Source organism: Rhizobium sp. R711, from assembly GCF_002211365.1.
In the GTDB taxonomy this organism is placed as follows: Bacteria; Pseudomonadota; Alphaproteobacteria; order Rhizobiales; family Rhizobiaceae; genus Rhizobium.
The window spans coordinates 170,780-227,430 of sequence record NZ_LOKZ01000039.1; the positions used below are offsets into that span (position 1 = coordinate 170,780).

Genomic DNA, 56,651 nt, shown 5'->3' on the forward strand with positions numbered 1-56,651 from the left:
CCGAGCATCAAGTCGCGGCGACGATCGAGGCGATCGAGGAGACGATTTTTTGCGCAAACGCAGTCCCCCGCGCGATCATTTGCGAACAGGATGGAAAACCGGTGGGCATGGCCATCTGGTTCTTCAGCTACTCCACCTGGCAAGCTAAGAGCGGGCTTTATCTCGAAGATCTCTACGTGACACCGGCCGCCCGTGGATCGGGCGCCGGCAAGGCTATGCTCAAACGACTGGCCCAGATTGCACTCGAGAACGGTTGCGGCCGTTTCGAATGGAGCGTGCTTGATTGGAACGAGCCGGCAATCCGGGTCTACGAAACAATCGGCGCTGCGCCTATGAACGAATGGATCCGTTATCGTTTGTGCGGAGACACGCTGAAGAGCTTCGCTGCAGGCTGAGAAACGAAGACAATAGCGGTTGCTTTCCTTTGTTCCAGCAGGCGCTGGAGCGAAGCAGGGGAATGCCGACCAGTCGTGATCTGGGGGTTGCCTCATGCGGCTGCGAAACCTTTCTTCGAAATACGCGTAACGCTTACTTCCGAGGCGGCCACCTATGGCAACGGCGAACTTGTTTAACCAAAGAAATCATATCAGCGACGGAGGGATCTCTCGCAACGCCGATCGTAACAAGGCAAAGATTGGTCACGAAATGTCTGTGATCCGATCGTAATTGCGATCGACTTGCATCGACCAACGATGAAACCGCGCGACGGGCAGTAAAAGATCAAGGTGTCATTCGAGCATATGAGCGATCAAAGGATCGCTTGCCCCGCTTTATCCCAGTCGGCGAGGAAGGATGCCAATCCCTGCTCTGTGAGGGGGTGTTTGGCGAGATTTCTGAGCACTCCCGGCGGTACGGTCGCAATATCAGCGCCGGCCAACGCGGCCTGCTTCACATGCAGAGGGGTGCGAATTGAGGACGCCAAGATCTCCGTATTGAAGGATTTGTCGTTGTCATAGATCTTCCGGATTTCCCGGATCACCTCGACACCATCCAACCCGAGATCATCGAGCCTGCCGACGAATGGCGAAATGAAAGTCGCGCCGGCTTTGGCGGCTAATAGCGCCTGGTTGGCTGAAAAGCAAAGGGTGACGTTGACCTTCAGCCCGCGTGTGCTGAGTGCCCGGCAAGCGCTGAAACCGTCCCAGGTGGCTGGCACCTTAACGGCTACATTATTGGCAATGCTGGCCAAGCGCTCTGCCTCGGCGATCATGCCGTCGACATCGATCGCCGTAACCTCCGCTGAAACCGGACCGCCGATTATCTGGCAAATTTCCTTGATCACATCCTCGATCGTTCGGCCGGTCTTTGCGATCAGCGAAGGATTTGTGGTCACTCCGTCGACAATGCCGGCGGCGGCAAGCTCGCGGATTTCACTAATGTCCGCTGTGTCGATAAAGAACTTCATTGTCGTTCTCCTCAACGTGAACACCTTTGAGGTTTCACGAAGGTCTTATCCCTACCTGTGTCCCCTTCCCGTTCGCCTTCAACCCCTCCAATTTGGCCAGCCCGCCGGGCTCGCCAAGCATTTCGCAAGGCCCCCCCCAACGGCATCTGAGGGCCGGTTCGACAGCCATAGTCGGGGGGGTGATTTTTGCTTCAGGGCCTGACGAAAACCCAAACCCTAGGTCCGGGTTGCGCCGGCCCAATGTTGGGTTACCAAGTCTGATTGCCGTACCAGTGATCGATGTCACGGCGGACGCGGTCCCGATCCAAGCCATAGAGTTCCTGGATCTTGCCTTCGAGTTGGTCTCGTCTGCCAGCAATCTGGTCAAGGTCATCGTCAGTAAGCTTTCCCCACTGCTCCTTGACCTTACCTTTCATCTGCTTCCAGTTTCCTTCAACGCGATTCCAATCCATTCGTTGGTCTCCTTCTCGACTGAAACATTAACGGCCCCACCGACCAAGTGTTCCGCAATCGGGGATGCTCCGACACCTCGAACGCGGCCGCTCATGCACCTTGCGTAGTCTCTTGTTCGTAGCGTTGCGCAACTTCCCGCCGCAGACGTCCCGTACCCGATCTCTGCAGCAGCGTCGGCTGAAGCTCAGACGAGGATCCCTCTCCAGCCAAGTGAAAGCCGACCGCGTCAAGGTTCTCGAAAACGAGAAGGCTTTTCGCCAATATCGCGGGCACGGTAGTCTGAGCGCGGAATACCGATGAAAACGCCCTCGTCGCCTAAAGATTACCCGTATCGAGTAAATTATTGCAGCAGGTTGAAACAGAATTGCGAAATGGAAAATATTGTTGCGCGACACAGCGGATTTACATGTGAATAGAGGCAGAAAGGCCATGCAAATCGATATCGTATGATTTGCATGCTTGGACCGCAGCCGATTGCACAAGCCAATCGCAGCTTTCGCATTACTCTTGCTCGCCGCAATCAGTTCGTCATGTACCACCGGTGCGCCAGAGGCCCGCTCGCTGAACGAACCTTTGAACCCCGCCTGCGCAGATGGTTTCACGGCCAAAGGCGGCGGCTCATGCAGCTTTTATTTGAGGTAGCGGGGATGGCTTCAGATGTAAGCTGGATAGCGATAAGTAAAGCGGCGAGTGGCTGCGTAGTGAACGGGAAGATCAGCCGGGCGGGGTCCGCACGATAAAGAGCAACACCAAGCTCTGCCTTCCCGTCGAGCAGCACCGGGAGTGCTATACGCGCGAGAGACGTGGAAGTCGTCTCACCACAGCCCGCCACCGTAAACGGTCGTCGGGTTTTTCTATTGGACAGCAGTATGTGGTTCGCGGGGGCAACCCTGGAGCGGGACGGGTCCGCGTGATCCCACTCTGACCTCTTGAATGCCATGATTTCTGACGCTATATAACGTCAATATCAACAGCAATATCTGAGGAGCTACCGATGGGCATCGTCCAGTATGCGGACCACGGTTTGTTCGAGCCCAAGAAGATCGCGGACACCTTGAAAACCACGATCGAAGAAGTCGCACGCACGGCCGGGCTCGGCAAGGATGCCGTGCAGCGCAAGGACAGACTGCGTTCGGACAAGACCCAGCGACGGCTGCGTGAAATGATCGAGATCGTCAACAAGGTGGAACCGCGTTTCGGATCGGCCTTGATGGGCTATGCGTGGTATCGATCGGAACCGCTGGCCGGCTTTTCGGGCCAGACGGCTATGCAACTGGTGCGGGATGGGCGCGCCGAGGACGTGCTCGACTACATCGATGCAGTCGACGCGGGCGTTCATACTTGATCGTTTCGGGCCGCTATTCCGGTAAGCTCTACCGGGCCATCAATCCTATCTATGCCCGCGACCCGATGTCGGGTCGCGGCGCTGCGCTCTATGGCGGCCGGTTTAATCCGAAGGGCATGCCCGCACTCTATGTATCGACCTCCATACGCACCGCCTTGAGGGAGGCCAATCAGGTGGGTGACCTGCAGCCGACGACGCTGGTATGTTATCGTGCAGAAATAGAGACGATCTTTGATACGGGCGATGCGAAAGCCCTGGCGGCGGCCGGCTTCGACGACGCCGCGCTTTCAGATCCGACATGGCGGGACCAGATGCGTGCGGGCAGTGAGGCGCAAACGCAGTGCTTGGCGCGTAATCTGATCGCGCAGGGGTATAATGGCCTCGTGGTTCGCAGCTTTGCTAAAGGTGCCTCAGCCTCTGACACGAACCTGGTGCTGTGGAAATGGGGCACGACCGCCCCATCGAAGCTCGAGCTGATCGATGACGAGCATCGGATAACCTGACGCACTCGCCTCGATCAGATGCTTTGCCAGGACCGTACTTCCCCTTGGACGACTCCCAAAATAGGCGCAGTGGTCGCTTCAACGTGGCATGATACAAAATCCATGGCCCCTTCTTTGCGGACCGCTTTGCTGAGCTACCGCAACCGTCCTTGTTTCCACCCTTGGCTTTCTAAAGGCCCGACTGCCGGCCACGAAGGGCAGGCCGAAACTTACCGGAAAACTCCGATCGAGTGCATCGTGGAGCATTGGTATTCAGGCCGATGGTTCAACGCAATTAGAGAAATTTCTCGTGATAAACCGGAAAGCGGTGGCAATTCTTAGCTGTTTGAAGGTCGCGATTCCAACAGCATTGATTTTATGTCTTCCCGCTTCGTCTTCAGCCCTTCTGCTATTGCGCCCAGATCATCTCCCAAATCTTAAGATTAGACCCTGGTAGGCCGGGTCCTCGCGCAATCGCTAAGAATTCTGGATCCTCACTTGAGCTTAGACGCGGCTTTGTCGGCGGCATCGCGGTCCGATCCATATTTCTTGATGATCTGCAGCGCAGCCTCTGTGGAAATGCCATGTTTCGTTGCGAAATAGGCAACTTCGTAGGGCTGGCTCGCGGAAATGCGATTTCGGTCAGTAGCGCCCCGCTTGGATTTGTCATCTACCATTCCAAATCTCCTTTCGAGAGCAACGTACAAAACGCGTTGCATGTTCCTCTGATCTGGAACTGTGTTCGAAATCTTCCGTTCGTACTCATGACCGCGCGCGATTTGGAAGCGAGGAACCCTTGTCTTCTTCAACAGGATGGATGGTCGTTGTCGTCCAGCGAAGGCAGCTGGACCATACCATTGCTTCGCCTGAAGATGCTCTCGAGCTCCTGCTATCAGATTGGCCGACAAACGGTGGATTGCCCCTCATTTCGGCGATGGAAGCATGTGCCGGCGCCATCGCCGGCACCGTCAGCGAGGAAGAGGCGCAGTATGCGTTTCTGGAAGCCGCGCTGGACGCTGGTATCGATTTCGAATTTAAGCCCTCTGTCTAGCCTCCAGAACAGGATCGCAGGCCTTGTCTGTCTGGATTCGATCGTTTGGGCTTCAGCACGCAACCCCTCACGACCGGAGACTGAAAGCAACAAAAGAGGGGGCGACCGCACGCGGTCGCCCCCAACGCTCAAGCATGTGCAACAGCCTCTGCCCGTTGGCGCTTTTGCGCGTCGACGTCGCTGGGGATCTTGAACCATGCCACATAGAGGGCGGGCAGGAAGAATAGCGTCAGAACCGTGCCGACGACAATGCCGCCCATCATGGCGTATGCCATGGGCCCCCAGAAAATCTCGCGCGAGATCGGGATGAGCGCAAGCGTTGCAGCAGCCGCCGTCAGCATGATTGGGCGCATGCGATGCTCGGTCGCTTCGATGACGGCTTGCCAGGGTGGCACGCCCGCGCTTCGAAGATGTTCTATCTGGACGACAAGGATGACCGAGTTGCGGATCAGGATGCCGATCAGCGCGAGCACCCCCAGTATGGCGACGAACCCCAATGGGGCGTTGCTCAGCAACAGGGCTGCAACCACGCCGATCAGCGCCAGAGGTGCAACGGCAAAGACCAGGAAGAGCCTGCTGAAGCTTTGCAGCTGGATCATCAGGATCGTCGCCATGACGAACAGCATCAGCGGTGCAACGGCAGCGATCGGTCCTTGCGCCTTTGCACTTTCCTCGACCGCGCCGCCGGTGGCGATGTGGTAGCCGGCCGGAAGCGTCTTTGTGAACGCGTCGACCTTCGGCTGCAATTCCGTGACGATGGTTGCCGGCTGTGTCGGTCCGACGACGGCAGCCTTGATGGTGATGGTCGGCGTGCGGGTTCGCCGCCAGATCGTCGGCTGCTCCAGCTCGTAGCGGAAATTGGCGACCGCCGAGAGCGGCACGGAGTTACCGTTTGAACCGGCCAATTGAAGGTTTTGCAGCGTCTCGATCGACCCCCGCTCCGAGGCCTGGGCGCGACCGACAACATCGACGAGATAGATGTCGTCCCTGATCTTGGTGGCCGCGGACCCTTCTACAATCCCGCTAAGAGCGGTTGCAATGTCCTGTGAGGAGACACCCAGTTGCCGCGCCTTGTCCTGAAGGACGTCGACTTTTACCACCCGCGACGGTTCGTTCCAGTCGAATGTCATGTTGGATAGCAGGGGGTGCTGTCCGACAATGCCGGCAAATTGCTGGGCGATGTCTCGCACCTTCTGAATATCCGGGCCGCTGACGCGGTATTGCACCGGCTTTCCGACCGGTGGGCCGATGTCAAGAAGCTTTACGAACGCATCGGTTCCTGGAAAGGTTTTCGTCAGATAGTCCTGCAGTTCAGCTTTGACCTTGTCGCGAACGTCCAACCCTTTGGTGACGATAACCGTTTGGCCGAAGGTAACGTCGGGCGTTTGAACATCGTAGGACAGGATGAAACGGGGCGCTCCCTGGCCGACATAGGTGGTCCAGTGCTCGATGTCCTTGTTGTCAGCAAGCATCTCGCGTTCGAACCTGGCCATCTGCGTGTTCGTCTCGGAGATCGAGCTGTTATGCGGCAGGTTCCAGTCGACAATGAGTTCCGGCCGGTCGGACGAAGGGAAGAACTGCTGTTGCACCAAGCTCATGCCACCGATGGAAAGGGCGAATGTCGCCACAGTCGCCCCAATCGTGATCCAGCGCCAGCGCATGGCCATACCCAGGAGCCATGTGAAGGCTCTCGCGAAGCGGCCCTTCTGGTCATGATGGGACTTCATGGCCTTCGGGAGGATGGTGACGCCCAAAAGCGGCGTGAACAACACCGCGACGATCCATGAAACCAGGAGCGAGACGGCAATCACCACAAACAGAGTGAAAGTAAATTCACCGGCCGCACTGCTGTTGAGCCCAACTGGAATGAAGCCTGCCACCGTCACAAGCGTGCCGGTCAGCATCGGGAAGGCTGTCGAGGTGTAGACGTATGTTGCCGCCTTTTTCAGGTTGTCGCCCGCCTCCAGCCGGGCCACCATCATCTCGACGGCAATCATCGCATCGTCGACCAGAAGTCCAAGGGCGATGATCAGCGCTCCAAGCGAAATGCGCTGCATCGAAATGCCGGAATAGGCCATGACGAGAAAGGTGATCGCCAGCACGAGGGGAATGGAAATGGCAACCACGAGCCCGGCCCGAACGCCTAGACTGATGAAGCTGATCGCAAGCACGATGACGATTGCCTCAAACAGTGCTCGCGTGAATCCAGACACGGCCTCGTCCACGACGGCAGGCTGATCAGACACGCGTTCGACGTCGACGCCGATCGGAAGATCGGCAGTGACTTGCTCGATTTCCTGGTCAAGCGCTTTACCGAACTCCAAGAGATTTGCCCCCGTCTTCATGCCGATCGCAAGACCAATGGCCGGCTGGCCGTTGTAGCGAAAGAGAGACGAAGGAGGATCGACATAGCCGCGTTTGATGGTTGCGACATCGCTCAGCGGGAAGAAACGGTCGTTGACACGAAGATTGATCGACTTCAGACTTTCCTCGGATGTGAATTGGCCGCTGACCCGCAGAGCGATGCGCTCGGGGCCGGCGTCAACAAAACCCGACTGGGTGACGGCGTTCTGGGCCTGGAGCGTGTCGATCACCGACTGTTGGTTGATCCCGAGCGCTGCGATCTTTCGCGTAGAGAATTCGAGATAGATCGCCTCGTCCTGGGCGCCGATGATGTCGACCTTGCCGACGTTCGCAACAGTGAGCACTTTCGCGCGCGCATCCTCGACGAGATCACGGAGCTGACGCTGTGTCAGTCCGTCGCTCGTAAATGCGTAGATATTGCCGAAGACATCGCCAAAGCGATCGTTGAAGAAAGGCCCCACAACGCCGCTCGGGAAGTCCGCCTTGATGTCACCGATCATGTTGCGGACACGCATCCAGATTGCATTTACATCCTTAGCCTTGGTTGTCGGCAGAAGCTCCACGAAAATGGTGGTTTGACCGGCGACCGTCTGGCTGCGTGTGTAGTCGAGCGAGTCCAGTTCCTCGAGCTTCTTTTCGATGCGATCCGTGACTTGCTTGGTCACCTCCTCGGCCGATGCACCGGGCCACTTGGCCTGGATAATCATCGTCTTGATGGTGAAGGCGGGATCCTCCTCTCGGCCGAGCCCGATATAGGAAAAGGCGCCGGCCAGAATGAAGACGATCATGAAGTACCAGACGAGCGAACGGTGTTCGAGCGCCCAGTCGGAAAGATTGAATTTTTTCACGAGGTATTCCCCTAATCTACCCTGACGGCCTGGCCATCAACGAGCTTGTGAACGCCGGCGACGACGACGCGCTCGCCCGGCTTAACGCCCTCGGCCACCCGAACGACGTCCGCCCCGACGGTGTCTGCGTCGATCTTGATCGCGCGAACGGAAACCTTGGCGGCGCTAGCGTCGACCACCCAGACGTTCGCCTTTCCGTCCTTCATCAGCACGGATGAGGACGGGAGCAGAATCATCGGCTGATTAACGGCAGTTGCCGTTGCCGTTATGACTGAGCCCAGGCGAAACGCCGAAGGCGCGTCGATGAGCGTTATCTTCGTGCGCTGCGTGCGCGTTGCGGCCTCGGCTTGCGGTGCGATCTCTCTGATGATCCCACTTGCACGAATGGTTGGGTCCAACTGCAGTGCGATCGTAAAAGGTGAACCCACCTTGAGACCGTCGAAGCTTGCGACCGGTATGTCGATCACCGCTTCCCTCTGATCGGGGCGGGCAATGGTGGCAACGCTCTGGCCTGCAGCGACAACCTGGCCGACTTCCGCAGACGTTGCGGTCACGACGCCATCGAACTCTGCGCGAAGCTGCGTGTAGCCCAGTTGCTCCACGGCCTTGTCCAGATTGGCCTGCGCCTTGGCAACGGCGGCAATGGCACTTCTGCGTCCCAGTTCAGCCTCCTCATAGGCGGCCTCACTTCCCGACTTTGTTTCGGCGAGCGATCGCTGACGTTCTTCCGTAGATACTGCATTTGCGAGTTGCGCCTGCGCGTTGGAGAGTTCGGACTGGGCGCTTTTGACCGCAAGTTCCAGTGAAAGAGGATCGACAGCAGCAACAACATCGCCCTTTTTGACCAAGTCGCCGACGCTGACTTTGCGCGCGATTACCCGTCCCAGCACGCGAAATCCAAGTTGGGTTTCGATCTTGGCCGCAACCGTGCCCGGCAGGCTCAAAGACGAGGCGGCAGTCGATTTGGTGACGATTGAAAGGACTGGGCGGGGCGGCTCCTGGCGCGCTTCGTCCTGTTTCTGGCAGGATGAAAGCAGCAACCCAAGGAGCAACAGGAAAGATGCTGAACGCATGCTCATTTCGCAGTTCCTTTGTCGTAAGAGACGACCTCGCCTGGCCGCAAGAATTTTGCACCGTCGATCACGACGATGTCGCCTGGGGTCACACCTGCACGCACCGCAAAACGGCCGGTTTCGTAACTTGCGACATCGATTGGGCGCATGGACACACTTGAGGATGATGGATCGACGATCCACACGGCCGGCTGGCCGCTCTTCGAAGCCATTGCCGACCACGGCAATTCGACTGCGTCTTGCGCGACGGAGCGAAACGAACCGACGACCGGAGCGCCAAGCTGCATGTCTGCGGCACCCTCTAGACCCACCTTGACCCTGATTGTTCCGGTCGACGGCTCAATCGTCGGCGAGATTTCGCGCACGGCTGCCTCCGCCTTGTTAGACGATGCCGCAAGCAGGCCGACAGCAACTTTGCTATCGAGCTTGCGTCCGAGATAGAGGGATTCAAAGACGTTAAAGACCGCGTCACGAGGCCCGTCATGCGCCAGCGTAAATATCAGTTGCGCTGCCTGAGCGACCTGGCCGACCTCAGCGCTACGGGCAGTGATCACTCCGTTAGAATCGGCGCGCAGTTCCGTATAGGAAAGCGCGTCTTGCGCCGTGTCGAGCCCTGCCTGTGCGGATTTCACGCGTCCTTGAGCTGTCAACAGCTCCTCCTGCGCCTGATCGAGCGCAGCACGCGTGGTAACCTGCGTTCTGAAGAGATTTTGTTGACGATCGAATGCCAGCTTTGCCTGCGTCTGCTGGGCAAGGGCCGACTGCAGGGTGGCCCTGGCGACGTCAAGATCGGCCCGCTGCTCTTCGGCGTCCATGCGCGCAAGTACCTGACCCGCCTTGACGGACACCCCCACATCGACGAGGCGCTCGACGATACGTCCGCTGACCCTGAAGGAAAGGTCGCTTTCGACGCGCGCTCTGACCTCTCCCGTAATGGTGTTGGTTTCGACGACGGGCATAGCCTTGACGACGACAGTCTCCACCCGTTTCGGCTTCGCCTCACCCGCGGCCTGCTTCTCGCATGCGACAAGCGAAGCTGCGCTGACGCCCAGCCAGGCGGCAACAAGGATAGTTCTCATGAAATGACCTCTTGCATCTCTTCGGGAGACGACTAATATTGACTAACCCATTAGTCAATAGAAATTGTCTTGACGCCCGGTCATGAACAAAGCTCAAGGTGAGACATGCCCGATACGAAAAAAATGACGCGTGCGGAGCAGAAAGCCCGCCGCCCTGTTCAGATATTGGATGCGGCGTTTGAAGAGTTCGTTGAGCGCGGTTTTGTCGCGACGCGGGTAGAGGATATAGCCGCCAGAGTCGGCGTGACGAAAGGAACCATATATGTGTACTTCGAAACCAAGGAGCAGCTCTTCGAAGCAATGATCCGGCACATTTCTGTGCCCCTCGAAGATCTCTTAGCAAGCGCTATCAAGCTGCAAGGCAGTGCTACAGACCGGCTTCGGAAGCATATCGGGCTTATCTATGATCTCATGGTCAGGGACCGCAAATTGCGCGAGCTGATCAGGTTCGTCATCGCCGAAGGCTCGCGCTTCCCGCAGATCGTCGATCGATATCACGATGAGGTTATTGATCCTCTCGAGCGACAGATGCAGTCCGTCATCGACGACGGTATAAAACTCGGCGAGTTTCGCGCAGCGCCGGCTGCGTTCTCCGATGCAGTCGTGGGGCCAGCCATCGCCTTCCTGTTCTTCAAGCTTGTGTTCGATGAGCGGCGAACTATGGACAAAACCAGCTATATGGAAGCACATGTTGATCTTGTCCTTAACGGACTGCTCGTATGAGCCCGTGCGTTTGCGGCTCTTGATTTTCGCCGCCATGAAAAAGGCCTTGCCCGAGACCCGATTGCGTCAATGGCTCAGGCGGCCTTGCGGCATCTATGGGCTAGCCGCGAAAGCCGCTTTCTGAAAGGCGGTGAAGGTAAAACGGCAATGCGTCTTGCGAGGTGGCGCGGCACGGCCCTCATTCGCGCAGCCAAGGCGACAGGCATTCCGGCAATTTCCATCGCGCATTGAGTGTGGAGGCACTACCAGGATCGATGAACGGCGTGAGATCCTTGCGAGAGGCTCCGTGGGCATGACTGCACGAATACCCGCTAAGGGAAATTGCCTTGACTGGATTGAAGTGGTTAGCGCGGATTGGCCTGAATCGTTCGAGGGGCGGTCAATTTCGTTCCAGAGGTAGTCGCCGATGAGCTGGATATAAATCGATGGCAGCGGTGCGGCGTCGATCGCGTCACGGCCGACGCCGAGCCATCGAGACGGGGCGTCTGCCCCTGTTAATCCTGTCAGCTTGCCGGATTGCGCGCCGTGACGATCCAAGCCGCGCCGTCGATCATCACCGACCGCTCGCCGGGGCGGTCAGCGTACGCGGCACGAACCGCGGCCGAGGCGCGGGCGCGGATGTCGTCAGGCTGATCAGCGAGAGCGCGCGACAGCGGGCCGACCTCAAGTGTCATCTCTACCGCGTCGTCGATCGCCGCGTCTCGCGTCCCGCCCTCGCCGAACGGGCTGGAGGCATCGAATGGCGCGATAGCGACATCGGTGAAGCCAGCAGCCGTTAAAATACGCGCCACCCGCCTCTGGTCGCCGAACGAGAATGGGCCGGGCGCTTCGGGATCGGGCGGTGCCGTTGGCGGGAGGATGCCCTTGATCGCGCCCATCGGCAAGCGCACCCAGTCGTTTTCCGCCATGCCGCGCCAGCAGACGAAAGCGACCCGCGCGCCCGGCTTGAGCGCACGGCGCATATGCGCGAACGCCCTCGTCGGATCGTCAAAGAACATCACTCCGAAGCGCGAGAACAGGATGTCGAATGCGCCCTCCGGCAGCTCGGCGCTGCTGGCGTCGGCCACCTGGAAAAGGGCCGGCGTATCCTGCGGCGCTAGCGCGCGGGCTCTGCCGATCAGCGCTTCGGATATGTCCACGCCCAGCACATGGCCCCCCGCGCCGACGCGGGCGGCCAGATCCAGACTAGACGCCCCCGCGCCGCAGCCGACGTCCAGCACGCGCTCGCCCGTGGCGGGAGCGGCGGCTTCGATCGCAGCCTGGCCGAACACCGCCAGCATGGCGTCGAGCCGGGCCTGGTAAGCGACCCAGCGCTCCCCGCTTTGGCCATTCCAGTCGGCTACCTGATAAACATTTTTCTCTGCCATGCCATATCCTTGTTCTGATCCGTTCTTAACCAGGCTATCCGCCCGCGTGGTCGTTGCCACCATGCGCGGCGATGAACATGGCGACGGCCGCCCGGCAATAGGATTCGATTTCGTTGTCGTCCTCTGCTCTCGCCTCATCGAAGCGTGCGATCATCAGGAGATCGGATCCTTTGAAAAGGGCGGCGAACAAGCGGGCAGACTGGAGAGGATCAGGCACGTTTAGAAGCGCCTTGACGTGCAACTGCCGCAACAGGGCCTCGATTTGAGCGATGATATGGACGGGGCCGGCTTCGTAATGGAGCCTGCCCAACGACATTTGGCTCGTGACGTCGGCCGTCACCATGGCTTCGACACCGCGCACTTCCGGACGTAGCAGCGTGCGAAGCAGCGATGATCCCACTGCCATGAGCTGATCTTCCGCCGGACCGTCCACAGCTTCGAAAAGGGCCTGCGGTATTAGCTGCTGGCAGCGGGCCGAAAACGCTGCGCCGAAGAGCGCTTCCTTGTTCTCGAAGTGTCGATAGATGCTGAGCTTGGATATCTTCGCTCGCTGGGCGACCTTCTCCAATGTCGTCGCTTGAAAACCTAACTCCGCAAAGAGTTCGCCGGCGGCGTCGACAATCGTTTGGCCTAGCGCCTCATTGGCGGGCCGGCCGCGCCGTGCGCGGGCGTTTTCTTCGGGCACGATAATTAAGATCCTTGACAGTATCGTTATTGCCGAATTACGATACTACGGAGTTACATAAATTCCAAGCGTGGATTTCATCGTGTCCGCCATCTCAGGTTTTCATCGAATCTACAGCGATATCGAACGCGCGTCACTGGATGTCATTTCGCGCCACACCCAACCCAACCAACTCCATCCACAATACGGAGCCAATCAACATGGATGACGTCATAATCATCGGCGGCAGCTTTGCTGGCCTAGCCGCCGCCCTCCAGCTCGGCCGTGCTCGTCGCAAGGTCACCGTTCTCGATACCGGCCTGCCGCGCAATCGCTTCGCCCACCATTCGCATGGTCTGCTCGGCCACGATCACAAGCCACCGCTGGACATCCTGGCCGAGGCGCGGCAGCAACTGACGCGTTATCCCACGGTCAAGCTGGTCAATGCCCGGGCCGACAGCATCTCCGGCGCCATCGACAATTTCTCCGTCCTCACTGCCGATGGCGAAAGCCTTGGGGCGCGGCGCCTGATCCTGAGCTATGGCGTCGCCGACCAGATGCCTGCTGTCCCAGGCTTTGCTGAAAGCTGGGGCACGTCCATCGTGCCCTGCCCCTATTGTGATGGCTTTGAAGTCGCCGACCAGCATTGGGGCCTCGTCTGGTCCGGTCCGTTGTCGCACAATTATGTCAGGCTGTACCAGGATTGGACCGACACGTTGACGGTCTTTGCCGATGGTCACGACATTGCACCCGATATCCAGGCCGATCTGGCGCGCCGCAATATACCTGTCGTTGATGGCCGGATCGCCGAAATCGCCCATCACCGGGGCCATATCACTACCGTCAATCTCGAGAGCGGCCGCAATGCCGGGGTAGATATCCTGTTCGCGCATCCACGCAACAAGCCGTCCGCAAGCCTGCATGAAGCACTGGGCCTCGCCATGGTCGATACGCCCTTCGGCATCGCCCTCAAGGTCGATGAGCGTCGCGAAACCAGCATACCCGGCATCTACGCCGCCGGCGATCTTGCAAACCCAGCCATGGCCTCGGTCACCACGGCAATATCGCAGGGCGCAACGGCGGGTATCTCCGCCCAGCAGTCGATGCTGGTTTGAGAGCACAGATGCCCTTCTCCGGTTGCCGCGGGCTATCATATCCAGAAGGTTGCGCGCTACGGATGGACCGGGCGCTCTACCTCGCTATGACCTCCGGCCGCAATGTGGTGACGGAGGCACCTGCCGAGCGACGAAGCCAAGCCCCGCATCCTTCGTGCACTTAAGTCCCAGTCGGCGGGAATGATTTTGCTTCGAAGCAGCATCGATCACGCCAGTTTCAATGGGGCTCGCCAATCCTACAAACGGCAGTAACTTGGCGACTCTATGAGCAACCTCACGGTTACTACGCAGCTCTTGCCGTATGTGGCAAGAGCTGGTTTCATATGGTGCTCTGTTCTCACGGGACCAGACGAAAAACCTAAAACGTGAACTCGGTTCCCTCAAAATCTCTGTAAGGTTGGCTGGCGTCGTTCGGCTCAATTCGCTGCTTCATGCGGCAATTCATCGAGCCGGGTCGTATATCGCGGTGAGCGCCGGTCGATTTTTGTCTGCTTGCGCAGCCGCATCGCCGAGACCATGGCCTATCGGGCTTCCGGTCTTAACCTCGTCATCAGCGCCATCATGCCATGGAACACCGTCTATCTCAGCCGCGCTGTCGATTACGTCCGAGGCTGGGGTATCGTTATTCCGGACGAGTTGCTTTCCCAGGTCGCACCGCTCCCATGGGCCCATATCGCGCTCTCTGCAACGAAATTGACCAACCCTTCGAACGTTTCAGTCCGATCCGCGCGAACCGGTTCAATCCAAACGACATCCCCACGGAGCCCCTTGCAGCCTGCAACGGTTGACGGTGAACCGGCAAGATAAGCGGGCGCCTCGGCTTGCACGATGGATCGGCAATTTGACATCGAGGGATGGTTTGACCTGGCAATCCACTCAGTATTTGCCTTCGTATTTGTCAGAAACTGCGCGAAGTTTCAGGTGGTCGGGGTCTGTCAGATCCATGTCGTGCCATGGAACAATCTTCATCTTGACTTCTCGTCTTAGGCCCAAGGGGCCCAACAGCGCGCGCACGATCACCGACGCCCCGAGCCGTTCGACCAAACCGAGCGACCCGAGGTGATATTCCCTCACGACGACATCTGATCCCTGCACTTCCGCCTTGACGTCCTCAAGCCGGCCGATCGGTCGATCGTTTTGGTCATAGACCTGTTTTCCGAGAAGCAATTCGAGGTGGATTTCCGTCATGATCGTCCCCCGGGCATAAAGTGCAGAACGTGCCGCCTCAGCCACTCCTGATATCCTTCCACCGGTGTAGCCTTGTCATCGACGTCGACCTCCACATCAACGCCGACGTCTTCGACCTTCGACCACGATATGCGGTATGGTGGCGACGGGCTCAATCTCGAAACAAAAAAGCGGTACAGGCGTCGGCTCAAGCGGCGCAGGAGGGTTAGCGCTCCCATTTCGATAAAGGCGACCTTCGGAGGCCCTTCGCCGGCAATCGACAGGATCAGTCCGTCGACCTTACCTATGCGTGATCCGTTTCGATCGATCACCTGCTTGTCGAGAACGTCGCGAATAAGGTTCATATCACCCTCCGAAAATCTGCAAGGGTATGGTGACGATCGAAAGGATGAATGCCAGAGCGATAATGAGGACCACCGCCGTGTTTGCAATCCAGCCGTTGCCGTGTTTGCCCACGTAAATCGGATCGTTCATGAGAACGAGGAAGGGAACCGCGCCGAAGGGCAGGCTGAGCGCAGTGATTGCCATTGAAAATATCGTAATCGTTAGCGGATCTATCCCGGCAAGCATTGGTATTAGCGCAATGACAATCGAGGCGGTGTAAACAAGACTGAAGGCCGGATTGTCCTCAGGCTTTGCGTCCTCAGACCAGTTCCATCCGAAACCCTGAGCGACGATGTAGGCTTGGGCGAGGCTCACCTCGAGCGCCGCTCCGAAGCACGTTATGGCGAGAGAGCCGGCAAATAGGTAAAAGCCCCATTTGCCGAATGCGGGTATAAGGATCATGGCTATCTGCTCATAGCCTTCCACGTCCTCGATGCCGCTTCGTGGATAGATCATCGCCGCCAGAATCAGGATCGCTGCCGAAATGATCGCGCCGAAGGTCATGCCGAGCGTGGCGATTGCGCGGTTGGGACCAAAATAGGTCTTGTCCCATTCCTCCTCGATCGCTCCTGAAGAATAGAAGTAAAACAAATATGGCGAAATAACCGCGCCTAGAATGCTCGTGGCGATGAAGCCGTAATGCAGCGGGTCGTTGATTGACGACGTTGGCACGAATTGTGTTGCCACGTCAGACCAGGGCGTATCCATGAAGAACAGCGCCACGACGAAACAGATCGCCAGGAGTCCGAGGAGCGAAACGCCATTCTCGATGAGGCCGAACGTGCCCCGCCAGAGGAGAATCCAGACGCCAAAGGCAACCGGCAGCGCCCACCACTGAAAACTGATGCCGGTCACAAACTGTAGCGCCAGCGAAACCCCGCCGATTTCCGCGGTCAGAACCATCAGGTTGACCAGTGCGGCAATTGTAAGTGTCAGGAGAAAGACATTGGAGCCGAAGCGGTGACGGATGCCGTCCATGATCGTGTAGTGACTGGCGATCGCAAAGCGGCCTGACATTTCGACGAGGAAAATCGTGCATGTCGTACCCACGATGAACACCCAAAGCAAACCAAAGCCGTAAGCAGCTCCCGCCTGGCTCGCAGTTGCGATGTTCCCCGTTTCAAGAAAGCCACCGACGCTCGTGACAACCCCAAGGGCAATCTGCAACATCCTCTTCATTTGGATGCTCCTGATTGCGCCTTGAGGCTATCCTGCATTCGCCGCAAGTTTTCCAACTGCCTTGCAGCATCTTCGTTGCGACCGCTTGCAACGTCTGCCGACGCGGCGGCGATGGCCTTGTTCAGATCGTCGATTTCTACGCTCAAATCCCGCGGCGAGGTTTTCGTTAGCTGCCGTGCAAGACTGTCGATCTCTTTGCTGCATCGCTCGAGCGAAAGTCTGGCAAAGCCTTGCGGGACAAACAAAGTCTGCCTTGCCTCGAGGATCATCGCGGCCGTGGCGCTCCAGGATAGAATCGAGCGAAGCTTTCGATCGTTTTCTTGCCGTTCATCCGAACAGGACACCATGGCGACGAGCAACAACGCGAATACAACATGTTTCATGATCGCATTCCTGACGACAGCTGCATGTCTTTGGTTGACCAGGGTTTAGCTGGGATGGCGACACCGTCGTCCAAGTGGCCCTTGCGTTCGAGATCGCTTTCATAAAAGGGCGCTTGGCGCGCCAATACGGGGAACATGCCGGTCGGTGGTGAGTTCGTGATGCGGAGAAGATGATGATGTCCAACGATGGCCTTTGGCAAAATCCGGTTGTTGTCGAATTGCGCGGCCTTGGCCAGTATCGTGTCGTCGCCAGCAATGCCGAGGCAGTGGACTGTCTGTTGGAAGAATGGCCAGCAGATGAAGGCGAAGCTTACCAGGATGCCTTGACAATATGCCTGGCTGCCGCGGACGGGCGATCGAGCTGCGATATTGCCCGCGACGCATTTCTCGAGGCGGCGCTTCAAGCCTATATTTACGTCGACCCTTGTGGTCGCTACCAACTGGTCTCGTGATCGCAATACTTGCGTCTCCATCGGCTCATTTGCCGCTCGACCTTGCAATGGAAGGCGGCCTCTCTACAGCAGAATGAGGCTCACCGCGCGCAAGCAGATAGACCTCGGGCTCGGGATTTTCGAGAATGACGAAGCCTGAGCTGCGCACCATGGCTTCCGTTGCCGCCTTGTTCGGAATAAGCCAGTTGGTCGGATCGCCCGCATAGCGCTGCTCGACAAAACACAGTTTCGGATAATCGGGCCGCTCGAAGATCTTCCATTCCGAAAATGCGTAATCTTCGTCAGGCCAAAAGACCTCCTGAACCCCGCGCTGCATGCATTGGAACAGCATCAGGTCGCCAACCACGTGGTCGTGAAGCAGGTCCAGTGCAAGCAGTGGATGGCGTAGATGATAAAGTACGCCCATGAAAAGCACGATGTCGAATTTCTCATCGAATTCACCGACGTCGTAGACAGACATCTGACGAAATTCGATGTCAGCGCCGGCGTGGTAGGCAGCGAATTCGGCCTGGCGAAGATAGTGCGCGTCAGTATCGATGGCGATAACGCGCTCGGCGTGGCGCCGCTTCATCTCGAGAGCGTAAAACCCCGCATTGCAGCCGATATCGAGTACACTGAGGCCACTGAGATCTGCAGGTACGACATGTTTGAAGCGCTGCCATTTGAAGCTTGGATAGTCGCCCAGGAAATGGTCAGGGGCTGTTTGAATGCCGCCGATGCGCAGGTTGTGAAACCACGGACCGAGCTCTGCAATCTGATTGCGCAGATCATCTCGTTTACTGGCCTCGTGCGTTCTCATCGTGCTCCGTCCCCCAAGGTTCGAACGGACGATGGGCTGTGTCGTCGCCTTGTCGCACGCGCAAGCGGCTTTTGCGCGAGCGTCGCGTCGAACCATGCAATGGTATGTGCCAAACCTTCGACCAGGGGCACTTTCGGTTCCCAGCAAAGCAACTGCATTGCGCGCGAAATATCCGGACGCCGGCGTTGAGGGTCATCTTGTGGCAGCGGTTTGTAGACCACGATCGAGCGTGTCGGGATCATCGTCAGGATCATCTCGGCGAGTTCGCAAATCTTGAATTCGCCAGGGTTTCCCAGGTTGATCGGCAGGCCTGCATTCGGCTGGACGTTCATCAGACGGAACAGTCCGTCGATCAGGTCGGAAATATAGCAGAACGACCGCGTCTGCTCTCCTTTTCCATAGATCGTCAAGGGCTCGCCATTGAGAGCCTGCACGATGAGGTTGGAAATGATACGTCCATCATTCGGCTGCATGCGCGGACCGTAAGTATTAAAGATACGAACGACGCGAGCGTCGACCTGGCCTGCACGAAAACTGTCAAAGCAAAGCGCTTCTGCGGCCCGCTTGCCTTCATCGTAACAGGCGCGCGGGCCCGTACAATTGACATGACCCCAATAGTCTTCCCGTTGCGGGTGTTCTTGCGGATCGCCGTAGACTTCACTGGTCGACGCCTGCAGGAACGTGGCGCCGTGTTGCGCGGCAAGCTGCAAAAGATTGCCAGTTCCGGCTACGCTCGTCATCATCGTATGCACCGGATCTGCCTGATAAAGCGGGGGCGAGGCCGGACAGGCTAGATTGTAGATCTGGTCGACACGTTCACCGATCTTGATCTCATCGCAAATGTCGTGCCTGATGAAGACGAAATTCGGATGGTTTTGCAGTGGAAGAATGTTGCGCGGCGAACTCGTCAAGAAACTGTCGACGCAGATGACCCTGTTGCCTGCGGCAAGCAGGTGATCACAAAGATGGGAGCCGATGAAACCAGCGCCACCGGCTACGAGAATGCTTTTTTTCGTCCCATGCCGCATTCGACTAACTCCTACGCTGTTGTCCTGAAACCGGTTGAACGTCTTGGCCTATTGCGTTGGCGCGCGCTGCAAAGGCTCGCCGCAAGCTGGGTTGCCCGAGCGCGCCCCGTATGCTGATGCAGGACGATCCGACGGGCAGCTTGGGCGATCCGCCCTTGCGCCTCGAACGACACCTTCGTCAGCGCCGAGACGACGTCAGCAGGGTCGCAAGCGACGATGATCGCCTCCCTCAAGGGGAAGAAATCCCCCAGGCCATTCCAATAGTCGCTGATAATCGGCGTGCCGCAGGCCGCAGCTTCAAACAGACGCACGCTGGGTGACCAGCCTGCCGCGGCCATATCGGCGCGCGTGATGTTGAGCGTAAATCTCTGTCTGCTATAGAACGAGGGATGATCGCTCGGCGCAAGATGTTCGATGCGCTCGACATTGGCCGGCCAGTCGATGTGAGCCGGGTAATTCGGACCAGCCACGACGAAACGCATATCAGGCAAAAGCCGTGCCGGCTCAATCAGCAGTCGTTCCAGAGCCGGTTGGCGATCGATGCTATAGGTTCCGATATAGCCGAGGTCCCACGACCGGGGCTCGCCGGTATTCTGGTAGGCCTGCGCATCGACGCAACAGAAAAGCGGTTCCGCATGTGAGACGCCGTAGTGCTGTTCGAGCCTGTCTATCACTTCCCCGCCTGCGAAGGAAAAATAGATGTCGAACAGCGGCATCTGGCGCGCGGCGATATAGTCTTCGTCTCCTCGATCCAAGTTTGCGAGCGTCACCGGCGTATCGATATCGTAAAAGCACAACAGCTTGGGATCCTGCCTGGCAATGGCATCGATGATGCGGATGCCTTCGGGCACATACGAGCCGATGAGAACCGCATCGGCGGCATGAAGCCTGCCACTTGATCGCGCAAGCAGGTCATCGACGCCGTTATAAAGGGACAGTTCGCAAAAGCTCGGATCCGGCAAGTCGCGTTGCTTTGCATACCAGGAGACGTCACGTTCAAGAAAGAGCACCCGGTGCCCTTCTGCATGCATGCCCCGCAGCAGAGCACGGTAGGTCGTTGCATGCCCGTTTCCCCAGGAGGAGGACAGAGACAGGCCAAGAACAACGACATTGAGGGATTGCTTCACTGCGCTGCCTCCGAAGCGTGCGAACGGGACCGGATGAGCCGATCAACCTGAATGGCGCGATGTTGGTAGGTATGTTCCTTCATGATGCGCGCGCGGGCTTGGCTGCCGATCCTTGCCGCTCTGTCGCGCGTCAGTGCCGTCAGGATTTCGCGAACGTCGCGACCATCGCGGGCGACAAGGACTTCCTCGTCCGGTTTCAAGAAGAGATCGATACCCTGCCAATCGTCGGTAATCAGACATGCGCCGGCGCCGGTGGCCTCGAAGACGCGTGTTGCCGGCGAAAAGCCGTTTGACGCCATGCTGCTGCGGGAAATATTGAGAATTGCCCTCGGCGTCGCATTGAAGGCGTTGTGGTCCAGTGTCGAGACGTGTCCGAGGTAGGTCACGTTTGCCGCCATCGCCTTGTCCTGCCAGCCGGCACCGCCGAGCAGGAACCTGAATGCGGTTAAAGCCGCCGCGGGATCCAGAAAGAACTCCTCGACCCTTTCCTCGCGGTCAGGAAGCCTGTTGCCGAGAAAGCTCAGATCGGCGGCAAAGCGGCTGTCGGCGGCCACCGGATAGTGCGTCTCGGGATCGAGTGCATTATAAATCGGCATGCAATCGGGCGCGCCAAGCGCGCGATATGCGTCAACGACCGGTTGCCCACCGCCATAGGTCAGGACCATGTCTAAACCTGCAAGCGCTTGACGCAGCGGATGGCCAGGCTGCGTCTTGAGCTCGCCAAGCGTTGCGGGAGCGTCGACATCCCAGAATATTTTCAGCGCCCCAGGCTGGGCTGCTTTCATGACCTCCTGCAGCAGAAGGTCATCTTCAAAGCCGACACCGCTTGTCTTTACGACGATCTGCGCCTTGGAGGCTTCCGCCGCTACTGATTTCAGCGCCGCAGCCGTGCCGTCGTAAACCACGACCTGGCACCATTGCGGCGGCTGAATGTCGCGTCGCTCCTGCCGGCCATAGACATCGGGCTCGTAAAAGGTAATTTCATAACCCCTGGCCGACAGGGCTCGCAGCAGGCCGCGATAATAAGTGGCAGCGCCGTTCCAGTAGGATGAAAGCAGGCTCGATCCATAAAAGGCCATCCTCATTGGACCAACTCCCTTGCCGGCTGCGAGCCGCTTTGCGCAAGGATGGCAAGCAGTTCGTTCACACGGTGGCGGCAGGTATGGCGGGAGGCAATCGTTTCCAGTCCCGAGGCCGCAAGTTCGGCCGCCAGGGACCGATCGCAAAGGACATCCCTCAGAAGCCGTGCCATATCGTTGCCGTCCTTGGCGAAAAGAAAGTCCTTTCCAGGCTGGAACAATCCTTCGGCGTCACTCCACGGGGCCGATATCAAGGGAATGCCGCAGGCGAGCGCCTCGAAAACGCGAATGGTCGGTATGCCCGGCAATGCCTCGACATAGGGCCGGCGCGGAATGTGGACGGTGAGGCGATGCTGTGCGAAGGCATGGGGCACTCTGGCATTGGCGATTGATCCGCCATAGCTGATATTTGCCTTATCGAGTGCCGCCAGCGCCTGTGGTGGATAGCGAACCCCGCGCACTGTGGTTTTCAGTCCGAGCCGCCGACTGGGATCTATGAGGAATGAAGCGATTTCGCTGCTGCGCTCGTCGTCGCCCCAGTTGCCGATCCAGATCAGATCGCCTTTCTTTTCAACCTCGGGCAATGGCCTGAACAAGACGTCGTCGGCCGCTTCGTGCCAGGTAAAGACATTGCGCCCCCATCCTCCTTGCAGGTAGCGCTGCCGCAGGGTCTCGCCGAAAGCCAGGACGAGGTCATAATCCTCAAGATCGAGCCGAGCGATGTCCTCTTGCGCGGAGACTGCCCTGTGGTGGGTATCATGAAAGACAAGGGTGAATTTGCCACCTTGGCGTCTGGCTTTGCCCAGCCGCGCGATAAGGGCCGGATCGGTCCATTCATGGACGATAACGACATCTGCACCGGCAATCGCCCTGTCATGATCGAACTCTGGTCCGTAGGAGAGCGAACGCAGCTCCGGGAAGGTACTATGGAAAGCGTCCACAGCCTCGGCTCCCCTGTCGCGCAACAGGTTTTCCCGGCTCCAGGAATCGGCAGGTTCCAACGCGACAGCCTCCTCGCCCCGCCGGATCAGATCGCGCATCACCCCCCGCAGGAAATGAGCGTTACCGTGGTTCCAGTCCGACACGAGAGAGTGTGTATAAAAGACGAACTTCATGCGATTGCTCCCCCTGTTGCAAAATCGCCTGCGTCTGCCACCGCGCTTGAATAGACCTTCATCATGGCCCTTGACTGCCGATCGGTGGAGAAAATCCGCGCCCGCGCCTGTGCCTTGGCGCCAAATTCGGCGCGCATGGGCTTGTCGCCGGCAAACCGGTTGATGGCATTTGCAAATGCTCGGCAATCGCGCGGCTCACAAAACAGGGCAACGCCGTCCCAGAGCTCGCGATAGGTCTCGATATCGGCAAGGACCAGCGCGGCCCCGGCTAACGCGGCTTCGAGAACGGCAAGCCCGAACGGCTCATAAAGCGAGGGGGATGAGAAAATTCCGGCCTTCGCCATGAATTCCATCATCTGAGCATGCCCCAGCTCACCGAGGCCTGTTGCATGGTCAATGGCATAATACTGGCCGCTCGGTGCGCCAGTCGGACCTGCCATCAGGATAGGCCATCGAGCAAGAGCGGCCGCCCCATCGAGCACGATTGCATTCTTGCCCTCGTCCCACCACCGGCCGGCCGCGAGAACAAAGTCCTGCTTGGGCATTGAGCACGCCTCGAGATGGCTCGAATTGTAAACAACCTTAAGCTTGTCCAGACAACCGTAGCAGCGCAACAGCGCAGCGGCATGACTACGACTTGGCGCCACAACTGTTTGGGCGCGTTTAAAGCCCAAACGATTGCGGCGTTCTTGCCAGGCCCAGGCCGGAGGAACGTCGCTGCCGCGCACGGCTTCGAACCAAGTCACGACACAGGAATGAGAAACGACGACCACTGGCAAGGCGGTGGCAAGAGCGGCAGCTTGCGAGGGAAGATTGAGATGGAAAAGATCGATCGAATGGGCGAGCGCCAACTGCGCAAGCAGGCCGGAAACTGGCTCCAGCCGATCCTCGCAGTCAACTGTCCAGTCGAGCGGAGCCGCAAGCCAGAGGAGCGTTCCGATCTCATTGGCCTCGGCCGATTGCGCCTGCGAGGGAGGCGGGCCGAGACCGGCAAACATCGTCTCCACCCCGAACCCCCGCAGTCCCCGGGCAAGGTCCATGGCATAACGCCACACACCCCCGACCGCATCGACGGTCATGAGAATGCGATGCGGCCTTTCAGCCATCGTCATGCCGATGCCCTCCGTGCCTGGCGGGTGACCGGAACGCGGTTTTGCATCAGCCAATTACAAAGGTCGCGCACGCCGGCGTGCCAGTTCACTTTTGCCCTCCAGCCCACGGCTGAGTGAAGCGCGCGCGTATCGGACACGAAATAGAGCTGATCGCCGGCACGCCAGGGGCCCTGCGTCGTCTTGACGGGCCGCCCGACGAGCCGCTCGATGTCGCCAAGCATAAGCTCCAGGCTTACGGCATTTTCCGCCCCGCCACCCAGATTGAAGGCCTTGCCCTTCGTGCGGTCAATGGAGTCCATGACCGCCCGGTAGGCTGCGACAGCATCGCTGACATGCAGGATATCGCGCACCTGTTTGCCATTGCCGTAGATGGAGATCGCCTCGTCGCGCAACGCACATAGCAGAAAGTGAGCAACCCATCCCTGGTCTTCGGTACCGAACTGACGGGGTCCGTAAATGCAACTCATGCGCAAGCCGGAACTCGGAATGCGATATGATCTCGCATAATCCAGCACATATTGGTCCGCAGCGCCTTTCGAGCATCCATAGGGCGTGCAGAAGTCGAGCTTCTGTGTTTCGTCTAAACCCCATCGGCGGACAGTTTCGTCTATCGGCACATAGCGATCATCGAGTTCGGCAAGCTCGAGCTTGTCGAGGCCGCCATAGACCTTGTTGGTGCTGGCAAACACCACCGGCGCATTCCTGCCTGCCTTGCGGGTCGCTTCGAGCACGTTGATCGTGCCACGCGCGTTCGTTTCGAAATCATCGACCGGTTGAACAAGACTTGTCGTCACGGCCGTTTGAGCCGCGAGGTGGAAGACGGCCTTTGCATCCGAAAGGACGGGTTCAATGCTGTGCAAATCGCGAATATCGGCAATTGCCGGATGGACCCGATCGCCATGGCGTTCCACAAGCCAACAAAGGTTCTCGTCGACCCCTTCGCGGCTCAAATTGTCGAGAACAATGACGTCTTTGCCGTCGTCCAAATAACTGTCGGCAAGATTGCAGCCGATAAAGCCGCCTCCTCCGACAACGACGATCGGATCGCTTGCCTGGCGCAACGATGGCGCAGCAAGCTCAAGCAGTTTGTGCGCACCATCCAGTCCGCCAGCGCACAACAGTCGCGCGAGCAGCTTCTGGCGGTTATTGGCCGTGCTCAGGCCAAGATGATAGTCACGTGGATCGGACCACAGACCATCGCGCACAGGCATGTCGGGCGCCATGTCGCGCCAGCCATACCAATACATGCGGTCGGCTGGGGCATTCACAGCTGCCAAAAACCGCCCTACCTGTTCCACCTCATCGTTGCGCCATGTGGAATAGCCGGTTTCGGTGATCCAGATTTGCGCTTTGTCATTATAGTCCCCGAGGACACGCCGGGTCTGCGCAAGCCGTGCTTCCCAACCCTCCCAGGTGCCGGTCTCGCTTTCCCATGTTCCGGGAAAGCCATGCAGCCCCACGGCCGCAACAACATTGAGCACACCACGTTCGCCCATGAGTTTCAGCCAATGCGCATCGAACGGGTTCGGTCCTGCGAGCACCGGTTTCCAGCCGCGCCGACTGGCCCAATATGCAGCCCCGCCCACCATTTCGCAAAACAGCAGGAAATCATGGTCTGTGCGCCAGTCCCAATCGACCAGATTATTCGGCTCGTTCCAGAGTTCGACATGAGAGAAATAGCGCCCGTAACGGGTCAAGATGTGATCTATGAAATCGGCATAGTCCTTGAGTACCCGAGGCGCGCCCGAGGGGCGCCCGGTGCGCGAAAGTGATGGCGGCGTAAAATGAACACAAGGCAAAAGATCGATGCGCTTTGCCAATGTCGGCAACAGCCAATCGAACCATTCTGGTCCGCCAGGCATGACATACTCGGCCCAAGACAGATTGGTGCGCAAATATCGCGCCCCGGCCGCCAGCATATCCGTCAGTGCGGTTTCAGCACGCTCGTGCTCACCAAGGGCAAACCACTCGACAAAGCCAAAATGCCGTTCACCACGATCGGTCATTTTCATGACACCAGTCCCCGCTCCTCGAGTTGGTGCTGCATTTCGGCGCTTCGGTCGATCGCATTGACGCCGCGCACCCATTCGACGAATGCGCAAAGCGTGTTCTCAAGGCGGTGCTTGGGTTCGAAACCAAGCAATTCGCGGGCCTTTGAAATATCGGCAGAGCAATTGCGGATATCGCCAGATCGCACCTTGCCGGTGATCTTCGGCTTGATGCCCGACAGTCCCATGGCGTCGGCTAGCAAGGTTGCAACCTCGGCTATCGAATAGGCGCTGCCGCTACCGACGTTGATGACGTGGCCGGCTGCCTGCGGGCGTTCCAGTGCAAGTCGAAATGCGTGGGCAACATCCAGCACATGCACGAAATCGCGCCGTTGCCGGCCATCCTCGAAGATGGTTGGCGGCTGGCCGTTCGCCAGCCGGGCGGCAAAGTTCGCAAGCACGCCCGTATAGGGATTTGACAAGGCCTGGCCGGAGCCAAAGACGTTGAAGAGGCGCAGCGCCACTGCTTCCAAGCCATAAGCCTCGGCGAAGATGAGAACCTGTCGTTCCTGGGCGTATTTCGTCAATGCATAGATGGAGGCGAGATCGACCGGTTTTTCCTCGTCGGTCGGCACCGGCATCAGCGCTTCGCCGCAAGGGCCAATCGGATCGAACCGGCCCTCCTTTGCAAGCTTGCTGTTTCTGCGGACGTGGCCAAAGCGTTCGCCGGCATCAGAGACATACATGCCTTCGCCATAGACGCTCATGGACGAAGCAACGACGATCCGGCGAACCGGCATGCCGATCATCGCCTCGAGAAGGACGGCAGTTCCAAGATCATTGGTGCCGACGTAGCGCGCGATCTCGTACATCGACTGGCCGACGCCGACCGCGGCGGCGAGGTGAACGACGGCATCCACATCCTTCAGGGCGCGTCGAACCGCCGACATGTCCCTGATATCGGCGCGGATGAGTTCAAGCGAACCGAATGCGCTAAGGTCGCAACCGGCATGAACCTGATCGACCAGCGCATCGAGCATGCGCACCTGATGCCCATTTGCGAGAAGTTCCTCAGCGAGATGGCGGCCAATAAAGCCGCAGCCACCCGTAACAAGAATAAGCGCCATGACTCACCTGAAGCTGTGGATTTTTGAGTGTTTCGACGGCCCCCAACAATGAACCTCAAGGAATGTTCCTTGAGCTATGACATCTTTGTCTTCATTGACTTCATCTATGACTTAGCTGCCGAACCTTGTTGTCGGCTGCCGCAGATGCCGTGCAGCAAGCTTCTTCATCATGGAGACTGTCCGGAACATCCCCGGCCCGACGCGGTTAGACGAGGGCTGCATTTGGCAGGCTCAAGGTGCGAAATCGCCAGGAGGACGCAATGAACACAATTTCATCGGCAAGGACGCGGACCATGAGGGCTGCCGTGCTGACCGGCGCCGGGTCGTTGCAAATCAACGAGGTTGGCCTTCCCAAGCCCGGTCACCACCAGGTCCGCATCCGCCTGGAAGGATGCGGCGTCTGTGCCTCCAATCTGGTGCCCTGGGCCGGAGCGGAGTGGATGCAGTTTCCAACGGAGCCGGGTTGGCTCGGCCACGAAGGCTGGGGAGTGATCGATGCGATCGGCGATGATGTCCGCACTGTTGGCATCGGCGAGCGCGTGGCTGCATTGAGTTACCACGCCTATGCGACCCATGATATCGCTGACGAGGGCGCCGTCGTCCCTCTTCCTGCCGCCCTGAATGACCGTCCCTTTCCCGGCGAGCCTCTGGGTTGTGCCATGAATATATTCAAACGCAGCGAGATCGAAGCGAGGCACACCGTTGCGATCGTCGGCATCGGCTTTCTCGGTGCCCTTCTGACGCAACTATGCGCAAGGGCTGGCGCCCGTGTGATCGCCATTTCCCGGCGTCAGTCCTCTCTTGAATGGGCAAGGCAGGCGGGCGCAAGCGAAACCATCCAGATGGATGATCATTGGCGTATTGTCGAAGTTGTGAAGCAGTGCACGGATGGCCGTCTTTGCGATCGCGTCATCGAAGCTGTTGGAAAGCAATGGCCACTCGATCTGGCTGCGGAACTGACGCGTGAGCGCGGTCGGCTCGTCGTTGCAGGCTATCACCAGGACGGACCACGCAGTGTCAACATGCAATTGTGGAACTGGCGGGGCCTCGACGTCATCAATGCGCATGAGCGTGACCCGGCTGTCTACGTGCAGGGCATTCGTGATGCGGTGGCTGCCATTCAATCCGGGGCACTCGATCCCTGGCCTTTGATGACGCACCGTTTTCCTTTGGAGCGGCTGGACGAAGCATTGGACATGACCCGGGATCGTCCCCACGGTTTTTTAAAGGCTTTGGTCCTTTACCCATGAACGCAACTGGCACTCATAAGGATCGCGGCCCGACACATGGCCGCCCGCCCCGGGTGGGTTTCCTCGGTGTCGGCTGGATTGGCCGCCATCGGATGCAGGCAATGTTGGAGGACGGCGGCGTCGAGGCTGCAGCAATTTGCGATCCTTCCCCCGATATGGTGAGAGAAGCGCTGAAGCTTGCACCGGAAGCCACCGTCGTAGCGTCGTTCGCCTCCCTGCTGAACCTTGCACTGGATGGCGTCGTCATAGCCACCCCAAGTGCTCTGCATGCACAGCAATCGATCCAGGCGCTGCAGCAGGGGCTGGCGGTTTTCTGCCAAAAGCCGCTCGGGCGCTCGAAATGCGAAGTCGAAACGGTGGTTGCAGCAGCACGCAAGGCCGACAGGCTCCTCTGTGTCGACCTCTCCTATCGTCATACAGCCGGGATGCGTCTTATCCGTGATCTCGTCCGTTCAGGCGAGATCGGCCGGGTGTTTGCCGCCGACCTTGTGTTCCACAATGCCTACGGGCCAGACAAGGCATGGTTTTTCGACAGGACACTGTCGGGCGGTGGTTGTGTCGTCGATCTTGGTATTCACTTGGTCGATCTTGCCCTTTGGACGCTCGGCCATGTCCAAGCGGACGCGGTGGACAGCAAGCTTTTGCGGCAAGGACGTCCCATCAGCTCTACGGACGGCGAGGTCGAGGACTTTGCCACAGCCGTGATTACATTATCAACAGGCACTGTCGTGCGCCTGATCTGTTCCTGGCACCTGCAGGCGGGTCGCGATGCGATCATCAGCGCCAGCTTTTACGGAACGAAAGGAGGAGCGGCCCTGCATAATGTCAACGGATCGTTTTACGACTTCGTTGCCGAGCACTATCGTGGGACGCAGACGACCGTGCTTTGCTCACCACCCGATCAATGGGCAGGACGTTGTGCTGTCGATTGGGCCAGACGTCTCGCAGCGAACCGGGCATATGACAGCCAATGTGAAGAGTTGATCGAGGTGAGCGCTTTACTCGATCGGATTTACCGCGGCACGCTCGAACACAGGCAATAACGTCAAGATAGGATCACGATCGCGCCAATGCCGATCAAACCACTGTCGAGCTCGATAAAAAACCGCCGACCGGAGCGGCATCTGCCCTTGACGTTCTTTTGATTGGAGACCCCGATGGGATCGGCGCGTCCGCTTACGGGCATTCTGATTTGGCTTTTCGTCGCAATGCTTGCGTTGGCCGCGATCTGGCTGGTGACGAAGCCTGTCGCACCGATTGCCGCAGATGACCAACGTCTGCTGCGCAAAGGCGATCCCGCAAGGGGTCAACTTCTTTTTGCGGCAGGAGACTGCGCCTCCTGCCACGCAACCCCCGGGCAAGACGACCGGCTGCGTCTGGGAGGCGGTCTGGCGCTGGCATCAGCATTCGGGACCTTTCGCGCACCCAACATATCACCAGATCCCACCGACGGTGTCGGTTCGTGGAGCAACGCCGATTTCGCAAATGCGATGTTAGGCGGCGTCTCGCCGCACGCAAAACACTATTATCCCGTATTTCCCTATACCAGCTTCACCGGAATGCAGCTTGCCGATATCGGCGACCTTTGGGCCTATCTCAAAACGCTACCTGCTGTATCCGGGCGACCGCCTCCGCACGACCTGTTCGTTCTGTTTCGTGCCCGCCGCCTCCTCGGCCTCTGGAAGCTCTTGTTTTTTCGTGAGGGTTATTGGCCGGCGCATGCAACTGGCGACGACGTCCTCGACCGGGGGCGATATCTGGTGGAGACGGTCGGCCACTGCGCCGAATGCCATTCTTCCCGCAATCTGCTCGGCGCGATCAAAGCCTCCACGCGCTTTGCCGGCGGTGCCGATCCCGAAAATACTGGTTTCGTTCCCAACATCACGCCAGCCAGGATCGGGCGCTGGTCCGAGGCCGATATTTCCGAAATGCTCAAAAGCGGCAACACACCCGATCACGGACGCGTCGGATCCACCATGGCGGATGTCGTTGCCAATACCGCGGCTTTGCCGCAAAGCGATCTCAATGCGATTGCGCGCTACATCAAATCGCTGCCACCGCGCCCGACGCCGCATCCATAGGAGGTCATCAATGCGCGTAGAGATAGGCCGCCAGATCGCGCGCCTCCTGTTGCGTGATCCCTGTGGTTGGCATTGCCGTTTTGGGGCTAAAAGCTTGTGGCGAAACGATCCAGTGAACGAGATTGTCGGCATTGTTGTCGACAACGCCGCCGATATAGACGCGTTGGCGCATCTCAGTCAAAGGGGCTGCGACCTTCCCGTCCGCACCGGCAATGCCCGGAATCCGATGGCAGCCCGTACAGCCGTAGCGGCGAAAGATTGGCGCAGCTTTTGACGGATCGCCGCCTGTCAGCTCGCGTGCCACCTCGTCGCGTTGCCTGGCGTCCTTCAAAAGGGTTCCAGCAGCGAAGGCCGCTACCGTGGCAACAAGCGCCGTCGCCAGCCAGAAAGTGCCATATTTCCCAAAGCCATATTTCTCAATGAAGGAGAGGCTGGGCATCGTTGCTCCTTCTGCTGGAAGTCAAGATCCACAATGCCGCCGTTGCGAGTGCGGCGCCCGCATAGATGGTTCCAGCCGGCACCCACATGATGATGCCGGCCAATTGCTGATCTTCAAGCGGCGTCAAATGCCATGCCTCAGTAAAACGCGTCTGGTCGAGATATAGCACCCTTGGGGCAAGCGCCATCAAAGCGCCGAGAGCGGTGGTGTGCAACATCGTGACGACGAGATGCCAGGTAGCGGCACCGTAATTGCTCCGCCAGCAAATTGCCCACCAGAACAGAATGGCGGTAAAGAAGAAGCTGACATGCTGCAAGCGGTGCAACGCATCATTTGTCACGGCCGCATCGAAAAGGATCGGCGCATGAAAGGCCCATATGGCAAGCCCGTGCATCAGCGTTGCAACCAACCCGGCACTTGCCCATGTCCAGGTAATTTGAACGGCATTGACTTTCATGAGTCTTCCGGTGCTTCGTCTGAGTGGGTTCGGCAGGCCCCACAGCAACACGCCTGCCGGGCGCGCCAGCACGATCATTGGCGCGGCAATCGTCATCAGTATCTCGTGCTCGACCATATGGGCGAACAATAGGTGCTCGCCGAGCCAATGCATTGGCGAAATGAGCGCGCCAGCAAGCGCAAACCAGCCGGTCCCAAAACATATTGCTCGTAAAAGCATGGCGCGCCGACCTCGTCGAGCCCGGCGCCATACGAGCGAAAATCCGCGCGCGTAAATGAGGCCAACCACGCAGAGGGGCGTTACAATGAATGGATCGAAGGTCCATTCGGCTTGGAGAGCGTGCGTGCCGATCTCGTGTGCCGCGGCCGCCCTCGCAGCGACCGCCAGCACGAGTGCTGTTCCTAGCGTTGGCAGGCATCGATAAGCCATGAGCCTACCCCCTGCAGAATGAGCGCAAAGGCGAAGATCAGCCCGCTCAGACAACTGAGATCGCAAAGAAAAAGCGTCGTGCGGGCGCTCGTCGATGCCCGCCCGGTATAAGACAGTAAAGCGCTGCCGACTGCCAAAAAGGTCGCGACCACGCTTACCAGCAGGGTCGACGACACGTCGCTGCCGCAGTCGGCGTAAGGGAGAACCAGCCCAAGCTGCAAGCTGATGGCCCAGATCGCCGGCGCAAGGACCAGACCGGCATATGTCTTTGCCGACATCATCATAGCCGTGGCACCCAGTAAATGCATAGGTATAAGGGAATCCAGGCGACCACCACAAAGTTCCAATAAAGCGCATTGTCCTCGACGTCGCCGTAACGGCGCGGGTTTTCGCCATGACGGGAAAACATCAGGCAAGTCAGAACCAGCGTATCGATAAGGTCGGTGACAATATGCGTCGTATGAAGGCCAAGCATGACCCAGATGATCGAGCCATAGGCGTTGTCGTCCCACCGCACGCGAAGCACCGTGAACTCGAAGAACCTGAATATCAGCGGCAACGTTCCAAGCACCGACATGACGATCAGCCCTATGCGGACCCGCTTTAGATCCTGCCTGCGGGCCAGTCGCGACAGGACGACATTCGGCACGACGCTTGCCAGCAACATGAGCGTCAGCAACGTTGCGGGCCAAAGCCCGGGCGCCGGTGCGTTGGTCGGCCAGGTCTTGGCGATGCTCATCAGATAAAAATAGATGGCAATCGTCAGACCGAAGCCGGCCCCCTCGATCAGCATGAATGCGCAGGTGCCCCACCAGGTAAGACTTGCCGTGCCCATGCCATGGAGCGGAAGCCTGGAAACGTCAAGGACGACACGCTCCTTCACGACTGATCCTCCGGTACTTGCTTGGGCCAGAACCAGCCAATCAGCGCAATGCCGATCGGGATCGATCCCCATACGACGGCCCAGGGTGAAAACATCGACCAGATGAGCATGACCGTCGTTGCGATGGCAGCCAAAAACGGCCATATCGAATTTCTGGGCGATGTTTCCCGCACTTGTGCCTGCGCTTCGACGAGGCTGCTGACAATGAGTTCGCGCCGATCGGTGCGAAGCCCGGTGGACACCTCTAGTTCCTCAGGATCGCTCCAGAGAGGCTCACGACCGGTGACCACCGGAATGCGAGCGAAATTGAATGCCGGCGGAGGTGAGGAGGTCGCCCATTCGAGCGTTGCGGCCTGCCAGGGATTGTGACCGGCAGTTGTTCCTGAACGCGCGCTGCGAAACACGTCGATGAAGAAAATCAGAAATCCCGACGCAAGGATGAAGGCACTTGCGCTGACAAAAAAATTCATCCCCGCCCACGGCATTTCTGGCTGATAGGTATAAATGCGCCGCGGCATTCCCTGAAGCCCCAGAATATGCATGGGAAAGAAGGTCATGTTGAAACCCATAAAGATCAGACCGAATGCGAAGCGTCCGAGCGTTTCGCTCATCAGGCGCCCCGTCATTTTTGGAAACCAGTAATAGATCGCCCCGATCAGCGGAAAGACCGCGCCGCCGATGAGCACGTAGTGAAAGTGCGCCACCACGAAATACGTATCATGCACCTGCGCATCGAACGGCACGGAAGCGACCATGACGCCGGTCAGGCCGCCGACGACGAAGGTGACGATGAAGCCGACGACAAACAAAAGCGGCGTCTTGAATTGCAGCTGCCCATCCCAAAGCGTGGCCAGCCAGCAGAATATCTGGACACCGGCGGGGATGGCAATTGCCATGCTGGAGGCCGTAAAGAAGCTTTCCCCAACCTTCGGCAGGCCGACGACGAACATGTGGTGCACCCAAAGACCGAAGGAAAGCACTCCGGTGGTGATGAGCGCCATGACCACCAGGAGATATCCAAACAGTGGTCGCCGCGAAAAGGTGGGGACGATCGCCGAGACCATGCCAACGGCCGGAAGAAAGATGATGTAGACCTCCGGATGACCAAAGAACCAGAACAGGTGCTGCCACAGCAGCGCGTCGCCGCCTTCGGCCGGATTGAAAAAGTGGGTGCCAACGAGCCGATCGAGTATCAGCGACGAGCTTGCAAGCATGATTGCCGGCATGGCCATGATTATGATGAAGGAGGTCACGAGCATCGACCAGACGAACACCGGGATGCGGTCGAGCGACATGCCGGGAGCGCGCTGCTTGAACACCGTAACGACGATCTCCACCGCCACTGCCAGGGCGGAAACCTCGGTGAAGGTGATCATCTGCGCCCAAATGTCCGCCCGCTTTCCGGCTCCGAATTCCGGCCCGGAGAGCGGTACATAGGCAAACCATCCGACGTCGGGTGCCGCGTCGAGTGCAAAGGCGATCCATAGCAGCAAGCCGCCGGCCAGAAAGATCCAGTAGGAAAAGGCGTTCAGGCGGGGAAAGGCGATGTTGCGTGTTCCGACCATCAGCGGCACGAGATAGACGCCCATGGCCTCCATCACCGGAACGGCAAAAAGGAACATCATCGTCGATCCGTGCATGGTGAAGATCTGATTGTAACGGTCGGGTCCGATAAAGCGTGCCTCCGGCCGGGCCAGTTGCAGGCGCATCGCAAGGGCCAAAACTCCGCCCAGTATCAGAAAGAAGAAGGCGGTGGTGATATAGCGCCGGCCGATGATCTTGTGATCGACCGTCGTCAGCGCGCCCCAGAGGCTGCGCGGCGTCTCCCAGGTCCTGGCAAGGCAACGTTTGAGCTGATCTTCGTCCAGATCGACGTTGTCCTGTTCGGCCGGATCCGCTTTACCGTTCATTTCAGGCTGTCCATGTAGGCGGCAAGCTGGCGCAGCTCGTCGCTGGAAAGTGGCACCATGGGCATGTTGTTTCCCGGCTTCAGCGTCTGTGGATCGGCGATCCAGGCAGCAAGCGTGCCGCGCGTATTGTCGATGAGGCCAGCTGCAATCGTCCGCCGGCTGGCCACATGGGTCAAGTCGGGGCCGGCAGTTCCGGATGCCTCGGTGCCCCGTATGCTGTGACAGGCGGCGCAAGGCCTGACCATGAAGACCGCCTTGCCGGCGACAGCCTCGTTTTCGCTCGGCAACAGAGCATCGGAGCGCTGGCCAGATGCCCAGCGCTCAAAGCTTGCATTGTCTTGCGCAATGACGAACAACGCCATGTGTCCGTGTTGGAGACCGCAGAATTCCGCACATTGGCCACGATAGACACCGGGTCGGTCGGCACGCAGTGTCAATTGGTTCCGGCGGCCAGGGACGAGGTCGCGCTTTCCCGTCAGACTGGGGATCCAGAACGAGTGTATGACATCTGCCGCCTCGAGTTCGAGGCGAATGTCGACGCCCACTGGAATATGCAGCTCGTTGGCGGTCTGGAACGTCTTGGCGCTATTGCCGTTGTCGTAGATGAATTGCCACCACCACTGTTGCGCGCGCACCTTGACGACAAGAGAGGCGTGGTCAAATCGGTCCAGACTTCGGGTCGTATAAAAGCTTGCGATCGTCAGGCCGGCGATGACGAACGCAGTCGCGACCACGGCAGACGACACGGCCTGGGTCATCCTGCGCTCGCGCCTAGCAAGGCCTTCCTCGGATGGCCGACCTTGCCGCAGCAAAGCCCAGCCAAGCACGATCATCACCAGGATCCAGATCACCGCGCAGACGATCACCATTGCAATGATCAAATGCTTGAGGTGGACAGCTGGCCCGGCCTGAGCATCGAGAGCCGACTGCATGCCATTGCACCCGGCCAAGGAAGTGGTCAGACAAATCAGGGTCACATGAGCGGCGCTTCTCAAGGCGTTGGTCCCTGTTGCGGGTTGGTGCCAACCGGCCCCTCATCGAAGAGGATCGACGCCGGGGCGCGATTTTCGGCTGGTCGGGTGTGTCTGTCATCGTTGCGGCTGGGTGCGCCCGTCCTTGCCGAATAGGCGCCGATCGTCTGGATATAACCCGCAAGCTGCCAAATTTGATCGATGGTCATCTTCTCGCTAAAGGCTGGCATGCCATGCGGGCGGCCATCACGGATCGAGGCAACGATCGAGGTGAGACCGGGACCGTAAAGCCACCAGCCGTCGAGAAAGGAAGGTCCACTGGCACCTCGCCCATCGCCATGGCACGACGGGCAGCCGAACCAGGAATATAACCGTTTTCCCTGGCTGAGATCATAGGCATTGTACGCATAGGGCTCGCCGAGTGCAAAATAGACCTCCGGTGGTGTGCCCTCGATGCCGCCGGGCATGATGCGCAAGACCTGCAGGCCTGAAGCCACCGGGGGATCTGTTCGGTATTGGCGCGCGCCTCTCAAGGTCCCGATCCAGGCAGCCAGGCAAAGGGCCAGCAACGTCACTGCGCCGAAAAAGGCCACGAAGAGGATTGTTCCGAGCGTTCTTTGACTTAATCGCGCCGTGGCCATGAACGCGCCCCTAATGGCGGACCGCAGCACCGGATGCGATCACGCGGATGGGCAATAGCTTGTAAGAAGGTGTCTTTGATTTTGCGTCATGATGATCAAGCGGAAACAAGGCATTGGTTTCCGGGTAATAGGCGCCGCAACATCCCTCGGGAATGTCGTAGGCCATGACCTTGAAGCCCGTTACTGTCCGCTTCGTCTCCTTAGCGATTGCGGTAACAAGGTCGACGGTCTGACCATCGTGAAGGCCAAGTCGGCTGATGTCGGCGGCATTCATCAGGATCACCCGTCTGGTGCCTTCGACGCCACGATAGCGATCATTGTAGCCGTAGATCGTCGTATTGAACTGGTCGTTCGAGCGCAGTGTCGCGAGATTGAGGACATCGATCATCGGTGCGGCAATTGAAAGATCCGGAAACAGCCGGTCCGGGGTAATGAAATTGGCCTTGCCATTGGCCGTGACCCACTTGCGCTCGCGTGCCGGCAACGGCCTCGGGATACCGCCCGGCTGAAAGAGCCGCTTGTTGAAATCCTTGAATGTTTCCGGATAGGTCCGTTCGATGGCGTCGCGGATCTTGGAATAGTCATCGACCCAACTGTCCCAGGGCACGACCCCTTTCGTCAGTGTCGCCTTGGCCATGCCGGCAATGATGGCGGGTTCGGACAACAGGTAGGGGCTTGCCGGTGTGGCTCTGCCTCGCGAGCCGTGGAAATGGGCAATCGAGCTTTCCGTCGATACCGACTGCGGGCCACTTGCCTGGTCGTCGATCTCGATGCGCCCGAGGCAGGGTAGCAGAAAGGCAGTCGCGCCGTGGATAAGGTGCGTGCGATTGAGTTTGGTGGCGATCTGGACAGTCAGGCTCAAGTTCCGCCAGGCTTTTTCGACAGCTTCCGTTTCTGGAATTGCGCGAAGGAAATTGCCGCCAAGACCGACGAAGGCGCGCGTTTGACCCGCCAATATCGCCCGGCAAGTGTCCACGGTCGAGTGCCCCTTCCACTGCGGCGGTTCGAACCGGTAAAGTTCAGCCAGTTTGTCCAAGGGAACGAGACCGGGGTTTTCGGTGATGCCGACGGTGCGTTGCCCCTGCACGTTCGAATGGCCACGAACGGCGCAGATGTTGGCGCCAGGCTTTCCGATGTTGCCACGCAAAAGAGCCAGGTTTGCGACCATCTGCACGTTCTGGACGCCCATGATATGCTGGGTCAATCCCATGCCATAAACCATCAATACCGCGTCGGACTTGGCATAGGTGCGCGCCGCCTGCGTCATCTCATCGCGTGTGAGGCCCGATATGCGCTCCAGTTCCGCCCATTCGTAGTTACGGGCGGCCGATGCAAATTCCTCGAAGCCGGCCGTGTGCATCTTGATGAAGTCGTGATCGAGCACGTGTTTTTTGTCGGCTGCCGCTATTGCCGCTGCAAAGGCAACGGTTGCGGCATCGGAGGGGTCTTTCGGTGCTGCATCGGTTCCGGCAACCTTGCTCACGCCTGAGGCTTTGAGAGCGTCATCGGCCTCGATCAGCGCCTTGCACACGCCAAAAAGAGCTGCGATGTCGCCGCCGTTTTTGACTTGGCAATATTGCGAGGAAATCTGCGTCTGCTTGCCCGTGAGCATCTGGCCGGGCGCTTGCGGATTGACAAACCGCTCGAGCCCGGCTTCGCGAAGAAGATTGAACGTGACAATCTTGACGCCTCTGTCGACGGCATCCTGCAGGTCGTGCAGCAGTCGCGGCGAGGATGTACCAACATTTTGTGCAAGGTAGAAGATGCAGTCGCAATTCTGGAAATCGGACAGAATGGCGGTTCCTATCGACGCGCCGATACTTTCCGGCAAGCCGACAGACGTGCTCTCATGACACATGTTGGAAGAATCGGGCAGATGATTGCTGCCGTAGATCCGGGCAAATAGCTGGTACATGTAGGCCGTCTCGAGCGAGGCGCGGCCGGAGGTGTAGAAATCCACGCTTTCGGGAGGAAGCATCCGCAACTGGAGGCCAATTTCCTCGAAGGCGGCCTGCCAGGTGACAGGCATATATTTGTCCGTTGTCGGATCCCACCGCATGGGTTCGGTCAGTCGACCCCGCTCTTCGAGATCGTGGTCGCTCCAGCCTTCCAGTTCGACAAGCCTGTGCGACTCGAAAAATGCCCGGTCCGCCCGCCTGTTCGTGACCTCCCAACTGGTGGCCTTGGCACCGTTCTCGCAAAATTCCAGCGGATGTGGCTTGGCGGGTTTCGCCCATGCGCAACTCACGCACATATATCCATCGGGTTTGTTCTGATGGGCAAGCAACGAAGGACCTGCTAGCGGTATATGTTCGCGAAGCAGGATCTCCCCGACCGCCCTGGCCGAACCCCATCCGCCGGCTGGGCTTTTGTGCCCTCCTTTGTCGGATGTATGCTCTGATTTCCCTGCCATGATCATATCCTCGCCAACGACAAGCTTACCAACCAACGACGGCCCACTTCGGTTCCCTGCAGCTGCAAAGCAGTGCTCGTGCTGAGGCCCCTTCTTGGTCGATTGCAACACGATCGGCCCTTCCCCTGGCCAGGGCCACAATCGCAGGAGCGGCCCGCAGGCGCCCTTGGCGCTTGTTTTTCTCCGACAGTGCAAAGGCCGCGGTGGCTCGCGCGAGATTTCGCCAGCATCCGCATACGTCCGACCGGGGCGAGGATAGAGACACAACACCGCTCTTTGTCGGTCGTCAAAGCGTGGCTTGCGAAACGACTGACGGCGCTTGCCGACCGTTGAAGAACCGTCAAACGGATTCGGAATCTCGTCTCGGCTTTTCGGCAGCCCGCTCAAGGCGTTCGGCTTGTTCAGATAGCCGGCGACTCATTTCGCGCAGCTCCTGCTCGTCCAGTTTCTCGATGCCCACGAACTTGTTCTGGGCCTGTGACGTCAAGATGAGCTCGTCGAGTTTGGCCTGCAACGCCTTGCCGTCGCGGTTCTGCGAGTTCTGAAGGACGAAGACCATGAGGAAGGTTATAATCGTCGTACCCGTATTGATGACAAGCTGCCAATTCTCCGAAAAACCGAAGAACGGTCCGACCATCGCCCAGACCAGCACGAGTGCGACCGCCGCCACGAACGTCACGGGTCGTCCGGACCAATTGGACACAGCACTTGCGAATTTCGAAAAGAAGTTAGAGTGGCCGTTTTCGCTCATGGTTTCCTCACCTTATCGGGCTTTATAACGCGATGGCGAGGGCGGAGTTCCCGAAGGGCGCGTCTGCTGGCGTCGGATCCCATTTCGGTAGCGGCAGAAAAACGCAACCGCAGACCTTGGTGTCAAGATCGCCGGTCATGCCGGAAATCGTGACGATCGATGATGCGGCCAACAGCGTGCCATCAGTGCGACGGGGCGAGGCTATGCGGTCGTGGCCTCCGGAGCCGTCTCCCGTGCGGTTCGACGAGGTTGGTGCCAATCCATCCTCGGTCACAAATGCAACGTCAGGCCTTCTGCTGCTGCGTGGCGCAGCACGTTCGATGGAGCAAGCGGCCATGGCAGGATGCGAACCGGATCGTCAGCTAAGCCGCTTTGGTCCGCACGATGCGTCTAGGCTCGTCCATCTGAGCGGCGTCGCTGCCGAGGCGAAACTGATTGACGAGATCACGCAGTCTGCTTGCCTCACCAGACAATGACGTGGCCGCTGCGGTGGATTGCTCGACCATCGCCGCATTCTGCTGAGTGGATTGGTCCATCTGATTGACGGCGGTGTTGATTTCGGCAAGGCCGGTGGATTGCTCGCGGGCAGACGTCGCAATAGCCTCCATCAACTGGTTGATCTGAGACACATGGTCGCCGATCGATGTCAGCGACTGACCGGTCTCCAGAACCAGTCTGACGCCGGTGCCGACTTCGGCAGAGGACTTCACAATCAGCCCCTTGATCTCCTTTGCGGCCGTTGCTGCGCGCTGTGCCAACTCGCGAACCTCCTGAGCGACAACCGCAAAGCCTTTGCCGGCTTCTCCGGCTCGCGCTGCTTCGACGCCCGCATTCAGCGCCAAAAGGTTAGTCTGGAAAGCGATTTCGTCGATGACACCAATGATGTTGGAGATCTGCTGAGAGCTTTCCTCGATGCGCCTCATCGCCTGTTCGGCCTGAGACACGACCGAAGCGGACCGTTCTGCACCCTCATTGGCCTCCTGCGCGACATTGCGAGCCTCTGCGGTCCGCTTCGAGGCTGTTGCCACATTGGCGGTAATTTCGTCGAGCGCTGCCGCCGTCTCCTCCAGAGAGGCGGCCTGCTGCTCGGTACGCCTGGAGAGATCTTGCGCGCCAGAAGCGATCTCGCGCGTTCCGTTGTCGATGCTGTGCACAGTCTGCAGCACAGCGCCGATCGTTGTCCCGAGCTGTTGGAGCGAAGCATTGAAATCCTCGCGCAACCGCTCGTAATCGGCAGCAAACGGTTCGACTAGCCGGAAGGAAACGTCACCGCCAGCCAGGCGTCTCAATCCCTCGCCCAGCGTTGTTGTCGCAAACCGCAATTGCTGCGATTCCTGCTCCGCACGCTCCTGTGCTGCGACACGTGCCGCTTCAGACTGGCTGCGTGACACCGATGCTTCCTGCTCCAATCGAAGCACACTGATGGCGTTCTGTCGGAACACTTCCACTGCCCCTGCCATCGCCCCAATCTCGTCAGCGCGGCCAGCATAAGGGATCTCGCTTTGCAGATCGCCGTCAGACAAGATCTTCATGGCGGTGGCAATTCGGCGGATCGGGTTGGCGATGCCGTAGACGGCAAACATGGTTCCGGAAAGGGCGATCAGAATTGCGAGAGCGGCGATTATGGCCGTGATTGTGAAGGCATAGCCGGCCGTGGCGTCACTTGTGGTCACATAGGTCTCGGTCTGCCCGAGAATGAAGGCCACGAGATCTGCAATGTCCTGGCTCACGAGATCAGATTGTGGGTCCATATTCTGGCGGAAGAGACTGGCCGCCTCGGCGCTCTTTCCGCCGTCCTGCAGCCGGACCATTTGCGAAGCCAGCTCGCCATATGTTTTGAGTTCCGACTTGACCCGATTGATCAGCTCGCGGCCTTTCTCGGTGCGGACGCCTTTCACATAGTCATCGATCGATTGCTCGACCGCAGCCTGCGTTTCGTCGACCAGCTTGGCTGCCGCGGGCCGCTTTTCTGGTGATGACGCCTCCAACAGGTAACGCGCGTAAGCGAGTTTCAGGTCAGAGAAGTTTCCCTTGATATCCTTGGCAACGACCAGCCGCTTCATCCAAAAGCCACCAATCTGCTGAGTATTGTCGTTCAGCGTCGAAATCGTGCTGAGAGAATTGTAGGACAAGATGACGAGGAAGGCACAGATGACAGACAAAACGGCAATCAGGGTCTGTTTAACCGTCAGACGTTTCATGAAATTCTCCAGTTCCTTTGGGGCGCCTGCGCGGCTCAGATAACTGCAAGAATTCGCGTCATATGCTAATTTAGATTTAACTTTAACCGGTCCGGCCGTCGCTCATTCGATTATTTATGTCGCGTACAAACGTGACATGGCAATTCTCCTGGCCCTGCTATCAGGGGTTTATGTCAAAGCTCAGAGCCGCGGTTTGCGATTAGCTTTCTGCGGCCGATCTGAGCCGTGCACTGGCGGCAGCTTGCCCGATCCGGCGCGGGGTCCGCTCGTGCTCAACGCGGGTCAGGGACGCCTGGCCGTCTTAAAGTCAGCGCTTCCCGCTCTTGCACTCCGCCGGACGTGTCACGGAAACGCCCGTGCAGCTGGTCGACATCCTCCACAAGCTCATCGGCTTACCCTCCTTCGTCGGTACGCCCAATGGCGCCATTGTCGGCCGGATTAGGACCTATCGCGCTCCTTCGGGATTGAGGTCCATATTCTTCCCGGGGCCGAGGGCGACGGCGCCAATCTCTTCGCGACCATCGGCGCCTCCGAGCAATCGGGCTACATCCTTTCCGGCCAATGGATGTCGTCCCCGCCAATGAAGCCGGCTGGAGCGCCGATCCATTTGTGTTGATTGCAGAAGGGGAGCGGCTTTACGGCCGCGGCACCTCGGATATCCTCGCCGCCGTGCCGGCGCTCGTCGCAAGGAATGTCGGTCTTGCGGTCGAGAAAGGACGCAATCTCGGCATTGTCGGCGACTCCGGCTGCGGCAAGTCGACCCTTGTCCGCACCTTCGCCGGCATCCTGCCCGTAGCCTTCGGCAAGATGGTCGTCGACGCAAGGAACTCGGCCACAGCGCCCGCGATCGCGCGCGCGATCAACTGCGCCAGATGCAGATCGTTTTCCAGAATGCCGACACCCGCAAAATCGATCGAGGAGATTCTCGACCGGCCGCTCGTCTTCTTCCATGGCATGGCGGCCAAGGCGCGCAGCGCCCGCATCGATGAATTGATGGACATGGTTCGCTGCCGCGCAGCCTTCGTCATCGCCGGCAAGGAGAGCTTCCGGCGGGAAAAAGCAGCGGGTGAATTTTGCACGGGCGCTCGCCGCCAATCCGAAGCTGATCCTGTGCGACGAGATCACCTCGGCCCTCGATACGATGGTCGCGGCATCCAGCCGTTCGATATGGCGCTCTGGCGCAAAGTGATCCGTTTAATCGTGTCATACGCCATGCATCCCTTAAGGCTTGCGATGACGACGGGCTGCTGTTCTGGCCCTTTCAAGCAAGAAGCTCGCCGGGGCGGGCGAGCTTCCTACGCGCTTACAAGAGAAACTGACCGCATCCGGTCGGCTGTTATAAAAGCACAACCTCGCATTGCTGGCACTTCCTCCATTAGGCGTAAATTGCCTACCCCTTGGTGAAAAAATGAACTCAACCCGGCCTGGCGCAGGGCCGTTTTGCGCCCCCTCGTCGCTAACGCCCATCGAACTCACGGCGTTGGCCGACGCATGACTGCCCAGCTGCATCGGGCCGATGAACGCTAAACAGAGTTTCAACGAACGAGCAGTCGCACGTCGCGCAGCTGATCAGAATTTCCACACGCGCTTCGGGCAAGCCCCACTGGCTTAAACCGGCAGCGAGGCATTTTCTGCTGCTTTGGCCGGTCGGGTGCTAAACGGTGTTCCCAGGCCGCGCCTGTGAACGGTCGATTTACAGACCAGAAACAACTTCATGTGAAGTTTAGTGAATGTGGACAACAACTGATCTCATACCCTGGGCACTGGCGTTGCCTGCCGCTTTCTGGGAATTGCGGAATGTGGGGAGACGGCATGGCTGGATTTTGGGAGCCTGTGCCGGCTCAATCGTCTTCGGCGGCATACTCATCTGGGTTTATGTTGTCCAGCAGTCGATCCACGATCTGAACTATGGAGCGCTAGCTTTCGTGCAAGCACTCGGTCTGCTGCTTGGACCTCTTGCTGCAGCCGTCATTATCAGCAGGAGGGCAACCTTGGCTGCTGGAGTTTTTGCCGGGGGCGTCGTTGGATTCTGCGTGTACGTTTTCACTGCCACCATTGGAATTGGCATTTACGGCGAGTGAAGCCCATGCGGTTCGGTTAGTCGGACCTAAGTGCAAAGCCTTCGAACGCCACTATACGCGCCAGCGGCGAGCAGCATAATCGGTATAGCTTGACGCGCCGGTTATCTTAACTGTCCCGCCGTAAGGCTGGTGTCGGCGATCCGTAGCTTTGCCAAGAGATGACCATGCCCGAGCTTGCCGGAGAGATGGCGAGGATCAGGTGGTCGGCAAGCGCTTCGCACCAATCGATCATCGTCATTTACCCTGTCCGACTAAACTTCGGGCTCCAGCGCATTGGCAAGTGCGATCGACAGGCTTTCGCGTGTGTTGAAACCGGCTTCCAGCAGGTCAATTGCCAAGGCGATCACTGCCCGAGTGCATTCGCTTTCCGGGTCCATTCGATTTTCTTGGCACCAGTCGGCGATGACGGAGGTGAGCACTTCGAGCTCTCCGTTTTCAAGTTTGGGAAATGTGGGGATTTGCATGGTAGCACTCCTCCATAATGGCAAGAGCGCGTAGGGGTCTCTCAATCGGACCGTGCCGTGCATCTGGTCCAACACCACACTCTACGCCTCATTCGTAAGCCGGTCATTAGAAAACCTGAGCGCCACAGAAGGGAAAAAGGCCGGAACGAAAACTCGTGCCCGGCCTTCCTCGATGCATCTCGACAACGACTGCCAATACCTCCCCGGTCAGCGTTGGAAATGCAGTGGGGCCAGAACTATCGCTCACCGGACGGGTTTCAAGTTCAGTTTCCTGGGAAAATGATGCCCCACAGGAATTGCTCGTTGTGGATCTCGGACCAAGGGTAAAGCTAAAAGGCAGCGATTGGTCGAAGTTATTACGACAGTGAAGTACGCGCTTGCAAAGCGTGGCGAGAGGGCTACAGCCGTTCCGACGAGTCCAACGGTCACCAGCGCCGCCGCTGCTTGCTTCTGTTGCAAAACTATCCGATGACATTCGCGAATACCGAGGCCTCGCCGATTTAGCTCGTCCACGAGCTGCTGCTGGAATAGTGGGTCTTGTGTTTCGAGCACAGTGTTGCAGGTTCGTGAGAACTTCCAATGTGGGAACCTTTGAGAAATGCCCTTAGCTGGTCCATGGCAAGCCGATCACAGATCAAGGCGGGACTAGTGGGGTGGAGAACACCGATTATGGCTGCTGAAGGGAAGCCGTTGGGTTGGGCGTACCGCATGGGGGCGCGGCGGCTTCCCTTCTTGTCCTGCCCAGCTACCATCAGGACGACCTCCAGAATACGCTGATTGGAGCAGGGCGCCAGCCGGACCAAAGTCCCAGCCTGGTCGAGGCCTGGCGATTTATGGCAACGAAGAAGGCTCCATATGGCAAGGGAGGATCGATGTGCTTGCGGCACTCAGTTTTTAAAGCGCCTGGTCTCGCTACCATGGCTGCCTTGGGTGGCAACACCAGCGGATTTCATATCATCGATTGCGCAGGAGATCGGCTAAAATGCCAAGTGGGGATTCGTGCGGATGTTGGCCAAATACCGTGCCGCGATTTGGCGGTGGCTGATCGTGCGCTTATGTGGCTGGCACCATGCTCTTCCTGTCCGTCTCGATCCCGGGCTTCATTCTGGCCGCCGCTTCAGCGGCCATGGCTTCGGCATCGATCCGGCGCCGGCCACCTCATCGCTGATATCGTCAGCGGCCATGCACCGATCGTCGATCCCAAGCCTATCATCCCGACCGTTCACGAGATCTGTCTGGGGCAAAGTGGCCGATTTCTAAGATGAATACTGGTCTGTGCCGCAACGAACCATATCGCGGGCTTGCCAATTTGTCGGTTGGCCCGCCCGTCGCGGGATGACGTTTCCATCTCCTATCGCTGCGATCGCTCCTGAAAAACGATTCAACATAGGACCCTGGCCCATGATGTTGTCGTCGTCGATCTTTTGTGCCTGAGGTCAGACGTCGGGACTTGAACCTGCCTGAGCGCCATCGCCATGGCTCCGGTGTGCGATCGCCACCATATAAGTTGCCTCAAGAAGGAGCCCAGTTTGCCGCATTTTTGATGGCAGGAGGCCCCACCCATCCGTTCGCCTGCTTTGCGCAGCACTGCCAAGAGCGTCTGCTGCTGCCTTTTGGAAGCATTGGCAAAACCTGTCAGGTCAAAGAAACCACGTGACGACAAGGCCTGCAGTAGCCGAAAATATAACGGCTGTGGTGACACATCCTATGATGTTGATGGCGCGAGAGTTCACTTTGTCGCCCATGATTCGCCTGTTGTTGGTCATAAGCAGTAGCAACAGCAGAAGCGGCGGCGTCGCAAAGCCCTGGACGATGCCCGACCATACAAGTGCTTTCATCGGGTTGAAGCCGAGGAAGTTCATAGCGATCGCCACGGCTGTGACCACGCCGATGATGGCGTAGAACTTTGGCGCCTCGCGCGCTTTTGCGTTAAGGCTGCCTTTGATCCCAAACGACTGCGCAAGGTCATATGCTGCTCCGGTTGTCATGACCGGAACGGCGAGAAAACCCACCGAAACGATCCCGGCGGCAAAAAGAAACCCGGCCGCCTCGCCTGCAATCGGCTTCAATGCCTCCGCCGCCTGCGCGGCAGTCTCGATGTTCGTCTGCCCGTGCATGTAAAGCGTCGACCCCGTCGCGAGGATCACGAAATACATGATAAGATTGGAAAACGTCATTGCGACCAGGATATCGCGTTTCGTTTGGCGAAGGTCACGATCACTGGCGCCCTGCCTCTCTTGGACTGTTGTCTTTCCTTCGGCGATTTCTTCCTCGACCTCCTCGTTGGACTGCCAGGTGTAGAGATAGGCCGAAAGCGTGGTGCCAATGATCGCCACGATAATCGAGAGAAACGCCTTGTCGAACTTAATCGAAGGAATGAACGTACCCCACAGCATGGCCGTCAGATCCGGCTTTGCAAGCAACGCTGCACCGACATAGGCAAGCAGCGTCAGCGCCAGCCAGCGGAAGATCCGACGGATGAGCGCGTATGACCCGGCCACCTGCAGGCACAGCAGAATAAACGCCACCGCGACCACGATGGCAGGGATTGGAAGCGGAATGAAGAGGTTCATCGCCGCCGCCATGCCGCCGAGATTGGCGGCCGCCTCGACTGTGTTGCCGATGACCACTCCAACGAGCACCGTCCAGAGGAGCCAACGTGGGTAAAAGTCGCGGATGGCATGAAACAGTCCCCTCCCCGACACTTGCCCGAGCTTCGAGGACAGGTAGACCACGGTGAACATCATCGGCAGCGTGACAGGGGCGGTCCAAAGTATGTCCGGGCCGAAGCGGGCGCCCGCACTTGCATAGGTTCCGATCGCGCAGGGGTCGTCATCCGCTGCTCCGGAGACGATGCCGCGACCGAGAAGAGCGCCAAGTCCTTTGCCGCCTTTTTTCGGTTGATGTTCGGATTGAGCGTCCTGCTTCATCGATCAGATCAGCTTTTCGGTCATGGAAGATCAAATGAAACGCGAGGTCGGCGAGAGCTGCCAGCATCGCAGTCGCTTGCGTTTGCCGGTGAAGCCTCGAGACTGTCGCTGTACAGGCCAGATTGCATTTCGTCCTCCCGTTTTGAAAGCACCTAAGCCGAAAAGCGCCCGCAGGTTCCGTTGACGTCTGCCACCGTACAAACGACTTATTCGCAAACACGTCCCCGTCGGCTTGGCAGGAAGGTTTTGAGAGCGCGTGAGAAAGTACTTCTAACTGGTTGCAATCGTTTGGTTAGAAGGTAATGCGATCGGTGACATACCAGCCACTTTCGACCATGCCGTTCTCCGACGTCAGGAAAATCGATGAGGCGCAAAAACCAGATGTGCTGCAACGCCAGCATGTGCTTCTCGACCGTCGCTCTGATCTTTCCGACAAGCCGATAACCGGTATCACGACGTTGGGAGCATGAAACCGGTGCAGACGATGTTGGTATCAAGCTCCCAGCCAAATGCCAGCCGGAGCACTGGCAGTCGATGTGCAGACGTCATAGACTTATGCGTCACCTTGCAACTCTGCGTCGACGGACTTAACCGCAAACTTCGGCAAAGGAATTATAAGGATGGCGGCCACGCACATATGGGCTGGACAGGTTCCGCAGCGTGCTGAACATCCGGTCTCCAACCAGCGCAACGTTCAAAGGCACCGTCGCTTTTCGTCTCTGGTGGCTTCCCAAATTGCGCCTTTGCTGATCCTATTATCCACATCGCGCGCCATGCGGCCGGTTGGCGACTGGCATCGATTGTAGAGCCGGCACTTGCCTCAAACCACGGCAGCGCGCTTGCATGGCCGGCGTTTCAGCACTCTAGCAGCGGCTGAAGTCGACGACGATAGCGATGAAGCGCAATCGCGATGCGCTCTTTCTCCTGGCCATCGTCAGTTGCAAGCGCCAGTGACCACAGCCCGACCTGGAATCCGAGATAAGCAGCTTCGAAGAAGACAAGGACGTCGTCGTCAAGGCCCACCTCGCCGTCCTTCGCGACGATGTCGACAAGTTCATCGCGTTCGGTTGGCGAAAGATCAAACTCGACGCAAGCCCCGGCCAGGTCCCAGGCAATCGGCTGGCAGCCGATCAGATCATGTGCGCTGTTGTGATCGAGTGCATCCGTCTTTTGAATTCTGCCGTCGTCGGTGACAAGCCATTCCCATTTGTGAAGGCGGTTGTCCGTATCGACGGCAGGCAGGTGCCGCAAAGAGCTGCTCTTTTCTTGCATGATCTGTCCAAGGCGTGCCGCATCCTCGAACCCCGCCACCTCCTTGATATTCGTCGTTGCCATCCGACAAAGGGTCAAGAACGAGGCACCGCCGTGGAGGGCCGGAAGACGGCGGGCGCGAAACGAAAGATAACGGCCAATGGCTGCCAGGATCTCTTGCCTGTTCATTGCCGCCGCCGCAATTGGCAAGCCCTTGATCCATTCTTCAATCAGGAAACCATGGCATGAGCCAATGACGCACGGCGCGAAACCAGCTTCGTGCAACACCGTGCCTCTACGCACCTTTTGCGCAATGCTCCTGCCAAGCCCGGCAAACTTGACGTGCCAGCTTTGATCGCCCGCAGTCGCGACGAACTTCAGCTTTTCCATCTGCCTGTGGCTCGGTGGCCAGTTTTCACTGCGATCACCGGCAAGGCCGCGCCAATTGCCGCCGGAGATGTCGCGGAAGGTCTCAATCGGCCTGCCGACCAGTTCGCCAACCCAGTTTTGCAGGCTCAGGGCCGCTGGCGGAGCGTTGACTATCACGTCACTGATTGGAACCACATGCTTTGGCCGCTCTTGCCAGCGCCTGCGCTGCAGGCTGCTCGCGCGCGCCCCCGGACCGCCTCCATGGCTGGGAAAGAAATGAAGGCGAGATGGCGCAACGCCATTGATCTCCAACCAGTTTGCGACGCTTGCGAACGAACTGCCAGAAAGCCCCGGTCCCTCGTCGACGATCGCAAAATCGACTTGTGTCCTTGCCAGGATCTTATCGGCCAGAGCAGCCTTGATGTTGACCTGCCGGCGAAAGGGATGTCCGATCGGCCGCAGCGAAAACGCCGGCGACGCACCCAAGCCGGCCGCCACGAGAGCTGCAAGGCTCAAGCCGATGCTGCGAATGCCGATGACCACCGTCTCCGAAGGTAAACGTGATTGCATGGCGGCTAGCAGATAACTTTCGGGATAGACAGCGTAAAAGGCATATCCTTCGGCCTGCTTCATGCGCAGCGGCTGGATGCAATTGACGTTGTCACGCAACGACGAGGTGTCTGCCGCAAATGACACCTCTCCATGGAAATGCCCTTGCCATGACGCCAGTATCGCCTCGGCCTGCGCAAGCAGGAGTTTGGCGGCCGCAGTCTGAACGAGTGAGACATCGTCGCCGCCGTTGAGATCGAACTCGCGATCGGCCAAGCCCTGAACGAACTCTGCGGTCTCTATGAACGTTTGAACCAGCAACTCATGGCGCTGGCGTCCTGGGGGCGCGTTGGCGCAGGCAAGCATCGCCCGTTCGATCCTTTTGATAACCGGCCCGGGTGGCTCAAGCCATTCGACGTCACCATAGACCAACATCGGTGTTTTCCTTTCCGGCAGCTTCGCCAAACCCGCAGCAAGAGCGGTTGATCCCGACAAGAAGCCCGGCGGCGTGAAAATTTCGGGAACAGATGCGGCCTTCACTTGTTTGACCGAAGCTTTGTAGATGCCGGAGGTCACCATGCAGTCTCAATCCATCCGTGTCGGCCTGGTCGGGGTCGGCAATTGCGCCTCCTCCCTGGTGCAGGGACTGACCTATTATCGCGACGTCCACGACAACGAGCCCGTTCCCGGCCTCATGCATGTCGAGCTCGGGGGCTATCATGTGCGCGACATCCAGATATCGGCGGCTTTCGACGTCGCGATATCGAAAGTAGGACGCGATGTTGCCGAGGCGATCTACGCCGCTCCCAATAACACAAAGCGTTTTGCCGAGGTTGAAACCACAGGCGCAGAGGTACACCGCGGCAATACGCTCGATGGAATAGGTCGCTATTTGCGCGACGAGATCGAGCTATCACCCGAACCCGTTTCGGACGTGGCAAAAATCCTGCGCCAGACGCGAACCGAAATTCTCGTCTCCTATCTGCCGGTCGGTTCTGAGGAAGCAACCAAATGGTATGCCGAGCAGGCACTTGCGGCAGGATGCGCCTTCATCAACTGTATTCCCGTTTTCATCGCCTCCAAGCCGGAGTGGCAGCGACGGTTTGCCGACCAGGGCTTGCCGCTGATTGGAGACGACATAAAGAGCCAGATCGGTGCGACAATCGTTCACAGAATGCTGGTCAACCTGTTCCGTGAACGTGGCGTGCGCCTCGATCGCACCTATCAGCTCAATTTCGGGGGCAATACCGATTTCTTGAACATGCTGGAACGCGAGCGGCTGGAATCGAAGAAGATCTCAAAGACACAATCGGTGTTGAGCCAGATGGACATGCCGCTTTCTGCCGACAATGTCCATGTCGGACCAAGCGATCACGTTCCTTGGCTGTTGGATCGCAAGATGGCTTATATCAGGCTTGAAGGAACGACATTCGGCGGCGTGCCGCTCAATGCCGAAATCAAGCTCGAAGTGTGGGATTCTCCCAATTCCGCTGGCGTCGTTATCGACGCCATACGCTGCGCCAGATTGGCGCTCGACCGCGGCATCGGTGGCGCGCTGATTGGACCATCAAGCTACTTCATGAAATCCCCTCCGCAACAATTCACCGATGCGGAAGCGCGGCATCGCACCGAGGCATTCATCGCAAACGTAGAGGAAGGCTTTCGCGGAGCTGCGGAATGACGACGACGTTCTTTCTCGTTCGCCATGCTGCCCATGACAACCTCGGCAGCTTCCTTGCAGGACGCATGTGCGGGATTGGGCTCGGTGCTGCGGGCCAGGAACAAGCTGCAAGGCTTGCAAAACGGCTCGCCCGCGAGAAAATCGATGAGGTTTACACCAGCCCGCAGGAGCGAACGCGCCAAACCGCAGCCGCAATCGCGACCGCCTGCGCGCTTGACCCGCCGCAAGTACACACCGCCTTGGATGAAGTGGACTTCGGCTCTTGGACCGGAAGACGTTTTGATGATCTCAACGGCGATCAGCGGTGGCAACACTGGAATGCCTTGCGCAGCCTTGGTCGCGCGCCTGGTGGAGAGCGCATGCTGGATGTTCAGCATAGAGTGCTCGGATTGATCGAGACGCTTGCCGGAAACAAAAGTGGCAGAAAAATCGTCCTCGTCTCGCACAGTGACGTCATCAAGGCGGCAGTCACCTACGTGCTCGGGTCCTCCCTTGATGCCTGGGCACGATTGGATGTGGCGCCGGGCTCGCTAACCGTTCTCGTCGCCGGGGACTGGGGAGCAAAGATTGCCGCCCTCAATGAGGTGGTGCCGTAAGGTCTCAAACGGAAGAAGCCGATGATCGAAGCCGCAATGATCTGGAATGAGCCGAACAATAAGTCGCACTGGGATCCGCAGATTGATCCGGAATGGCACCGCTTTGCACAGATGAGCATGCTTGCGGCCGATGCAATTGCGGCAACCAACCCGAAGCTGACCAAGGTTCTTGGAGGAATTTCCCCGATCGATCCCGGCTTTATGAGCCGCATGAAAGATTATGGCGTGCTCGATCATATGGATGCGGTTGCCGTCCACGGGTTCCCGCTCGATTGGAACCTCTGGCAGATCCATGAGTGGCCGGACAAGATAGAGGAGATCCGCGCAGTTACCCATCTGCCGGTCTGGGTCAGCGAGGTCGGAATTTCCACCTTTGGCGCGGAGGAAGTGCAGCTTTGGGGACTTAAGCGGACCGCCGAGCTGCTGAAAGGCAAGGTCGAGAGGTGCCAGTGGTATAGTCTTTACGACCTGCCGCAGGAATGGGAGGCGACAACCCGTCACCGGGAAGCCGAGGGCTCCTCCTATTATCGGCATTACCACATGGGGATCTTGCGTCAGGACGGCCGCCCGAAGCTCGCCTTGGAGGAGTTCGCCAGACACACGCCCGAATTCGGCTTGGTACAGTGGTTTCATTTCGAAGATCCGCGACTGAAGGAGGCGGCCACCTGGATGAAGAGGCTCGGCGTCAAATCCGTCAGGACCGGACTTTCCTGGGCCGACCGTTTTCGCCCCAATGCACTCGACTGGTTCGATCGGCAAATGTGCGCGCTCGAGGATTTCGACGTCACCGTGACGTTCTGCTTTACGCCCGAACACCGAGGTCTCGCGCCACACCACACCAGCGCACCCCTTGTTGCTGAGGAATTTGCAGAATTTTGTTGCGAGATGGTGGATCGATACGCGCCCCGGCAACGCTCTATCAGCGCTGAGCGAATTCCGCTTTCTGGCAACTGAACACAATCAATCGGTCTCCGCACCTGAACGACCAATCCGGTCGACGATACGTCCGATGGGCCCGCGGGAATAGGCGAAACCCTGATAGAGGAAGGACACAATCCTCGCCCATGCCAAATAGAGCTGCGGACGACGAAGTAAGTGCGAGAACCAGAAAATGCGATGGCTCCAGGCGCTGATTGCGTAGCGCAGGCGGTAGATCATCCGACGACGCCACGTCAGACTGCCAGCGCCAGCCGCGACCCTCTTGCGCGGCCGCCGATCGGGCCGCAGCCACGTCAGCCGGAAAGCAAGTCCTTCACGGCGCTGTCGAAATCCGGCCGCCTGCGTTCTTGCAACGAACTCCTCATCGACCAAGGACAAGACGATGCGGCGCGAAATCACGGCGTTGTTGACAAGGTCCAGCAATGCCGCAGAGCGGATGATCACCACATTCGTCCCGCGCCCGTCAGCAGCATAGGGTTGTGCCCAGGCGTCTCCAAAGGCGATGTCGGCAGTCTCGGCAACCACATCGTCGCAGAAGTTGCACGCTGAATTTTGGAAGAAGCCGGCCCCCCAGTCGCCATCTGCCAAATGCCACCAGTCGCGGCCAATGACATCCTGGTGAGGTAGCGTGACCTGGGCCCGATACCAGTTTGCAGGACGGTCCACACGTTTTACGCGATAATCGAAGTGCTCGACATCGGCTATCGCAGCGCCCATTTGCCAGGCAAAGCTTTCAGCCATGCGGGCGCTCTTCATATGGCCACAAAACAGGCCAAGCGTGAAGCTGATCCGTTCATTCAGTACCGGATCATTCGCGCATGACAATCTCACGGCCTTGATGAAGCAGGGAACGCCTATGACGGCGTATCGGCCAGGCGTTGTCCTGATCGCGTCGAGCACCCCGGACAGCTCGACCGGATAATATCGCGATTTCGCGCCGGCTTTCAGATCCTCGATGCTGCGTGAGAGCCTGTAGCGAAACAGACGATCGCCGCTATCGGTCTCGCCGACATGGGCTACGGCATCGACCAGGCCCCGCTGCAGCAACTCGGCAGCAACCCAGGTGACGAGCCCGCCGGAGCTGCCGTTGGCGCGAAAGTCGCCCTCTTCGACATGGCCAACGAAGGCTTTCTCAAACCGTCCCAGCAATGGGTCGCACTTTGCCGCCGTCGCAAAGTGCCTGGCGGCCAGGTCGTCCTCGTTTTCGGCAAGAGGCGAGAACGGGCAAATGCTTGGAAATTCGACCTGTGGGGCGGATTTGAGATCGCCGGCTTCCTTGGGTTTCAACTGTCCGTACCGATCGAACTGCATTTGCAAGGTGGCGCCTGATCGCTTTACCGCGCAAGCCCCGCAGCCGATGCAGAGACCGGAGCGCACAATGTCGCGGTATGTCAGCGGCGGAGAGCAACGGTTCGTCATTGATGCACTAACAAACGACATGATCCAGATAGATCGATGAATTGGCGCGCAAGATGGAAATGCGCCGCGCGATCGCAGGCTCCAGGGGACAGTCAAGTACCGTTTCGAGCTGCGGGGAGACACAAGCCTCGACTATTATGTGTCGCTGGGCGCCCACGATTTCTGCCAAATCGCGCAACTTGTTGCTGCGGTAGTCGGACAAAACGCAGGCAAACGGCTTCTCATAAACGAGAGAAAAGACGCAACCGTGGAAGAAATTGGTCACCACGGCTTTCGCCGATGCGATGAAGGCGGCAAACTCATTTGGGCCTGCATCGATCCATTGCCGGTCTGCCCAGTCGTTTCGATAGCCGATGCTGATCAGCCGATAAGCTCTCCTGTCAGCCCATTGGCGAACCGCCTTCTGGAACCAGCTCGGAAAACCATGACCATAGACGGCCGCATAGCGCCCGTTGCCATCGTTGCGCGTTGCCAGGATCGGCTGCGGGAACTGCAGACATGGATCAAGGGCAAGCTCTGGCTCAAGGGCAAGTGCTTCACGAATGAGCCGAGCCGAATTCAGATCGCGCACGCAAATGCGGGAAAATCGTCGTAATCGGTCGCCCCAAAGACCCTGCAGTCGCACATGCGATGCGAAATTGCCGAACGTCGCGGCATAGGAAACCAGATGGTCGGTGCTTAACCCTTCTCCATAGAAGACGGCGCATCCGCCATACCATGGATGTTTCAGGTTCCAGACCTCGTCGCTGCCAACGATCACAAGCCGAAATCGTCCCGCCTGGGCTGGATCGTCGAGCGGAAATGGAGATGAAAGCGGCAGCTTTTTTATCGCGGCGAAGAACTTGTGCATCTTTTTCTTGTACAAGTCGTAATCTTGAAACGACGTCCTTATCGGAAGCAATGGACTGAGCGCACAGCGCCATTCCGCCCGATCTGACCGCGGAGAGCGATAATCGAGAAGAACCGCGTCCGCGCCCATCGCGGCCAATCCCTCCACCAGACAGCGCGCTTGCCAGTACGACCCGTAGTTGATGCAGCGGTGAAACGTCAGTACGCCGACATTTCCGGTGCGAGCTTGCATCCCACCACCTGGGTTCATGACATGAAGAGATTGGCTTCTGGCCGGTGAACTTCTGGCCGGTGAACTTCTGGCCGGTGAGCTTCTGGCCGGTGACAAGGGAACAAAATCAGGCATCGTGCTCTCAATTGGGAAAGAGCAGCCGTCGTCGGAAAGCCGCGGCGAACTGCGTTCTCATTGCCCACGGGACGAGGGTCGAACCTTGAGGGAAAAAAATTGTTCCCGATCACGATGCCTGCGCCAATGCGCTATGCATTTTCACTGCCAACAAGCCGAGGCCAGTCGGGCAAGTCACGCGTGACATCGCAAGCCGCTAAAGATCGGCATCGAAGGGTTGGCTCGGCAAACTGGTTTTAATCTAGCTGTGGCCAAGATCGATGTCGGCAACAAGCGGCAGATGATCCGATGCCAGTCTCGTGGTGCGGTTGCCAATGACGCTTGAGGCAGCGACTGCAAGATCGGCGCTCACGAATATATGGTCGAGCCGCATGAGTGGAAAGCGCGACGGAAAGGTCGCTCTTGCTGTCTGATGGCAGGCAAGTTGGGCATCCTGCAACAGGCGTGTGGCAAGACGGTAGGCGGCTGATGAGGGAACTGCATTGAAATCGCCGCAGAGGATGGCTGATGCTGGATTGCCGCCGTCGCGACCCAGCCACGCCGGCCCAAGAAGCGCGCTCATTTGCTGGATGCGATCGCGCCGCCGAAGGCCGAGATGCGTGTTGACGACGAGCAGATTGCGGTTGGCAAACATCACCTCGACGCAAAGCGCGCCGCGCGGCTCTCCCAGCGAAGGCAATGGCCCGGCCTTGACGGTGCGTGCCGGCAGAGCCGTTATGATGGCATCGCCATATTGCTCTTCGGCAATCGTCAATGCGGGATTGAAATGAGCTTCCATCCTAAGCAACGAGGCGATGATGGCGGCCTGATCGACCCCACCGGTTCTGCGGCGGCGAACATCGATCTCCTGCAGTGCCACGATGTCGGGCCTGGCATCTGCAATGATGGCCGCTATTCGCCCGGGGTCGATCTTTCGATCAGTGCCAGCACAGCTATGCACATTGTAGCTCAGAATTCTGATTGCTTGTCGCTCCCGCTTGCACAAGGAACACTCGCAGCCGGCTAATCGTTCCGCCACGATCTCGCTCCCAATGTGGCTTTGCTTATGTCGATCTTCGTCAGTTTTCAAGTTTCGCAATGGTTGCTTCTTCGTGATCGATCCCCTGCCGATAGCGTTGCGAAGCAACCACGCCTTGCAGTCGAAGCGTGTCGTACCCGGGGGCCCTTGCGAGACCAGCGTTTCTCATTGCACTTTCGTTGGCTCTTGGCTCGCGATAGCGGCTCAATCGGTCCCCTGATGGCATTTGGCTCTGTCTGTTTTCTCATTCGGCTCGCCTGCGCTGTGGTTTTCGGTGTGAGTGAGACCGCTTCCTGGGATCTTGAGAAACGGAAAAAAGCGGTCAACGAGGCGATGAAAAAAGACGCGTACCGATTGTCCGAACGGACAGGCAGGATCGACGATGGCGGTCGCAAAGACCGGCCCCTCCTTTGCATCTGCCGGCACAAACGTTCGCAAAGACCTCGGCTTGACGTTGAGCTCCTCGATCGCCTCAATGAGGGAGCCTTTCCGGCAAATCACCTCCCTTACGGCATCGGCGCTGCAGCCGAGATATTCGGCAACCAGCAAATTGCGCAATTGCGCAATGGCAAGCCGGTGGTCTGGTCGGGATGCCTCAAAAAGAATATCGCATTCGGTATCAAGCCCTTCCGAGCGATGGTTAAGGTTGGAGGAGCCCATGCGCAAAAGCCTGTCGTCGGCGATCTGCAGTTTTGAGTGCACGAGCAATGCAGCGTTTTCGGCGCCCTGGCGAACGACTGGATGAAAGACGCGCAGACGTTTGTGTCGGTCAGCTCGCCTAAGACGTTGAATGATCCTGTCGC

At 58.5% G+C, this 56,651-nt stretch carries 55 protein-coding genes and 3 pseudogenes (2 of these 58 running past the window's edge); 18 read left to right on the plus strand and 40 right to left on the minus strand.

From position 1 onward, the window contains the following. A protein-coding gene (locus tag ATY80_RS28155; protein WP_088695556.1) for a GNAT family N-acetyltransferase crosses the window boundary here: on the plus strand, window positions 1-395 show its 3' portion. The gene continues 85 nt to the left of window position 1, outside the view; 395 of the gene's 480 nt are visible here — the last part of the coding sequence; its start codon lies beyond the left edge, outside the window; its stop codon occupies window positions 393-395. A 353-nt stretch (window positions 396-748) separates the two neighbouring features. Here ATY80_RS28155 and fsa read toward each other — a convergent pair whose 3' ends face one another. Both fsa and ATY80_RS28165 read right to left on the minus strand, forming a co-directional pair. Beyond that, window positions 749-1,405, minus strand: a complete 657-nt coding sequence (fsa, locus tag ATY80_RS28160; RefSeq protein WP_088695557.1) for a fructose-6-phosphate aldolase — start codon at window positions 1,403-1,405, stop codon at window positions 749-751. A 248-nt stretch (window positions 1,406-1,653) separates the two neighbouring features. Further along, window positions 1,654-1,857: a CsbD family protein gene (locus ATY80_RS28165; protein ID WP_088695558.1), complete on the minus strand. Its 204-nt coding sequence runs from the start codon at window positions 1,855-1,857 to the stop codon at window positions 1,654-1,656. 995 nt (window positions 1,858-2,852) lie between these two features. Here ATY80_RS28165 and ATY80_RS28175 point away from each other — a divergent pair. Further along, entirely contained in the window at window positions 2,853-3,203 is a 351-nt protein-coding gene (locus ATY80_RS28175; RefSeq protein ID WP_088695560.1) for an antitoxin Xre/MbcA/ParS toxin-binding domain-containing protein, read from the plus strand. Further along, on the plus strand, window positions 3,203-3,706 hold the full coding sequence (locus ATY80_RS28180) for an RES domain-containing protein (protein WP_088695623.1): 504 nt from the start codon (window positions 3,203-3,205) through the stop codon (window positions 3,704-3,706). Before ATY80_RS28175 ends, ATY80_RS28180 begins: the two co-directional genes overlap by 1 nt. A gap of 473 nt (window positions 3,707-4,179) precedes the next feature. Here the strand turns inward: ATY80_RS28180 and ATY80_RS28185 are convergent, their stop codons facing one another. Continuing rightward, the gene (locus tag ATY80_RS28185; protein ID WP_088695561.1) at window positions 4,180-4,362 is read right to left on the minus strand and encodes a DUF3606 domain-containing protein; all 183 of its coding nucleotides are present in this window, start codon (window positions 4,360-4,362) and stop codon (window positions 4,180-4,182) included. Window positions 4,363-4,481: 119 nt separating this feature from the next. On the opposite strand from ATY80_RS28185, the gene ATY80_RS28190 reads away from it, so the two are divergent. Continuing rightward, on the plus strand, window positions 4,482-4,736 hold the full coding sequence (locus ATY80_RS28190; protein WP_245306948.1) for a DUF982 domain-containing protein: 255 nt from the start codon (window positions 4,482-4,484) through the stop codon (window positions 4,734-4,736). A 128-nt stretch (window positions 4,737-4,864) separates the two neighbouring features. Here ATY80_RS28190 and ATY80_RS28195 read toward each other — a convergent pair whose 3' ends face one another. Genes ATY80_RS28195 through ATY80_RS28205 form a run of 3 tightly spaced genes read right to left on the minus strand, consistent with a single transcriptional unit; the run spans window position 4,865 to window position 10,100 of the window. Next, entirely contained in the window at window positions 4,865-7,948 is a 3,084-nt protein-coding gene (locus ATY80_RS28195; RefSeq protein ID WP_088695563.1) for an efflux RND transporter permease subunit, read from the minus strand. 11 nt (window positions 7,949-7,959) lie between these two features. Further along, window positions 7,960-9,027 carry an efflux RND transporter periplasmic adaptor subunit gene (locus tag ATY80_RS28200; protein WP_088695564.1) on the minus strand — a complete coding sequence of 356 codons (1,068 nt, stop codon included), beginning with the start codon at window positions 9,025-9,027 and terminating at the stop codon, window positions 7,960-7,962. Next, a complete protein-coding gene (locus ATY80_RS28205; protein ID WP_088695565.1) occupies window positions 9,024-10,100 on the minus strand; it encodes an efflux RND transporter periplasmic adaptor subunit in 1,077 nt (358 codons plus the stop codon). The genes ATY80_RS28200 and ATY80_RS28205 overlap by 4 nt, the downstream gene beginning before the upstream one ends. Window positions 10,101-10,205: 105 nt before the next feature. Between ATY80_RS28205 and ATY80_RS28210 the strand changes: the two genes are divergently transcribed. After that, entirely contained in the window at window positions 10,206-10,823 is a 618-nt protein-coding gene (locus tag ATY80_RS28210) for a TetR/AcrR family transcriptional regulator (RefSeq protein ID WP_088695566.1), read from the plus strand. A 503-nt stretch (window positions 10,824-11,326) separates the two neighbouring features. On the opposite strand, the gene ATY80_RS28215 is transcribed toward ATY80_RS28210, so the two are convergent. Together ATY80_RS28215 and ATY80_RS28220 are read right to left on the minus strand one after the other, a co-directional pair. Next, window positions 11,327-12,190, minus strand: a complete 864-nt coding sequence (locus tag ATY80_RS28215) for a class I SAM-dependent methyltransferase (RefSeq protein ID WP_088695567.1) — start codon at window positions 12,188-12,190, stop codon at window positions 11,327-11,329. Window positions 12,191-12,224: 34 nt separating this feature from the next. Further along, a complete protein-coding gene (locus ATY80_RS28220; protein ID WP_088695568.1) occupies window positions 12,225-12,875 on the minus strand; it encodes a TetR/AcrR family transcriptional regulator in 651 nt (216 codons plus the stop codon). A 200-nt stretch (window positions 12,876-13,075) separates the two neighbouring features. On the opposite strand from ATY80_RS28220, the gene ATY80_RS28225 reads away from it, so the two are divergent. Next, a complete protein-coding gene (locus ATY80_RS28225) occupies window positions 13,076-13,969 on the plus strand; it encodes an NAD(P)/FAD-dependent oxidoreductase (protein WP_088695569.1) in 894 nt (297 codons plus the stop codon). Between the two features lie 522 nt (window positions 13,970-14,491). Continuing rightward, window positions 14,492-14,653: pseudogene (locus tag ATY80_RS29930) on the plus strand (Tn3 family transposase); the annotation flags it as partial. A 192-nt stretch (window positions 14,654-14,845) separates the two neighbouring features. On the opposite strand, the gene ATY80_RS28235 reads toward ATY80_RS29930, so the two are convergent. From ATY80_RS28235 to ATY80_RS28295, 13 genes are all read right to left on the minus strand, one after another. Beyond that, window positions 14,846-15,157: a hypothetical protein gene (locus ATY80_RS28235; RefSeq protein ID WP_088695570.1), complete on the minus strand. Its 312-nt coding sequence runs from the start codon at window positions 15,155-15,157 to the stop codon at window positions 14,846-14,848. Next, window positions 15,154-15,501, minus strand: a complete 348-nt coding sequence (locus ATY80_RS28240; protein WP_088695571.1) for a PRC-barrel domain-containing protein — start codon at window positions 15,499-15,501, stop codon at window positions 15,154-15,156. Before ATY80_RS28240 ends, ATY80_RS28235 begins: the two co-directional genes overlap by 4 nt. A 1-nt stretch (window position 15,502) precedes the next feature. Further along, entirely contained in the window at window positions 15,503-16,720 is a 1,218-nt protein-coding gene (locus tag ATY80_RS28245) for an Nramp family divalent metal transporter (RefSeq protein ID WP_088695572.1), read from the minus strand. Beyond that, complete coding sequence (locus tag ATY80_RS28250) at window positions 16,717-17,103, minus strand: hypothetical protein (RefSeq protein ID WP_088695573.1); 387 nt, start codon at window positions 17,101-17,103, stop codon at window positions 16,717-16,719. Before ATY80_RS28250 ends, ATY80_RS28245 begins: the two co-directional genes overlap by 4 nt. Then, the gene (locus ATY80_RS29935; RefSeq protein WP_245306949.1) at window positions 17,100-17,507 is read right to left on the minus strand and encodes a hypothetical protein; all 408 of its coding nucleotides are present in this window, start codon (window positions 17,505-17,507) and stop codon (window positions 17,100-17,102) included. Before ATY80_RS29935 ends, ATY80_RS28250 begins: the two co-directional genes overlap by 4 nt. 73 nt (window positions 17,508-17,580) lie before the next feature. Then, window positions 17,581-18,354: a TIGR04290 family methyltransferase gene (locus tag ATY80_RS28260; RefSeq protein WP_088695575.1), complete on the minus strand. Its 774-nt coding sequence runs from the start codon at window positions 18,352-18,354 to the stop codon at window positions 17,581-17,583. Then, entirely contained in the window at window positions 18,351-19,382 is a 1,032-nt protein-coding gene (locus ATY80_RS28265) for a UDP-glucuronic acid decarboxylase family protein (RefSeq protein ID WP_088695576.1), read from the minus strand. The genes ATY80_RS28260 and ATY80_RS28265 overlap by 4 nt, the downstream gene beginning before the upstream one ends. An 11-nt stretch (window positions 19,383-19,393) precedes the next feature. After that, on the minus strand, window positions 19,394-20,509 hold the full coding sequence (locus ATY80_RS28270) for a glycosyltransferase (protein ID WP_088695577.1): 1,116 nt from the start codon (window positions 20,507-20,509) through the stop codon (window positions 19,394-19,396). Further along, window positions 20,506-21,594, minus strand: a complete 1,089-nt coding sequence (locus ATY80_RS28275; RefSeq protein WP_088695578.1) for a glycosyltransferase — start codon at window positions 21,592-21,594, stop codon at window positions 20,506-20,508. Before ATY80_RS28275 ends, ATY80_RS28270 begins: the two co-directional genes overlap by 4 nt. Next, window positions 21,591-22,703 (minus strand): glycosyltransferase, encoded by a 1,113-nt coding sequence (locus ATY80_RS28280; RefSeq protein WP_088695579.1) that lies wholly within the window; start codon window positions 22,701-22,703, stop codon window positions 21,591-21,593. Before ATY80_RS28280 ends, ATY80_RS28275 begins: the two co-directional genes overlap by 4 nt. Then, window positions 22,700-23,815 carry a glycosyltransferase family 4 protein gene (locus tag ATY80_RS28285; protein WP_088695580.1) on the minus strand — a complete coding sequence of 372 codons (1,116 nt, stop codon included), beginning with the start codon at window positions 23,813-23,815 and terminating at the stop codon, window positions 22,700-22,702. Before ATY80_RS28285 ends, ATY80_RS28280 begins: the two co-directional genes overlap by 4 nt. Next, entirely contained in the window at window positions 23,812-25,827 is a 2,016-nt protein-coding gene (locus ATY80_RS28290; protein ID WP_088695581.1) for an NAD-dependent epimerase/dehydratase family protein, read from the minus strand. The genes ATY80_RS28285 and ATY80_RS28290 overlap by 4 nt, the downstream gene beginning before the upstream one ends. Next, window positions 25,824-26,930, minus strand: coding sequence for an NAD-dependent epimerase/dehydratase family protein (locus ATY80_RS28295; protein ID WP_088695582.1), 1,107 nt, complete (start codon window positions 26,928-26,930; stop codon window positions 25,824-25,826). Before ATY80_RS28295 ends, ATY80_RS28290 begins: the two co-directional genes overlap by 4 nt. Window positions 26,931-27,190: 260 nt before the next feature. Here ATY80_RS28295 and ATY80_RS28300 point away from each other — a divergent pair, with 260 nt between their 5' ends. The 3 genes from ATY80_RS28300 (at window position 27,191) to ATY80_RS28310 (ending at window position 30,261) form a co-directional block, all read left to right on the plus strand. Further along, window positions 27,191-28,180, plus strand: a complete 990-nt coding sequence (locus ATY80_RS28300) for a zinc-binding dehydrogenase (protein WP_088695583.1) — start codon at window positions 27,191-27,193, stop codon at window positions 28,178-28,180. Beyond that, a complete protein-coding gene (locus ATY80_RS28305; RefSeq protein WP_088695584.1) occupies window positions 28,177-29,223 on the plus strand; it encodes a Gfo/Idh/MocA family oxidoreductase in 1,047 nt (348 codons plus the stop codon). Before ATY80_RS28300 ends, ATY80_RS28305 begins: the two co-directional genes overlap by 4 nt. Before the next feature lie 114 nt (window positions 29,224-29,337). After that, window positions 29,338-30,261 (plus strand): cytochrome c, encoded by a 924-nt coding sequence (locus ATY80_RS28310; RefSeq protein WP_088695585.1) that lies wholly within the window; start codon window positions 29,338-29,340, stop codon window positions 30,259-30,261. Window positions 30,262-30,268: 7 nt separating this feature from the next. On the opposite strand, the gene ATY80_RS28315 is transcribed toward ATY80_RS28310, so the two are convergent. From ATY80_RS28315 to ATY80_RS28365, 11 genes are all read right to left on the minus strand, one after another. Further along, complete coding sequence (locus ATY80_RS28315) at window positions 30,269-30,700, minus strand: c-type cytochrome (protein ID WP_088695586.1); 432 nt, start codon at window positions 30,698-30,700, stop codon at window positions 30,269-30,271. Next, on the minus strand, window positions 30,678-31,586 hold the full coding sequence (locus ATY80_RS28320) for a cytochrome c oxidase assembly protein (protein ID WP_088695587.1): 909 nt from the start codon (window positions 31,584-31,586) through the stop codon (window positions 30,678-30,680). The genes ATY80_RS28315 and ATY80_RS28320 overlap by 23 nt, the downstream gene beginning before the upstream one ends. Continuing rightward, window positions 31,559-31,864: a hypothetical protein gene (locus tag ATY80_RS28325; RefSeq protein WP_141105602.1), complete on the minus strand. Its 306-nt coding sequence runs from the start codon at window positions 31,862-31,864 to the stop codon at window positions 31,559-31,561. Before ATY80_RS28325 ends, ATY80_RS28320 begins: the two co-directional genes overlap by 28 nt. Window positions 31,865-31,866: 2 nt before the next feature. After that, a complete protein-coding gene (locus ATY80_RS28330) occupies window positions 31,867-32,469 on the minus strand; it encodes a cytochrome c oxidase subunit 3 (RefSeq protein ID WP_088695589.1) in 603 nt (200 codons plus the stop codon). Continuing rightward, window positions 32,466-34,379 (minus strand): cytochrome c oxidase subunit I, encoded by a 1,914-nt coding sequence (gene ctaD / locus ATY80_RS28335; RefSeq protein ID WP_088695590.1) that lies wholly within the window; start codon window positions 34,377-34,379, stop codon window positions 32,466-32,468. Before ctaD ends, ATY80_RS28330 begins: the two co-directional genes overlap by 4 nt. Then, the gene (gene coxB / locus ATY80_RS28340) at window positions 34,376-35,311 is read right to left on the minus strand and encodes a cytochrome c oxidase subunit II (protein WP_088695591.1); all 936 of its coding nucleotides are present in this window, start codon (window positions 35,309-35,311) and stop codon (window positions 34,376-34,378) included. Before coxB ends, ctaD begins: the two co-directional genes overlap by 4 nt. A 59-nt stretch (window positions 35,312-35,370) precedes the next feature. Next, a complete protein-coding gene (locus ATY80_RS28345) occupies window positions 35,371-35,991 on the minus strand; it encodes a c-type cytochrome (protein WP_088695592.1) in 621 nt (206 codons plus the stop codon). A 10-nt stretch (window positions 35,992-36,001) separates the two neighbouring features. Further along, window positions 36,002-38,404, minus strand: coding sequence for an FdhF/YdeP family oxidoreductase (locus ATY80_RS28350; RefSeq protein ID WP_088695624.1), 2,403 nt, complete (start codon window positions 38,402-38,404; stop codon window positions 36,002-36,004). Window positions 38,405-38,744: 340 nt separating this feature from the next. After that, entirely contained in the window at window positions 38,745-39,155 is a 411-nt protein-coding gene (locus tag ATY80_RS28355; protein WP_088695593.1) for a low affinity iron permease family protein, read from the minus strand. A 22-nt stretch (window positions 39,156-39,177) separates the two neighbouring features. After that, window positions 39,178-39,414: a hypothetical protein gene (locus ATY80_RS28360; RefSeq protein ID WP_141105603.1), complete on the minus strand. Its 237-nt coding sequence runs from the start codon at window positions 39,412-39,414 to the stop codon at window positions 39,178-39,180. Window positions 39,415-39,517: 103 nt separating this feature from the next. Continuing rightward, window positions 39,518-41,356: a HAMP domain-containing methyl-accepting chemotaxis protein gene (locus tag ATY80_RS28365; protein WP_088695595.1), complete on the minus strand. Its 1,839-nt coding sequence runs from the start codon at window positions 41,354-41,356 to the stop codon at window positions 39,518-39,520. A 356-nt stretch (window positions 41,357-41,712) separates the two neighbouring features. Here ATY80_RS28365 and ATY80_RS30195 point away from each other — a divergent pair. From ATY80_RS30195 to ATY80_RS28375, 4 genes and pseudogenes are all read left to right on the plus strand, one after another. After that, window positions 41,713-42,043 (plus strand): annotated as a pseudogene (locus ATY80_RS30195) (acetylornithine deacetylase); the annotation flags it as partial. Next, window positions 42,026-42,304, plus strand: a pseudogene (locus ATY80_RS30200) (ATP-binding cassette domain-containing protein); the annotation flags it as partial. The pseudogenes ATY80_RS30195 and ATY80_RS30200, both read left to right, overlap by 18 nt. Window positions 42,305-42,422: 118 nt before the next feature. Then, window positions 42,423-42,545 (plus strand): hypothetical protein, encoded by a 123-nt coding sequence (locus ATY80_RS30205; RefSeq protein WP_189637295.1) that lies wholly within the window; start codon window positions 42,423-42,425, stop codon window positions 42,543-42,545. Between the two features lie 541 nt (window positions 42,546-43,086). Beyond that, a complete protein-coding gene (locus ATY80_RS28375) occupies window positions 43,087-43,437 on the plus strand; it encodes a hypothetical protein (protein WP_245306950.1) in 351 nt (116 codons plus the stop codon). 106 nt (window positions 43,438-43,543) lie between these two features. Here the strand turns inward: ATY80_RS28375 and ATY80_RS30090 are convergent, their stop codons facing one another. The 3 genes from ATY80_RS30090 to ATY80_RS28390 all read right to left on the minus strand — a co-directional run bounded on the left by ATY80_RS30090 (window position 43,544) and on the right by ATY80_RS28390 (window position 46,831). Continuing rightward, window positions 43,544-43,675 carry a hypothetical protein gene (locus ATY80_RS30090; protein ID WP_280950709.1) on the minus strand — a complete coding sequence of 44 codons (132 nt, stop codon included), beginning with the start codon at window positions 43,673-43,675 and terminating at the stop codon, window positions 43,544-43,546. Window positions 43,676-43,688: 13 nt separating this feature from the next. Continuing rightward, window positions 43,689-43,901, minus strand: a complete 213-nt coding sequence (locus ATY80_RS28380; protein WP_088695597.1) for a hypothetical protein — start codon at window positions 43,899-43,901, stop codon at window positions 43,689-43,691. 1,640 nt (window positions 43,902-45,541) lie between these two features. Further along, window positions 45,542-46,831 (minus strand): Nramp family divalent metal transporter, encoded by a 1,290-nt coding sequence (locus ATY80_RS28390; RefSeq protein WP_088695599.1) that lies wholly within the window; start codon window positions 46,829-46,831, stop codon window positions 45,542-45,544. A gap of 311 nt (window positions 46,832-47,142) precedes the next feature. On the opposite strand from ATY80_RS28390, the gene ATY80_RS29195 reads away from it, so the two are divergent. After that, window positions 47,143-47,301 carry a hypothetical protein gene (locus tag ATY80_RS29195; protein WP_189637298.1) on the plus strand — a complete coding sequence of 53 codons (159 nt, stop codon included), beginning with the start codon at window positions 47,143-47,145 and terminating at the stop codon, window positions 47,299-47,301. A 385-nt stretch (window positions 47,302-47,686) separates the two neighbouring features. Here ATY80_RS29195 and ATY80_RS28395 read toward each other — a convergent pair whose 3' ends face one another. Continuing rightward, entirely contained in the window at window positions 47,687-49,435 is a 1,749-nt protein-coding gene (locus ATY80_RS28395) for a hypothetical protein (protein ID WP_088695625.1), read from the minus strand. Window positions 49,436-49,577: 142 nt separating this feature from the next. On the opposite strand from ATY80_RS28395, the gene ATY80_RS28400 reads away from it, so the two are divergent. From ATY80_RS28400 to ATY80_RS28410, 3 genes are read left to right on the plus strand one after another with little or no spacing between them, the layout of a single operon-like run. After that, window positions 49,578-50,681: an inositol-3-phosphate synthase gene (locus ATY80_RS28400; protein WP_088695600.1), complete on the plus strand. Its 1,104-nt coding sequence runs from the start codon at window positions 49,578-49,580 to the stop codon at window positions 50,679-50,681. Beyond that, the gene (locus ATY80_RS28405) at window positions 50,678-51,277 is read left to right on the plus strand and encodes a histidine phosphatase family protein (RefSeq protein ID WP_088695601.1); all 600 of its coding nucleotides are present in this window, start codon (window positions 50,678-50,680) and stop codon (window positions 51,275-51,277) included. Before ATY80_RS28400 ends, ATY80_RS28405 begins: the two co-directional genes overlap by 4 nt. A 21-nt stretch (window positions 51,278-51,298) precedes the next feature. Further along, the gene (locus tag ATY80_RS28410; RefSeq protein WP_088695602.1) at window positions 51,299-52,231 is read left to right on the plus strand and encodes a beta-xylosidase; all 933 of its coding nucleotides are present in this window, start codon (window positions 51,299-51,301) and stop codon (window positions 52,229-52,231) included. A gap of 6 nt (window positions 52,232-52,237) precedes the next feature. Here ATY80_RS28410 and ATY80_RS28415 read toward each other — a convergent pair whose 3' ends face one another. From ATY80_RS28415 to ATY80_RS28430, 4 genes are all read right to left on the minus strand, one after another. Beyond that, a complete protein-coding gene (locus ATY80_RS28415) occupies window positions 52,238-53,527 on the minus strand; it encodes a Coenzyme F420 hydrogenase/dehydrogenase, beta subunit C-terminal domain (protein WP_088695603.1) in 1,290 nt (429 codons plus the stop codon). A gap of 115 nt (window positions 53,528-53,642) precedes the next feature. After that, window positions 53,643-54,716, minus strand: coding sequence for a polysaccharide pyruvyl transferase family protein (locus ATY80_RS28420; RefSeq protein ID WP_088695604.1), 1,074 nt, complete (start codon window positions 54,714-54,716; stop codon window positions 53,643-53,645). 355 nt (window positions 54,717-55,071) lie between these two features. Then, window positions 55,072-55,848, minus strand: coding sequence for an endonuclease/exonuclease/phosphatase family protein (locus ATY80_RS28425; RefSeq protein ID WP_245306951.1), 777 nt, complete (start codon window positions 55,846-55,848; stop codon window positions 55,072-55,074). A gap of 204 nt (window positions 55,849-56,052) precedes the next feature. Then, on the minus strand, window positions 56,053-56,651 hold the final stretch of the coding sequence (locus ATY80_RS28430) for a phospholipase D-like domain-containing protein (protein WP_088695606.1). It continues 919 nt past the right edge of the window; 599 of the gene's 1,518 nt are visible here — the last part of the coding sequence; its start codon lies beyond the right edge, outside the window; its stop codon occupies window positions 56,053-56,055.

Excerpts from the sequence above, each read along its gene's own strand:
- fsa (WP_088695557.1), bottom strand. The coding sequence starts at position 1,405 with ATGAAGTTCTTTATCGACACAGCGGACATTAGTGAAATCCGCGAGCTT.
- ATY80_RS28165 (WP_088695558.1), bottom strand. The coding sequence starts at position 1,857 with ATGGATTGGAATCGCGTTGAAGGAAACTGGAAGCAGATGAAAGGTAAG.
- ATY80_RS28175 (WP_088695560.1), top strand. The coding sequence starts at position 2,853 with ATGGGCATCGTCCAGTATGCGGACCACGGTTTGTTCGAGCCCAAGAAG.
- ATY80_RS28185 (WP_088695561.1), bottom strand. The coding sequence starts at position 4,362 with ATGGTAGATGACAAATCCAAGCGGGGCGCTACTGACCGAAATCGCATT.
- ATY80_RS28200 (WP_088695564.1), bottom strand. The coding sequence starts at position 9,027 with ATGAGCATGCGTTCAGCATCTTTCCTGTTGCTCCTTGGGTTGCTGCTT.
- ATY80_RS28205 (WP_088695565.1), bottom strand. The coding sequence starts at position 10,100 with ATGAGAACTATCCTTGTTGCCGCCTGGCTGGGCGTCAGCGCAGCTTCG.
- ATY80_RS28210 (WP_088695566.1), top strand. The coding sequence starts at position 10,206 with ATGCCCGATACGAAAAAAATGACGCGTGCGGAGCAGAAAGCCCGCCGC.
- ATY80_RS28215 (WP_088695567.1), bottom strand. The coding sequence starts at position 12,190 with ATGGCAGAGAAAAATGTTTATCAGGTAGCCGACTGGAATGGCCAAAGC.
- ATY80_RS28225 (WP_088695569.1), top strand. The coding sequence starts at position 13,076 with ATGGATGACGTCATAATCATCGGCGGCAGCTTTGCTGGCCTAGCCGCC.
- ATY80_RS28235 (WP_088695570.1), bottom strand. The coding sequence starts at position 15,157 with ATGACGGAAATCCACCTCGAATTGCTTCTCGGAAAACAGGTCTATGAC.
- ATY80_RS28240 (WP_088695571.1), bottom strand. The coding sequence starts at position 15,501 with ATGAACCTTATTCGCGACGTTCTCGACAAGCAGGTGATCGATCGAAAC.
- ATY80_RS28245 (WP_088695572.1), bottom strand. The coding sequence starts at position 16,720 with ATGAAGAGGATGTTGCAGATTGCCCTTGGGGTTGTCACGAGCGTCGGT.
- ATY80_RS28250 (WP_088695573.1), bottom strand. The coding sequence starts at position 17,103 with ATGAAACATGTTGTATTCGCGTTGTTGCTCGTCGCCATGGTGTCCTGT.
- ATY80_RS28260 (WP_088695575.1), bottom strand. The coding sequence starts at position 18,354 with ATGAGAACGCACGAGGCCAGTAAACGAGATGATCTGCGCAATCAGATT.
- ATY80_RS28265 (WP_088695576.1), bottom strand. The coding sequence starts at position 19,382 with ATGCGGCATGGGACGAAAAAAAGCATTCTCGTAGCCGGTGGCGCTGGT.
- ATY80_RS28275 (WP_088695578.1), bottom strand. The coding sequence starts at position 21,594 with ATGAGGATGGCCTTTTATGGATCGAGCCTGCTTTCATCCTACTGGAAC.
- ATY80_RS28280 (WP_088695579.1), bottom strand. The coding sequence starts at position 22,703 with ATGAAGTTCGTCTTTTATACACACTCTCTCGTGTCGGACTGGAACCAC.
- ATY80_RS28285 (WP_088695580.1), bottom strand. The coding sequence starts at position 23,815 with ATGACGATGGCTGAAAGGCCGCATCGCATTCTCATGACCGTCGATGCG.
- ATY80_RS28290 (WP_088695581.1), bottom strand. The coding sequence starts at position 25,827 with ATGAAAATGACCGATCGTGGTGAACGGCATTTTGGCTTTGTCGAGTGG.
- ATY80_RS28295 (WP_088695582.1), bottom strand. The coding sequence starts at position 26,930 with ATGGCGCTTATTCTTGTTACGGGTGGCTGCGGCTTTATTGGCCGCCAT.
- ATY80_RS28300 (WP_088695583.1), top strand. The coding sequence starts at position 27,191 with ATGAACACAATTTCATCGGCAAGGACGCGGACCATGAGGGCTGCCGTG.
- ATY80_RS28305 (WP_088695584.1), top strand. The coding sequence starts at position 28,177 with ATGAACGCAACTGGCACTCATAAGGATCGCGGCCCGACACATGGCCGC.
- ATY80_RS28310 (WP_088695585.1), top strand. The coding sequence starts at position 29,338 with ATGGGATCGGCGCGTCCGCTTACGGGCATTCTGATTTGGCTTTTCGTC.
- ATY80_RS28315 (WP_088695586.1), bottom strand. The coding sequence starts at position 30,700 with ATGCCCAGCCTCTCCTTCATTGAGAAATATGGCTTTGGGAAATATGGC.
- ATY80_RS28320 (WP_088695587.1), bottom strand. The coding sequence starts at position 31,586 with ATGGCTTATCGATGCCTGCCAACGCTAGGAACAGCACTCGTGCTGGCG.
- ATY80_RS28325 (WP_141105602.1), bottom strand. The coding sequence starts at position 31,864 with ATGTCGGCAAAGACATATGCCGGTCTGGTCCTTGCGCCGGCGATCTGG.
- ctaD (WP_088695590.1), bottom strand. The coding sequence starts at position 34,379 with ATGAACGGTAAAGCGGATCCGGCCGAACAGGACAACGTCGATCTGGAC.
- coxB (WP_088695591.1), bottom strand. The coding sequence starts at position 35,311 with ATGCAGTCGGCTCTCGATGCTCAGGCCGGGCCAGCTGTCCACCTCAAG.
- ATY80_RS28345 (WP_088695592.1), bottom strand. The coding sequence starts at position 35,991 with ATGGCCACGGCGCGATTAAGTCAAAGAACGCTCGGAACAATCCTCTTC.
- ATY80_RS28350 (WP_088695624.1), bottom strand. The coding sequence starts at position 38,404 with ATGGCAGGGAAATCAGAGCATACATCCGACAAAGGAGGGCACAAAAGC.
- ATY80_RS28355 (WP_088695593.1), bottom strand. The coding sequence starts at position 39,155 with ATGAGCGAAAACGGCCACTCTAACTTCTTTTCGAAATTCGCAAGTGCT.
- ATY80_RS28365 (WP_088695595.1), bottom strand. The coding sequence starts at position 41,356 with ATGAAACGTCTGACGGTTAAACAGACCCTGATTGCCGTTTTGTCTGTC.
- ATY80_RS28375 (WP_245306950.1), top strand. The coding sequence starts at position 43,087 with ATGTGGACAACAACTGATCTCATACCCTGGGCACTGGCGTTGCCTGCC.
- ATY80_RS30090 (WP_280950709.1), bottom strand. The coding sequence starts at position 43,675 with ATGACGATGATCGATTGGTGCGAAGCGCTTGCCGACCACCTGATCCTC.
- ATY80_RS28380 (WP_088695597.1), bottom strand. The coding sequence starts at position 43,901 with ATGCAAATCCCCACATTTCCCAAACTTGAAAACGGAGAGCTCGAAGTG.
- ATY80_RS28390 (WP_088695599.1), bottom strand. The coding sequence starts at position 46,831 with ATGAAGCAGGACGCTCAATCCGAACATCAACCGAAAAAAGGCGGCAAA.
- ATY80_RS28395 (WP_088695625.1), bottom strand. The coding sequence starts at position 49,435 with ATGTTGGTCTATGGTGACGTCGAATGGCTTGAGCCACCCGGGCCGGTT.
- ATY80_RS28400 (WP_088695600.1), top strand. The coding sequence starts at position 49,578 with ATGCAGTCTCAATCCATCCGTGTCGGCCTGGTCGGGGTCGGCAATTGC.
- ATY80_RS28405 (WP_088695601.1), top strand. The coding sequence starts at position 50,678 with ATGACGACGACGTTCTTTCTCGTTCGCCATGCTGCCCATGACAACCTC.
- ATY80_RS28410 (WP_088695602.1), top strand. The coding sequence starts at position 51,299 with ATGATCGAAGCCGCAATGATCTGGAATGAGCCGAACAATAAGTCGCAC.
- ATY80_RS28415 (WP_088695603.1), bottom strand. The coding sequence starts at position 53,527 with ATGCAGTTCGATCGGTACGGACAGTTGAAACCCAAGGAAGCCGGCGAT.
- ATY80_RS28420 (WP_088695604.1), bottom strand. The coding sequence starts at position 54,716 with ATGCAAGCTCGCACCGGAAATGTCGGCGTACTGACGTTTCACCGCTGC.